This is a genomic window from Blastomonas ursincola, assembly GCF_013607875.1.
GTDB lineage: Bacteria > Pseudomonadota > Alphaproteobacteria > Sphingomonadales > Sphingomonadaceae > Blastomonas > Blastomonas ursincola.
This window is the reverse complement of sequence record NZ_VDES01000002.1, coordinates 790,096-846,247: the sequence shown is the minus strand read 5'-3', so window position 1 is coordinate 846,247 and position 56,152 is coordinate 790,096. Positions and strand designations below refer to the sequence as shown.

The following is a 56,152-nucleotide window of genomic DNA, read 5'->3' as shown; positions in this document are numbered from 1 at the left end:
CGCGCCGACCCAGCTGGCATAGGCATCGGCCTCGTACAGGCTGATATGTGTGACCGGCGCGGCGGGATCGACGCTGCGCAGGCCATCGAGCCCGAACTGCATCCAGCCGCCATCGTCATCCTGCTGCCAGTAGAGCGGCGCGCTGATGCCTTCCCCCTTGACCCAGGCCCAGCCATCGGACAGCCAGTGGCGCGGATCGCGATAGCCGCCATCGGCGATGAACGCAGCCCATTCGCCATTGGTCACCGCTCGGCTGGCGAGCGCATAGGGGGTGAGCAGCACCGCATGGCGCGGCCCTTCGCAGTCGAACGCGAAGCCCTGGCCCGCATGGCCGATCTCAACCTGCCCGGTCGGCCCCTCGATCCATTCGAGCGGCGCGGCCTCGACCGAGGCCATGGGCTGCGGCGGCCAGACCGCCGGGTGCAGCGGGTTCTGCGCGAACAGGTGCAGGATGTCGGTCAGCAGGAGCTCCTGATGCTGCTGTTCGTGGTTCAACCCCAGTTCGACCAGATCGAGCGCATCGTTACCCAATCCCGGCAGCGCCGCCTGCACCGCCGCATCGACATGCGCGCGATAGGCGCGGATCTCGTCGAGCGAGGGCCGGGTCAGCATCCCGCGCCGGGGCCGCGCATGCCGTGCGCCCTCGGCCTCGTAATAGCTGTTGAACAGGAAGGCGTAGTTCGAGTCGAAGGCTTCGTAGCCGGGCACATGATCGCGCAGCACGAAGGTCTCGAAGAACCAGCTGGTATGCGCCAGGTGCCATTTGGCGGGCGAGGCATCGTCCATCGACTGGACGGTGGCATCGGCATCCGAGAGTGGCGCGACCAGATCGAGCGTCAGGGTGCGGACCTGGGTGAAGCGGTGGGCGAGGTCGGCTTCTCGGGAAGCTGCGCGTCCGGGAGAGGACGTAGCGCTGGAGATGGTCATTCTACCCCCTTGTCCGTCATTCCCGCGAAGGCGCGAATCCCGCTATCCTGTCCGAAGCCGAAAAGCGGGGCCCCCGCCTTCGCGGGGGTGACGATATTGTAAACACCCGTTCAATGCACGGGTGTGACATCGCTTTATCGCGAAGCACCCGGCACCCAGAGCGGGTCGTTGCCATTGTTGATCCGGCGCGCGAGGACGAACAGATAATCCGACAGCCGGTTCACATAGATACGCGCCTGCGGGTTGATCGATCCCTCGTGCGCTGCGGCGACGAGCGCGCGCTCGGCGCGGCGGGCGATCGCGCGGGCGAGATGCACCGCTGCCGCTGCCGGGCTGCCGCCGGGCAGGATGAAGCTCTTGAGCGGGGGGAGCGGATCGTTGACCGCATCAATGCGGTCCTCGAGCCAGGTCACCTGGCTCGGCACGATGCGCAGCACCATTTCGGACGGGGTGAAATCTTCGCCCGGCGTCGCAATATCGGCGCCAAGGTCGAACAGGTCATTCTGCACGCGGATCAGATCGGCGGTGAACTCGCTCTCTCCCAGCGCCACGACCGCAAGGCCCAGCGCGCTGTTCAACTCGTCGACATCGCCGATCGCCGCCATGCGCGCCGAATGCTTGGGAATGCGCGAGCCATCGACCAGGCCCGACGTGCCGTCATCGCCGGTGCGCGTGTAGATCTTGTTGAGCTTGACCATAATGCGCCCCCGCCGCCCTCAGGGCTCAGCGGTTGACCAGCAGCAGCACGGCGACCGCGGCAATCGCCATCGCCTGATATTTGACGCGCGCGAACATCATCTTGTTCTGCATCTGATGGCTGCGGCCGACCCCGGGGTTTTTGAGGTCTTCCTCGGTCATCTGGATGAAGGCGACAAGGCCGCGCACGAGGCTGACCAGAACCATGATTGCCAGAGCGACAATCGCCAGGATGATGATGACATTCATGGCATGCTATATGAGGGCTCGGCCCAGGAAATGCCAGACGGAAGAAGCCCTTTCCGCAAATTTTCCAGCAGGCTGGGGCCATCCACCCCCTGAGCGCGCAATCCCGCCAGCGCGGCTGCGCCCTCGCTCTTGGCGAGCTTGCGCCCGTCTGCCCCTGCGAGCAGCCGGTGGTGGCGATAGAGCGGCACCGGGAGACCCAGCAGCGCCTGGAGCAGCCGGTGGATGTGCGTCGCGAGGAACAGGTCGCGCCCGCGCACGACATGGCTGATCTGCTGGTGCGCATCGTCCAGCGTCACCGCGAGATGATAGCTGGCGGGCGCATCCTTGCGCGCGAGCACGACATCGCCGAACAGTTCGGGCTTTGCGGCTTGCTCGCCGGCCGCCATGTCGTGCCAAACCAGCGCGCCGGTGTGCGTCTGGGCCTGTGCCACATCGAGCCGCCAGGCATGCGGTTCGTTTGCCATGCGGTCGGCGCGTTCGCCATCGGACAGCGCGCGGCAGGTGCCGGGATAGACCAGCCCCTCGGGCCCCGGCTGCGCGCCTGCCGCCGCAATCTGGCTGCGCGTGCAGAAACAGGGATAGATCAGACCCCGCGCCTTCAGCCCGGCCAGCGCCGCGTCATAGGCGGCAAGACGCGACGACTGGAACAGCACCTCCCCATCCCATTCCAGCCCCAGCCAGCGCAGATCGGCCAGGATCGCCTCGACCAGCTCGGGCCGTGAGCGCACGCCGTCGATATCCTCGATCCGCAGCAGGAACGCGCCGTCCAGCTGCCGTGCGAGGTCGTGCGCCTGCATCGCGGCATAGGCATGGCCCAGATGCAGCGCGCCATTGGGGCTGGGCGCAAAGCGGGTGCGGATCACCGCGCGCCCTTCCGTCCCTTGGGTGCAATATGCGGACTTATCACCATATATTGTGGAATCGCCCCCTTGACCTTGGCCGCACGCTCATGCTGATTAACCGTAAATCGAGCACTTTCAGGATTGTCACGGGGCTGTCACGCATCAGGGTTTATACGAAGCGCACCTTTTAGGTAACATTGCGGACGAATGGGAGAGGGTTTGAGCCGACCATGTTTCATCCCGACTTGATCGAACGGGCGGTACGCGATCCGCAGCCGGACATAACCCGGCATCCGGACAGTTGCCCCGCCCTTGTGTTGAACGCCGATTATACCCCCTTGAGCTATTACCCCTTGAGCCTCTGGCCGTGGCAGACCGCGATCAAGGCCATCTTCCTCGACCGGGTCGATGTGATCGAGACCTATGAGCGCGAGGTGCACTCCCCGACGATCCAGATGAAGATCCCGTCGGTCATCGCGCTCAAGCAATATGTGAAGCCGTCCGAATATCCCGCCTTCACCCGCTTCAACCTGTTCCTGCGCGACCGCTTCCACTGCCAATATTGCGGATCGCCGCACAACCTCACCTTCGATCACGTTGTCCCGCGCCGCCTGGGCGGCAAGACCACCTGGCAGAATGTCGCCACCGCCTGCGCTCCGTGCAACATGCGCAAGGGCGGCCGCACCCCGGCCCAGGCGAACATGCGCCTAATGGTCCAGCCGATCCGCCCGACCAGCTGGCAGCTCCAGGAACGCGGCCGCGCGTTTCCGCCGAATTACCTGCATGAGAGCTGGCACGACTGGCTGTACTGGGATGTCGAGCTGGAGGCTTGAGGGGCAGTTAAGGGAGCTGCCAACTTTTGCGTCAGGCAAAAGCGAATTGCTCAGCGGCGCGCAGCTACCAACCGCCTCCCCAATATTCCGCAATGGTACCAGCGGCAAAGCCGATGCCCACGGCCAAAATAAAGCCCGAATATCCTTTGATGGCGCGCCGCATGTAAACGTTGCGCCATTCTGTCTGACGAAAACCTGCCGCCCACATCGGAAGCCAGTATCGTGTGCCATATGCCCATGCGCCTACCGCCACAATCATTGCAGCAATGAATATGGCCAACATTGCCTGGGCGAGGACAGACATGATCACAATGGTAGTTCAATTGCACCCATCCGCAAGCGGGTGTTCTACAGAATAATTGATTTCTCGTCATAGTGGCATGACTGCACCCAAACCTCCGCTCAGCCTGAGCCTGGCGAAGGCCCCGCTATACGGCCAGCGTGGGCGCGGGTCCTTCGACGACGCGGGCTGCGCCCGCTGCTCAGGATGAGTGGGGGTGGTGATTGGGGCGTTTGCACTGAAAAGCGGTCGCGTACTGATTTAACATGGCATCAACACGCGTTCCCCTCCCTGCAAGGGAGGGGCTAGGGGTGGGTGCGCGCGTCAGCGCGCCGTGGGTGCGCGATCGCCAACGTTGCTGACCCACCCCCTGCCCCGCCCTTGCAGGGAGGGGAGTTTTAAGGAGCGAGCCTCTCGGGCGATGGAAAGCCCTCTCCCCTTTAGGGGGGCGGGTTGGGAGGGGGGGCTGCGCGAACCGTTGGCCCCTCTCAACTTCGCCTAGCCAGACAAGCTGGCAAGGCTTCGTATCTCTCCCCTCAAGGGGAGAGAGCGGACATGGATCAAGCCACCTTCACCTGCTCGGCCGCTGCGATCACCTCGAGCGGACGCACGATCAGCGTCACCCGGTCATGGCCCACCGCGACGTTCAGCACGTCGCCCGCGTGCACCGCCACCGGCTCTGGGAAATTGTGCAGTACCTGCAGCCAGCCGCCATCGGTATAGCCGTCGGGATGGTTGTCGAAGCTGATGCCATCGGCCAGGTCGACATGCATCCACTGGACGATGCCGGTGGCGATGCCGTCTTCGAGCACGTTGATCTGCAGCAGGTGCAGGTCGCTCTGATGCTGCGTCCGGGTGAGGTCGATATGCACCAGCTCGACATCGTCGGACAGGCGCTTCCAGTCGGTCATCGTGCCGTGGATCGGCAGCTTGGGCGAGGCGAGCGCGCCGAAGCGCGAGATGTCGAAGCCGGAGACCTGATCGACGAACACGTAATCGGCCAGCACCTGGCTTTCGACCAGACAGCCGATGGCCGAAGCGGCGCGCGGGATGACGATGGCATCGGGCTTGAGCAGCCGCGCATGCGCATCCTCGAACGTGTCGATGACATGCTCGGTGAGCAGGTCGGAAGAGAGGATTTCGGAGACCAGGATGTCCGCGCGCTCTTCCAGATGCTCGCCGACCCTGAGTTCGGTCGAGGGCGCGGTGTGGACGGTAATGCGATCCGCATATCCGTTATCGGCGATGATCTGCCGCGCCATGTCGGCGATGATCGGCACCATCTCGCACGCGGTGACCGATTGCGCCCCGGCGCGCGCGGCCATCATCGAGAGCAGGCCGCTGCCGGTGCCGATGTCGAGCAAGCGGGCATCGGGGCCGGTTTCGGCCAAAGCCGCAATGATCGCCGCCTCGAACGCATCGTTGCGGCGCACGTCGTTGAGCATCGGGATATGCCAGAAGGGCACCATCTCGGCGGAGAGGCGGCGGATCTGGTGTTCGATATGGATATTGCCCGGCTGCAGCGCCTGGGCGCGGCGGAACTGGTCGAGCGCCTCGATCTTGCGCCCGGCATCGGAGAGCATGACCGCGAGATTGTTGGCGGCGACCGGATTGGCCGGATCGGCAGCGCAGGCCGCCTGCATCGCGGTGATGGCGAGGTCGGGGCGTCCGGTGCGGCTGTAGATCAGCCCCTTTTCATGATGCGCGACCGCATGGTCGGGATCGATCGCGAGCAAGGTATCCCACAGCTCGAGCGCCTCTTCGTTCGCGCCGCGCAGGCCCAGGATACCGGCAAGGATCGGCAGCACCTCGGCGGTGCGGTAATCTGCATCGATGACCAGGCGATAGCGCTCTTCGGCAGCCCCCAGATTGCCCGCTGCCTGAAGTTCCATCGCTTCGTGCAGCAGCGCGCGGGCCAGGGCGATGTCGGGTGCGGTATCGGTCATGCTGTTCCCCCCAATGGGCGTTAACTCAGTTCAACAGACTATTAACGCGAAGGGTTAACAAAGCGTCACCGGTCCCGAATTGGCATCGCGGCCCGCCGCACAGGCATTTGACGTTCCGCAAAACGGAACATAATAAGAACGGATGTCCCATGTCCGCGATTCCCTCGAGTCCCTGAAAGCCCGGATTGCCGGGCTGGAACGCGCGTGTGCGGGCGAATCCGGTGGCGAACCGGCGGGACGGGCGCGCACCGGGCATGCGGGGATCGACGCGGCTTTGGGCGGCGGGCTGATGCGCGCGCGGCTGCACGAAATCTTTGCGTTCGAGGCGGACGATGCCGGGTGCGCGACCGGATTCGTCGCCGCGCTGGCGCTCAGGCTCGGTGGAACCCTGGTCTGGCTGCGCGAGGGCGAGGCGGAGAAACGCGGCGGGCAATTGCACGCGCCGGGGCTGGTCGAGATCGGGCTTTCGCCTGCGCAGGTCATCCTGGGCACGCTGCCCGATGCGCTGGCGGTGCTGCGCGCGGCGGCCGATGTCACCCGCTGCGGCGATGTCGGCGTGGCGGTGGTAGAGCTGTGGCGCGATCCCCGCGCGTTCGATCTCACCGCAAGCCGCAGGCTGGCGCTTGCTGCCGAAGCCTCGGGCGTCACCGTGATCGCGCTGCGCATCGCCGCCACCCCCGCGCCCAGCGCGGCGCAGACCCGCTGGCAGGTGGCCGCTGCGCCCTCGCTGCCGATGGAAGCCAATGCGCCCGGCTATCCTGCTTGGGCGATAGAACTGTTGCGCCAGCGCGGACGCCCAGCGGGCGGCGCGTGGCGCGTGGAGTGGAACTGTGAACAAGCCTGTCTTGCTGAGGCCCTGCTCGTCGGCGGTGCCGGAACCGGAGGCGCAGCGGCGCTATCTGGCGCTGTTCTTCCCCTTTCTGCCGGTCGACCGGCGCGCGCGGCAGCGCTCGGCTTCCGGCGCGCCGGATAGAACAGACGACGCCGCGCCCCTGGTGCTGGTCGAGAAGGTGCGCGGCGCGATGCGCATCGCCGCGACCTGTGCCGAGGCGCGCGCGCAAGGTCTGGTTCCCGGCATGATGCTGGCCGATGCGCGCGCGCAGATAGGGCATCTCGATGTGGAGCCGCACGATCCGCTCGCCGACCTGAAATGGCTCGAGCGGCTGGCCGATCATTGCGACCGTTTCACGCCTTTGGTCGCCACCGACCCGCCCGACATGCTGGTGCTCGACATTACCGGCTGCACGCATCTGTTCGGCGGCGAAGCTGCGCTGGTCGCCGCCGCCGAGGACAGCCTGGCGCGCTTTTCCGATCATGTCCGAAGCGGTTGCGGCGACACGCCCGAGGCGGCGCAGGCGCTCGCCCGGTTCGCGCCGGGGGTGACGCTCGCGCGGCCCGAGGACGGCGATGTCGTGTTGCGCCGCCTGCCGGTCGCGGCGCTGCGCATCGAGGAGGAGACCGAGACCGCGCTGATCCGTGCGGGCCTCAAGACCATCGGCGACCTCGCGATGCGGCCGAGCGCGCCGCTCGCCGCGCGCTTCGGCGAGGAGCTGGTCGAGCGGCTCGACCGGCTGCTGGGCAGCGCCGACAGCCGCATCGTCCCGCGCCGCAGCCCGCCTGCGCTGCGCTTCGAGATGCGCTTTGCCGAACCGATCGCGCGCACCGAGGCGGCGATGGCGGCGCTCGCCGAGCTGGCGGGCCAGGCCGCCGAGGCGCTCGATCAGCGCGGCATGGGCGGGCGGCATTTCGCCGCGCGCTTCTATCGCAGCGATGGCCGCACCTTCGACCTCGCAGTCGAATCGAGCCTGCCGATGCGCGATCCGGAAGGGCTGATGCGGTTGCTGCACGAGCGGCTCGATGCGCTGTCCGACCCGATCGACCCCGGCTTCGGCTTCGACATGATCCGGCTGATCGTGCCGCGCATCGAGCCGCTGACCCCGGCGCAGCTGCAGCTCGAGGGCGGCGCGGTCAGCGAGGAGGCTTTTGCCGCGCTGATCGACCGGCTGAGCAGCCGGCTGGGGCGCGGCGCGATCCGCCGGTTCCAGCCGCGCGACACCCACATTCCCGAACAGGCGGCGCTCACTCTGCCCGCGGTCGATCTGCCCGCGCCCGAACCCTGGCAAGCGCCGCAGCCGGGCGAACCGCCGACCCGGCCGATCCATCTGTTCGACCCGCCCCAGCCGATCGAGGTGATCGCCGAGGTGCCCGACGGCCCACCGCACCGCTTCCGCTGGAAGCGCCAGCAGCACCATGTCGTGCGCTTCGAGGGGCCCGAGCGGATCGCCGCGCCCTGGTGGAAGCACGCGCCGGGCAGGAGCGGCCTCACCCGCGACTATTACCGCATCGAGGACGCGCGCGGCCGCCGCTTCTGGATCTTCCGCCACGGCCTGTATGACAGCGAACGGCCCGATCCGCGCTGGTATGTGCACGGCCTTTTCGCATGACCGCCGGTTTTGCCGAACTGGTCTGCGCGACCAACTATTCGTTCCTGCGTGGGGCCTCGCACCCGGCGGACATGGTCGCGCGCGCGCTCGAACTGGGGCTGGCAGGGGTAGGCATTGCAGACCGCAACACGGTCGCGGGCGTGGTGCGCGCGCATATCGCGCTGCGCGATGCGCACAAGGCGGCGGCGGAGATCGGCGCGCCGCCCCCGGCGCTGCGGCTGCTGGTCGGCGCGCGCCTGGTGTTCGCCGATGGAACGCCCGACATCATCGCCTATCCCGCGACGCGCCACGGCTGGGGACGGCTGACGCGGCTGCTCACCACCGGCAATCTGCGCGCGGCCAAGGGCGATTGCGTGCTGCACCTGCCCGATCTGCTCGAGTTCTGCGACGACCTGCTGCTGATCGTGATAGCATCGCCCGGCGACGCGCCGCTGCTCGGCACGCTGGGCCAGGCCGCGCCGGGGCGCGTGTGGATCGGCGTCACCATGCCGCGCCGGGGTGCGGACCGCCGCCGTCTCGCCCGGCTGATGCGATTGAGCGCCGACACCGGCGTGCCGCTGCTCGCCACCAACGACGCGCTCTATGCCGAACCGGCGCAGCGCCCGCTGCACGATGTGCTGACCTGCATCCAGGCGGGCACGACGATCGCCGAGGCCGGGCGGCTGCTCGAGGCCAATGCCGAGCGGCATATCAAGCCGGCGGACGAAATGGCGCGCCTGTTCGCCGACTGCCCCGATGCCATCGCGCAAACGCTGCGCCTGATGGAACGCGTCACCTTCACGCTCGACGACCTGCGCTACCAGTACCCGCTCGAACCCGTGCCGGAGGGCTGGGAGCCGCAGGCCTGGCTCGAGCATATGGTGCTGGAAGCGGCGCGCGAGCGCTATGGCGAGGAACTGCCGAAGAAGGTCCGCGACCTGCTCGACGAGGAATTCACCCTCATCGCCAAGCAGCGCTACGCCTGCTATTTCCTCACCGTGCACGATCTGGTGCGCTTCGCCCGCAGCCGCGAGCCGCCGATATTGTGCCAGGGGCGCGGCTCGGCCGCCAACTCGATCGTCTGCTTCCTGCTCGGCGTCACCTCGGTCGATCCGGTGACGCACGACCTGCTCTTCTCGCGCTTCGTCTCCGAGGAGCGCGCCGAGCCGCCCGATATCGATGTCGATTTCGAGCACGAGCGGCGCGAGGAGGTGATGCAATATATCTACCAGCGCTATGGCCGCCACCGCGCCGGGATCGCCGCGACGGTGATCCACTATCGCCCGCGCAGCGCGGTGCGCGAGGTCGGCAAGGTGCTCGGCTTTTCCGAGGACGTCACCGCGCGGCTTTCCAGCACCATCTGGGGCAGCTTTTCCAGCTCGATGGCCGAGCAGCGCTATGCCGAGGCCGGGTTCGATATCGACAATCCGGACATCGTCCGCCTGCGCGATCTGGTCGACCAGATCCTGCACTTCCCCCGCCACCTGTCGCAGCATGTCGGCGGCTTCGTGCTGACCGAGGACCGGCTCGACGAGACCGTGCCGATCCACAATGCCGCGATGGAGGACCGCACCTTCATCGAATGGGACAAGGACGATATCGACGCGCTCGGCCTGATGAAGGTCGATGTGCTGGCGCTGGGCATGCTCACCTGCATCCGCAAGGCCTTCGCGCTGATGCGCGAGCATGGCCTGGGCGAGCATGACCTCACCGTCGATCTCGATGCCGACGATCCCCAAGTCTACGACATGCTGTGCCGGGGCGACAGCATCGGCGTGTTCCAGGTGGAAAGCCGCGCGCAGATGAACATGCTGCCGCGGCTCCGCCCGCGCTGCCTCTACGACCTGACGGTGCAGGTCGCGATCGTCCGCCCCGGCCCGATCGAGGGCGACATGGTCCACCCCTATCTGCGCCGTCGTTCGGGCATCGAGCCGGTCGAATACCCCTCGCCCGCGCCGCCGCACCCCGCCGATGAGCTGAAAAACCTGCTCGGCCAGACCTATGGCGTGCCGCTGTTCCAGGAACAGGCGATGAAGCTCGCGATCGTCGCGGCGGATTTCACGCCCTCGGAAGCCAACCAGCTGCGCCGCGCGATGGCGACCTTCCGCAATGTCGGCACGATGCACAATTTCCGCACCAAGCTGGTCGAGGGCATGACCGCGCGCGGCTATGCCGCCGAGTTTGCCGAACGCTGCTTCAAGCAGATCGAGGGTTTCGGCAGCTATGGCTTTCCGGAGAGCCACGCCCTGTCCTTCGCGCGGCTGGTCTATGTCTCGTCCTGGATCAAGTGCCACCACCCGGCGGTCTTCGCCTGCGCTTTGCTCAATTCGCAGCCCATGGGCTTCTATGCGCCCGCGCAGATCGTGCGCGACGTGCGCGAGCATCAGGTCGAGGTGCGCCCGATCGACATCAACGCCAGCCATTGGGACAATAGGCTGGAGCGCGACATAAGGGGGCGGCTGGCGCTGCGGCTGGGCTTTCGCCAGATGGACGGCTTCCGTGCAGCCTGGGCCGACGCTTTGGTGCAGGCGCGGCGCGCGGGCGGGCGGTTCGTCTCGATCGAGCGGCTGGCGCGCCGCGCCGACCTGCCCAGCGCCGCGCTGCGCCTGCTCGCCGATGCCGATGCGTTCGGATCGCTCGGCCTGTCGCGGCGCCAGGCTTTGTGGGAGGTGCGCCGCACGCCCTCGACCGAGCTGCCGCTGTTCGCTGCGGCCAAGGCGCGCGAGCTCGGCACAGAGCCCGACATGCAGCTGCCGCAGATGCCCGCAGCCGAAGAGGTCGTCACCGATTACCAGGTGCTGCGCCTGTCGCTGAAGGACCATCCGATGGCGTTCCTGCGCGCGCGGCTGCGCGAGGAAGGCGTGCTCAGCTGCGAGGACACGACCAACGCCAAGGCAGGCGCAGCGGTGCGCACCGCCGGCGTCGTCCTCGTCCGCCAGCGCCCCGGCAAGGGCAACGCGATCTTCGTCACCATCGAGGACGAGACGGGTATCACGAACGTCGTCCTCTGGGCGCGCCTGTTCGAACGCTACCGCCGCGCCGTGATGGCGAGCCGCCTGATGCAGGTCGAAGGCGTGCTCCAGCGCAGCCCCGAAGGCGTGGTCCACCTGATGGCGAACCGGGTGATCGACCGCACCGATTTGCTCGCAACGCTTACCGAGGCGCGAGGAGATGGCGCGCTGACGCCACCCCTGGCGCGCGCGGACGAGGTGGTGCGGCCTGTGCCGTCACGCCATCCGAGGGATGCGAGAGTGCTGCCTAAGTCGCGGGATTTTCATTGAGCGGGCGATACATATAATTACACGAAGTTTCAAATCATCGTAACATTAAAAACTGTTGACGCACATCAACAATAAATCTGTAATGTCGCGTGTATTCAATCTTTCTCGAGGGATGGCAATGGGCGAAGCAAAAAATAAGAGTCGGAAGAGAGATGAAATACTTAAGGGAGAAAATAGGTGCATCTACTGCGATAATTCACCTGACAGCGTTGAACATATGCCCCCACGATCAATATTTGACAATGGAGGTCGGCCAAGTGGCTTAGAATTTGCCTCTTGCTCTACTTGCAATTACTCCTCCAGAGCATCTGATGCTGCCGCATCATTTTTGGCACGAGTATCTCCAGAACACAAGGCATCGCCAGAAGTTATGAGACGAGCCTCTAAAATTCTTAGTACACTCTCATATATTGCCCCTGGTTTCATAAGAGAAATATTTGACCCTAACAAGAGCGAGGAGGTTTGGGCAAAAGGTAGATCAAACATTTACGGGAAAATGCAAAAAATCACTCTCGATGGCCCCATAACAACCTCTCTAATGCAGGCGTTTGGCGCAAAATTAGGTATGGCCCTATTTCGCGAACATACGGGCAATCCAATACCCATGGAAGCGAAGGTTTTTGCCCAACATTATTTCAACTCAGGACTATACAGAGGTGAAGTTGAAAATATTTTGTCCATTCTGCCAGCATTTGGCCAATTAACTCAAGGCAAAAAGACCTCTGGCCGCACATTCAATTATCGATACAATACTGATAAAAGGGAAATCCTTGGAGCATTTTGCGCATTTAGTGATAACTTATTTTTTAGGATATTTGCGGTTTGCAACCCAATTTATGATGATGTGCTATTTGAGAGCCATGATCATAAACCAATTCAACCTGGAACTTTACCAATATTATCGGAGTCATGGCGGCACGCATTTGAAAATAAAAATTTTTAGTAGAAATGAGAAATTATAATAGACAAATAATAACTCATCTGCTGACACTATCCTCACCAAGATCGAAACCGCTGTCCATACACACAGCAATTATTCATTCACTCCCGACTGTGCAGGACAATTATTATTACACAATCCCGAAAAGCATAACTGCTATACTAGCCAAGAAATTTGCTTAAGCCGCCAAAAATATCCGCTTCAACCTCAACCAATCAATTCCGAGATGACAGCGCGCAAGGCCTTGGCATCATCCTCCGCCAGGTTCCCAAGCTGGCGGATAATCAGATCACGCGCGAACGTCGCGACAACCGGCTTCACGGCCGAAGGCTTGAGCAGCCCCGCCGCCTGCCATTCCTTCAACCAGACCTCGCCAAAAGCGGCGGATGCGCGGAGTTGGCTGGTTATGGCCATCAGGATCACATCGGGTCGTGACGCATGATAATTTGCCGAGCTGATCACGACAGCCGGACGCCGCTTGGATGTTGCCTGATCGGTGAACGGGAATGGAACCAGAACGACAGCGCCGAAGGCAATATCCGCTGGCTCAAAGGGCATCGTAGACGTCGTCTTCAGGATTATTCCAGACGGCAGCAAAGGCAGGATCGCTCACGGCAGTGGCCATGCGGGAAAGCTCGCGCTCTGCACTGGCCGAGGCAGCGTCGCGCATTGCGATGAAATCGACGAAATCCTCGACTTCGCTCTGCCGGGCGCGCGACAGCATTCCGATCTTCTCGATCAGCGCGCGGGGCACGGGCTTCGGATCAGGAGCGGTTGCCATGCTCTCAATAATGAGGGCAGACGACTATCGCATCAACCCTTTATCGGCTCTCGACGTTCAGCCGGGCCTTGATTGGCCTGACGCCTCCACCTTCCCCATTGACCTCCCCCCATCACCCCCTACCCTCTCCCGCACCACCACAGGAGAGCCCGTCATGACCAGCGCCGCCGCCACGCCCGAACAGCTCAAGGGCGAAGACTGGGCGGGGGAGCAGGGGCGCAAGTGGCTTGCCCATATCGACCGGTTCGAGGGGATGATCGCGCCGATCGGCGAGGCGCTGCTGGCGCGCGCCGCCATTGCTCCAGGGGAGCGGGTGATCGATCTGGGGTGCGGCGGGGGATTGACCTCGCTGGCGCTGGCCGAGGCGGCGGGGCCGGACGGTGCGGTGCTGGGGCTGGATATTTCGCCCGATCTGATCGACCTCGCCCGGGCCCGTGCCCAGGGGCATGCCAATCTCCGCTTCGTCTGCGCCGATGCCGCGACCGTGACGCTCGACGATCCACCCTATGACCGGCTGGTCTCGCGCTTCGGGTCGATGTTCTTTGCCGATCCCCATGCCGCTTTCGCCAACCTGCACCGCATGCTGAAGCCCGGCGGGCGGATCGACCTGGCGATCTGGGCCGCGCCGCGCGACAATCCGTGGATGATGGAGCTGATGGGCGTCGCGCGGGCGCATGTCGATATCCCCTCGCCCGATCCGCGCACCCCCGGCCCGTTCGCCTTTGCCGATCTCGATTATGTCCGCGACATCCTGGCGCACGCCGGTTTTGCCGCGCCTGCCATCGAACCGCTGCAGGGCGAACAGGCGATCGGCGGCCCTGGTGCGCTGCCCGAAGACGCAGCGGACTTCGCGCTCGCCAGCATGGCCATCGGGCGCGCGCTGGCCGAGGCGGGTCCTGAGGTGCTGGCAAGCGCGCGCGACGATCTGCTGGCGCTGTTCACGCGCCATTATCGCGACGGCGAAGGGGTGATGATGCGCAACAAGGTATGGCTGCTCAGCGCGATGGCGTGATCGGCGCGCTCTATTCCTGCACGTTCGCCACGTTATACTTGAACACCTCGTCCTGCGTCAGGCAGCGCCGGGTCGACTGATCGCCACCGCCGCCGCTCGCCACCGCCTTCTGCTTGTACATGATGTCGGTCAGCAGCTTGCGCGAGACGCCCATGCGGATCAGGAAATCATTGTCCTCGCTGGCGAGCAGCGCGCTTTCCTGCTCGATATCGCCGATCAGCTCGACCGTGGTGTCGGTCCCCAGCGCGACCGACTGGTCGATCGCGTCGCGGTCGCCAGTCATCGTGAACATGTGCACCATGAAATTCCCGCCCGGCTCGACCACGCGCAGCTGGCCGCCCATGAACACGAAATTGCACGCGGAAAAGCAGGTCCAGCCCGCCGGAATGCGCGTCACCAGCCCCGGCGTGGAACGGATCAGGCGTCCCGCTGCATTCCCGGCCCGCGCGTTGCCGCCGGGCGAGCGCAGCCAGATCTCGCTGATATCGGGATTGTCGGTCAGCGCCTGTTTCAGCCGGTCGGGCAGCGTCTGATCGACCGGGCCTTCGGCGAGCAGCACCCTGGCATCGCCCTTCTTGACGACCTTGAGCGTCATGATCTTGTTGTTCGACCAGTCGGGCGATTGCGGGCAGGTGGGATTGGCCGGGTCCATCGGCGCGGGCGACTGGCCGCACAGCAAGGCGGTCGCGGCCAGGCCCAGCAGCCATCGATGCGGTGCGTGCATCAACTCAAGCCTGCGCGATTTCGTAGCGCGCGGCGCCCGGCTTCTTGCACATGCGCTTCGACACCGTCGTCTCCTCGCCCTCGACGATGATGACATCGTTGACGTTCATGCAGGTCGATCCATCCGCGAGCTGCGTCTTGCCGACCACGGTCGAGGTGCCCGACACGTCCTTGCGCGTCTCGCTGGTCCAGGACGAGGTGCTGCCCACCTCTTCGCCGCGTGTCGCCTCCAGCGTCGCGTCCGCCGCCTTTTTCTGCTCCTCGGGCTCGAGCTTGCAGGCGATGGCGTCGGTCAAAAGGCCGGCGACCTCGGGCACGGGCAGGAAGCTGGGAAGCCCTGCACGGCTCGCCAGACCGCCGAGCACGCCGCCAAGCACCGATCGCCCGGCGGCCTTGCCCGCGCTGTCGTCGCATCCGGTCGCGGTCTTGCCACTGCTGCTGGGACGCGAGCGCAACAGGCCGCCGAACTGGGCCTGGGCAGGGATTGGCAGCGCCATGGCCAGCACCGCCGTCAGCGCGAGCGCCTGCATGCCCGATTTCATCAACCTGTTTTCCATCGTTCAGCCTCTCCAGCCAGGAACCGCCAACGACCCTGGACCACATTATCGTAGCGGCAATATCCGGTCAAACCATGACCCGCATCACAACCCGGCCCCTGTCGCCATGATAGGCCCGGCCGAACCCTTGCGGATAGGATAATCCCGCCAGTTCGGGAGGAAAGTGCTAGGCTTTGCAGTAAATTAACCAAAATCGTCCACAAGGCGCCATGCTTGCCCGCCTCTCGCCATGGTTTCGTTCGATGTCGGTCAGCTCGCGCACGGCGCTGAGCCTCGCCATCGGATTTACCCTGATGATCGCTGCGACCGCGCTAGTCGCCTTTTCGCAGGAGCGCGCCAAGGCGATCGACGAATCGCTGGCGCGGCTCGACCAGCGCAACGCCGCAGTGGTGCACGAACTCACCGACCGGTTCGATCGCATCCAGCGGACGCAGACACGCGCGGTCGAGCTGTTCCGCGAAGAGCACACCGCGCTGACCGATGCTGAGGCGCGGCGCGCGTTCGAGGCGCTCTATCCGCTGCGCCCCGACGGCACGCGGCGCAGCATCGACAGGATGTTCACCGGCGGCCCGACCGCGATCGGGATGGTGCACGGCATGGCGGGCTTCATCCCTGCCGGGATCGACCAGGACGATGGCGCGGTGCGCGACATCGTGGCCGCGACCCTGGCCATCCGCCGCCTCAGCGAGGGCAGCCGTCACGATCTGGAAAGCCTCTATTATTTCACGCCGCGCAACGGCATCGTCATCTTCGCGCCTGACCGTCCCGACCGGCTGGAATTCTATCGCCAGACCGCGCCTGCGGACTTCGCGTTTCAGGACCGCGAGTTCGCGACCATTTCGACCATCGCCGCCAATCCTGCGCGCGCGATGCGCTGCACCGGACTGCAATCGCTGATCTCGCTGAAATATCAGGAGGTCTGGACGACGGGCTGCATGACCCCGGTCGATCGCGATGTGCGGCATATCGGCACGTTCGGCACGTCGATGCCACTCGACGAGATTGCCCCGGCAGGGCGCTTTGCCGACTCCGCAGAAGAACAGGTTATCCTGATCTCGCGCGAGGGGCGGCTGATCTATCATCCCGGCTATACGCGGCAGAACAGCCGCAAGACCGGGGAATATCTGGACATCACGAACAGCGCACGGTCCGACCTGGCTGCGATCTGGGCGCTGGTGCGTCGCCATGGCCAGAATGGCTATGTCGGCAAGGCAGAGGCTCTCGATGCCTATGTGTCGCTGCACCAGGTGCCCGGCCCGGGCTGGTATGCGCTCACCGTCAAGCCCGAGCAGCTGATCCTGGCCAGGGCGCTGCGCCCGATCCCGCGTATCGCGGCCATGGCGGTGATCGCGCTGGCCGGCTGTCTGCTGATTGTGGTGCTGGTGCTGCGCCATCTGGTCGCCAAGCCGCTGCGGCGGTTGACGCGCGAAGCGGAACGGATCACGCGCGGCCTGGCCAGCGATGCGATGCTGGAGATGCCCGCCGATGATCGCACCGGCAACGAGGTTGCCCGGCTCGTCTCGCGCTTCGAGACGCTGGCCGGTGCGATCCGCACCTCGCATGGCGAGCTGGAGCAGCGCGTCGCCGAACGCACCAGGGCGCTCAACGATGCCAATGAAAAGCTGCGCATCCTGTCGGAACTCGACCCACTGACCGGTGTTGCCAACCGGCGCAAAGTGTTGAGCGATCTCGACGCCCGGCTCGAGCGCATGGGCACCGGTGGGTCGCTCGCGGTCATCGTGCTCGATATCGACCGGTTCAAGACGATCAACGACCGCCACGGCCATGTTGCCGGCGACGATGCGCTGCGGGCGCTGGCCAGTCGGGTGCAGTCGCTGCTGCGGCCGGGCGACATGATCGGTCGGATGGGCGGCGAAGAGTTCATGGTCATCCTCGACCGCGCGCGACCAGTCATCGCCGATGCCATTGCCGAACGCATCCGCGCCGCGATCGCGCGCCAGCCGTTCCAAGTGCATGGCAATCTGACGCTGAACATCACCGCTAGCCTGGGCGTTGCATGCTGGAGCGCTGGCGACAGCGCAAAGGCACTGTATGCCCGCGCCGATGCGGCGCTCTATGAAGCCAAGGCATCGGGACGCAATTGTGCGATCAGCAGCCGCGATCCATTGCAAGGGCGCAACGCCGCCTGATCCGGCGCGGAGCGCCTGCCCTGTCGGCAGGCCTGGTGCGGGCGGGGGGACTCGAACCCCCACGGGCAAAGCCCGACGGATTTTCTTACCCGCCACGGCTTTCGCCGCCGCGCCGCCTGGGGCGCGTTCGGGGTCTGGACTATCCCTTCACCCTGCCCTGGCATTTCAGGGTTTAGGTGCTGCCCGTCTAGTCTCTACACCTTCCCGGCCGCGAGGCACGGGCTTGGCTCGGGATTGCCATTTGACAGGGTTCCCCGAATTTGAGCAGTTCTACGTCGCAGGTTTCCCCGCGCGCACTCACATGATGTTCAAGTCCGTTGCGTCTACCATTTCGCCACGCCCGCACGGCGCAGGGGTCTATAAGCCGGGATAAAGCAGCGCGGCAAGTCCGTAGCTTGCCTGCCCGCTCCGTCTGGTTGCTCAATCGGCGTTGAGCCGGGCGCGCATTTCCTTGCCGGGCTTGAAATACGGCACGCGCTTGGCGGGCACGTCGACGGCTTCGCCCGTACGCGGGTTGCGCCCCTTGCGCGGCTCGCGCGCGCGGGTGGAAAAGGCTCCGAAGCCCCGCAATTCGACCCGTCCGCCTTCAGCCAGTCGCTCGATGATGTTGTCGAAGAAGATATCGAGGATCTTTTCGATCTCGTCTGACCGGAGCCCTGGATTTTCTTCCTCCAGCAGCTGCAGCAGTTCCGATCGTATCATGGTCAATCTCCTGCAATCGATTACACGACGGGATGCCAGGCTGCGGCGTCCCTCACACCACATCCCACAATCAATTGACCAGCCCCCCGACAAGCCAATGCGTCTGACCCGTATAACGGAAACGCAGATGCAAGTGCCCAGCGCTGTTGCCAGTCGACAGGCAGTCAAATGCTGTCAGAAATCGTGATTGGTTTCAACGCTGTTCTTGGGGGCGCTGCTGCTATTCGCGCCAGATTGCACAAAAAAGGGCACCGGCCGAAAGCCGATGCCCCTTTTTGAAACGTCACCCGCACTGACGCACGGGGAAGACCCTTAGGATCAGTCTTCGCGCTGCTTGAGAGCGGCGCCGAGGATGTCGCCCAGCGACGCACCCGAATCGGACGAACCGTACTGTGCAACCGCCTGCTTTTCTTCGGCCAGCTGGTGCGCCTTGACCGAGAAGGTCGGCTTGCGCGAGCGATCGAAACCGGTGACCATCGCGTCGAGCTTCTGGCCGACCTGGAAGCGGTCGGGACGCTGTTCGTCGCGGTCGCGGCCCAGATCGTTGCGCTTGATGAAGCCGGTCGCGCCGTCTTCGCCAACCTGGACTTCCAGGCCGCCGTCGCGCACTTCGAGCACGGTGACGGTGACGACTTCGTTCTTGCGCAGGTTCGAGCTGTCGGCGCCGCCCACGGCCGGAGCACCCTTTTCGAGCTGCTTCATGCCCAGCGAGATGCGCTCCTTCTCGACATCGACGTCGAGAACGATCGCCTTCACCTGCTCGCCCTTGAGGTGCAGGTTGAGCGCGTCTTCACCCGAGATGCCCCAGGCGATATCCGACATGTGGACCATGCCGTCGACATCGCCATCCAGGCCGATGAACAGACCGAACTCGGTCGCGTTCTTGACTTCGCCCTCGACGACGCTGCCCACTGGGTGCTTTTCTGCAAAGGCGTCCCAGGGGTTCGACTGTGCCTGCTTGAGGCCCAGCGAGATGCGGCGCTTTTCGGCATCGACTTCCAGAACGATGACATCGACTTCCTGGCTGGTCGAAACGATCTTGCCGGGATGGACGTTCTTCTTGGTCCACGACATTTCCGAAACGTGCACCAGGCCTTCGATGCCCGGCTCCAGCTCGACGAACGCACCATATTCGGTGATGTTGGTGACGGCACCCGAAAGCTTCGCACCGACCGGATACTTGACGCTGGCGCCTTCCCACGGATCGCTTTCGAGCTGCTTCATGCCCAGCGAGATGCGCTGCGTATCCTGGTTGATACGGATGATCTGCACCTTGACGGTTTCGCCGATGCTGATCGCTTCGCTCGGGTGGTTGATGCGCTTGTAGCTGATGTCGGTGACGTGCAGCAGGCCGTCGATGCCGCCCAGGTCGACGAACGCACCGTAATCGGTGATGTTCTTGACCACGCCGTCGATGATCTGGCCTTCGGCCAGCGACTGGATGAGGCCGGTGCGCTGTTCGGCACGGGTTTCTTCCAGAACGGCGCGACGCGAGACGACGATATTGCCGCGACGACGGTCCATCTTGAGGATCTGGAAGGGCTGCGGGATGTCCATCAGCGGGGTGACATCGCGCACGGGGCGGATATCGACCTGGCTGCCGGGCAGGAACGCGACGGCGCCGTCGAGATCGACGGTGAAGCCGCCCTTGACGCGACCGAAGATCACGCCTTCGACGCGCTTGCCTTCGCCGAATTCATTTTCCAGCTTGTCCCATGCGGCTTCGCGGCGTGCGCGGTCGCGCGACAGCATCGCTTCGCCATCGGCATTCTCGATCCGGTCGACATAGACTTCGACTTCGTCACCGACCTTCAGGCCGTGGTCCTGACCGGGGGCGGCGAACTCGCGCAGCGCCACGCGGCCTTCCGACTTCAGACCGACGTCGATGACGGCCTTGTCGTTTTCGATTGCAGTGACCGTGCCCTTGACGACGCGGCCTTCGAATCCGCCGTCGACAGCGGCAGCGCCGCCCAGCGATTCGTCGAGAAGTGCCGCAAAATCATCGCGGCTGGGAAATGCCGTAGAGGCCATAAATCCAACGTTCCTTAACACAGTTTTGTCCGGCCAGCCGGTTGTCTCCGGCGGTCTTGGCTGAACCTGCCCCCCGGGCCGAATGCACCGGAAAGCGCCCGAAAAGCGCATGTTTGCGGGGGACAGCAGCAGATATGCAAACAGCGCGAACGCTCGCCCGGACCGCTTGCGGCGCGTGCGATGTTCACGATGATCGAAACATCTAAGGTCGGGCGGCTGGGCCGCCTTCTGTCCTGCCGTTCACCAGCTCTATGGCCCTTTGAACGGCCTGCCCTATAGTCAAATCGCTGGTATCAAGCAAGAGCGCGTCATCGGCGGGCTTGAGCGGCGCGACCGCCCTTCCGGAATCGCGCGCGTCACGTGCGGCGAGGTCTGCCGCGATCTCCTCCAGCGTCACCTGTTCGCCCCGGCTCAGCATCTCATGATAGCGCCGCGCGGCGCGTGCGGCGACGCTGGCGGTGACGAACAGCTTGGCCGCAGCATCGGGCGCGATCACCGTGCCGATATCGCGACCGTCGAGCACTGCCCCGCCCGGTTGCGATGCAAACGCCCGCTGCCGTTCGAGTAGCGCCTGGCGGACCGCAGGGTGACGCGAGGCGCGGCTGGCAAGGCCACCTGCCATCTCACTGCGCAGATGGTCGTCGTTCAGCAGCGCATCGTCGAACGCGCAACCGGCCAGCGCCTCGTCGGGATTGTCGGGATCGCCGCCCAGCCTCACCGCCATCACGCCGACGGCGCGATAGAGCAGCCCGGTGTCGAGATGCGGCAGCCCGAAATGCTTGGCCAGCGCCCTGGCGATCGTGCCCTTGCCGCTCGCCGTAGGTCCATCGACCGCGATGATCATGGCCGCTTGCCCGCGTCTGCAGCGGCCTGCTCTTTGGCCAGGGCCTTCAGGAAACCTTGCTCCATAGCGCTGTTGAACCGCTGCAACTCGCCCGGATCGACAAAGGCGTCCCTTTCTCCCGCCAGCTGCCGCGCGCGCTTTTCGTGCAGGCCGAAGAACATGTCATGGTTAGCGAGAAACACGTCTGCCTGTATCGCCCGAACCTTGGCGAAGCTGGCGCGGTAATTGTCGGCCATGCCCGGATAGGCGGGCGGCACCAGCGACTGGCCGCCCAGCGAAGCGCTGCAATGCAGGAAGACCTTGCGAGGGGTGCCGGTGGAATCCTTCGCGGTCAGGCCCCATGAGGTGCATCCCGGCGAGTGGCCCGGCGTCAGATGCGCGGTCAGCGTGGTCCCGCCCAACCTGACCGTATCGCCGTCTCCGACCGTGCGATCGACCCGCACCGGCGGAAACAGCGCGTCCTTTGTCGGGCCATGGTCGACACGCCCGGCCTCCAGATAGGGCTTGTCCGCCGCGCTGCCGATGACCTTGGCGCCGCTCGCGCGCTGCAGGCCCGCCAGCCCTGCGGCATGGTCGAAATGGCCATGCGTGTTGAGGATATACTTTACGTCCTTGGGCTCGAAGCCCAGCGTGCGGATATTGTCCAGGATCTGCGGCACCGATTGAGCGAGCGCGCCATCGATCAGCACATGCCCCTCGGGCGTGGTGACCAGGAACACGCCGATCCCGGCGGTGCCGACATAATGAACGTTATCCAGGATGGTGAAAGGGGCCATCCGATCGTTCCAGCGCATCTCGGTCGCGAACTCGCCGACGGGCTCTGCTTCGGCCGCGGCGATCTGCGCATCGCTCGCAAGGCGCGGGGTGGCCATCGGGGCAGAGGCGCAGCCCGTCAGCAGGAGGGTGAAAAGGACGGTTCGTTTCATGATGGTTTCCCCTCGCGCCGCGCACGCAGCGCGCTGATGATCCCCGATAGCGCGATCAGACCCCAGGCAGTCTCGAGAATCACGGCCGCGAGGTTGAAATGCACCGAAAGCGAGATGAGCAGCAGGATGGCACCTGCCAAGTTGATCGCGTTGAACAGCAGCTTGTCGATCTGCCGGGCCCGGTTGGCATAGATGAAGCCGCCCATGAACAGCACGCTGCCGATAATGCCGATGATATTGGCGACAAGCGGGCTCATGCCCCAGCCTGCGCGCTTTCGAGCAGCGTCAGGAAATCGGGGAAGCTGGTCGCGATGGGCCGCGTGTCGTCGACCTCGACGCCCGAATCGCTCACCAGCCCCGCCACCGCAAAGCTCATCGCGATACGGTGGTCGAGCGATGTCGTGATCGGCCCGCCGCCGGGCAGCGCGCTGCCCCCGCTGCCGGTGATGACAAGGCCGTCCTCGCGCTCTTCCACCGCCGCGCCGATCGCCTCGAGCCCACGCGCCATGGTGGCGAGCCGGTCCGATTCCTTGACGCGCAACTCGTCGAGCCCCGAGGTCACGGTCGTACCCTCGGCCATCGCGGCGGCGATGAAGAACACCGGAAACTCGTCGACCATGCTTGGCACGATCGCGGGATCGACGGTGATTCCCTTGAGCGCGCTCGCCCGCACGCGCAGGTCCGCCACCGGCTCGCCGCCGACGGTGCGTTCATTAAGCCGCTCAATCTGCCCGCCCATCGCCTCGAGCACGGTAATGATGCCGGTGCGGGTGACGTTCATGCCGACATTCTCGATGATCAGATCCGATCCCGGCACGATCAGCGCGGCGACGATGAAGAACGCGGCGGACGACGGATCGCCCGGAACGACGATATCCTGTGCCTTGAGATCGCACGGTCCGGTGACCGAGATATGCCGTACGCCTTCGGCATCGACCTCGACCGTCAGCGGTGCGCCGAATCCGGCGAGCATCTTTTCGCTATGGTCGCGCGTCGCCACCGGTTCGAGCACCGTGGTGGTACCCGGCGTGTTGAGCGCGGCGAGCAGGATCGCCGATTTGACCTGCGCGGAGGCGACGGGAAGCCGATAGGTGATCGGCACCGCCGGCTGCAGGCCGCGCACCATCAGCGGCAGCGTGCCGCCGGGGCTGGCGCCAAACTCCGCGCCCATTTCGCTGAGCGGATCGGTAACGCGCGCCATCGGGCGGCGGCTCAAGGATGCATCGCCGGTGAACATCGCGGTGATCGGGTGGCTGGCGACCAGCCCCATCAGCAGGCGGGTCGAGGTGCCGCTATTGCCCATGTCGAGCGCCTGTTGCGGCTGCATCAGCCCGCCCACACCGACGCCGTGCACCGTCCACACGCCATCGTCGCCGCGTGCGATCGTCGCGCCCATCGCCCGCATCGCGGCGGCGGTGGCAAGCACGTCTTCGCCTTCCAGTAGTCCCGAGATGCGGCTCTCGCCCACGCACAGCGCCGACAGCATCAGCGCGCGGTGCGAGATCGACTTGTCGCCGGGAACGCGGATCGCGCCGGTCAGCGCAGAGCCTGCGGAAAAGCGGCGCGGGCGCGCCGCCTCGTCAGCATGATGGGCCATGATGTTCAGTGCATTTCCGTTTGGGCATGGTCTGCCGGGGAGTAAAAGCGACGCAGCTTTTGACAGCGGCACAAAGCTATGGCAAGGCGCACGCCAATTTTCCGGCCGGTGGCGTGCGCGCCGCCTTGCGGAAGCATGCAACCTTCTCCACATCGATCCATTGATTGAGCTGAAACCGAGGCATTTTTCATGATCAAGCCTGAATGGGGCGCCAAGCACAGCTGCCCGAAATGCGGCACCCGCTTCTACGACCTTGGCAAGGACGACCCCGTATCCTGCATCAACTGCGGCAACAGCTGGACGCCCGAGCCGGTGCTGAAGTCCAAGCAGCCGCTGCCCTTCGAGGAAGAGAAGAAGAAGGTCATCGAGAAGGAAGATGTCGATCTGGCCGATGAGGATCTGGACATCGACGAAGACGGCGATTCGCCCGACAACGATGTCGACCTGGGCGGAGACGACGACCTGGGCGTCGCCGCAGCGGACGACGACGACGAGGAAGGCTGAGCCTTTCCGACCCGATTACGAAATATGAGCAAGGGGCAAAATTGCCCCTTGCCACCTTCGGATCGCTCGACTAAAGGGCGGTCCTTCCCGACGCCGGGGGGTCAAAAACCGGCGAAGATGGGGCCTTAGCTCAGCTGGGAGAGCGCTACACTGGCAGTGTAGAGGTCAGCGGTTCGATCCCGCTAGGCTCCACCATTTTTCCTCGACATCGCAGTATATCTGGCGTCAGACTTCGCGCTGACAATGCGCGTGGCATTGCACCTGCGCGGCGGTGGAGGACGATCCATGAGCAAGATTCTCATCGCAGGTGCCACCGGGCTGGTCGGGCGGATCGCCCTGGCCCGGGCGCTCGATGATCCGCGCGTGACGCAGGTCGTCGCCCTGACGCGCCGTCCCCTGCCCTCGCACCCGAAGCTGGTCAACCCGCTAATCGATTACGAATTGCTGCCGCCCGATGCCGATTGGTGGCGTTGCGATGCCGTCATCTGCGCGCTCGGCACGACACGGGCCAAGGCGGGGTCGGCAGAGGCGTTCTGCCGGGTCGATCACGATTATCCGCTGATGGTTGCGACGCACGCACGCGCGCACGGCGCGAAAGCCTTTGCGCTGGTGTCCGCGATCGGCGCGGATGCGGGCTCGCGACTGCTCTACAACCGCACCAAGGGCGAGGTCGAGGCGAGCATCGGCGCGCTTGACTATCCCAGCTACACGATCGTCCGCCCCGGGCTGATCGGCGGTCAGCGCGACGAGTTCCGGCCGATGGAGCGCGTGTCCGATGCAATCCTCACTGTGCTAGGGCCGGTGCTGCCGCGCCAGTGGCGCATCAGCCCCGCGGAGAACATCGCCGCCGCGCTGATCGAGGCGGCGCTGGCCGCAAGGCCGGGACGGCACGTCGTGAGTGCCGCCCAGCTAGCCTGACCTATTCTTTCGGTGCACCGGACTTTTCGCGGATCGCCTTGAACTCGGAGCCAGGCTTCCATTGCGGCCAGCGGGTCGAATTGGCCAGTTCCGCGCCGATGATCCCGGTCAGCGCGATGTCCTGCACCGCACCGTCGAGATTCCAGTCCGGCCCCCAGGCGTCGCACGCCTGGTGATAGCATTGGCCGGTATAGGCATCGATCCAGGCCTGGCCCGCCGCGACGCCGCCCTGCTTGAGGTTCGACGCCCCCGCAATGCCCATCAGCAGCATCACCGGCACGCCGCGCTTGGCGAAGGAGAAATGGTCGGCGCGGTAGAACAGCCCGCGTTCGGGCAGGCTTTCGGGCGTCACCGTGCGCCCCTGGGTCGCGGCGACGCGCGCCATGTCGTCCTCGAGCGTGTTCTGCCCCTTGCCGACCAGCACCACATCCTTCGCCGCGCCTGCGGTCTGCAGGATGTCGAGCGCCAGATTGGCGACGGTCCTTTCCATCGGATAGACCGGATTGGCGGCATAATATTCCGAACCGAGCAGGCCGCGCTCTTCTGCCGTCCACAGACCGAACACCACCGAGCGCTCGGGCGCTGGCCCTGCCTTGATTGATCGGGCGATCTCGAACAATCCGGCAATACCCAGCGCATCGTCATTGGCCCCGGCGCGGTAGATGCGGCCCTGAACGTCGGGCTTGCCCTGGCCATAGGCATCCCAGTGCGCGCCGAACATCACGACCTCGTCGGGACGCTTGCTGCCGGTGATCCTGCCCAGCACATTGTGGCTGGTCACCACCTCGGGCTGCACCGGAATATCGGCATGGAGCGTCACGCCCTTCAACTCCACCGGGCGGAACTTGGGCGAGCGCGCCTCGACCTCGAGCTTGGCAAGGTCCAGCCCCGCCGCCGCGAACAGCCGCGTCGACATGTCGGCCGACAGCCAGCCCTGCAGCCGCACGCTGGTGAGCGCATCGGGCGCGCGGACGATGTCGTAATTCTCGCCGCCGGGGCTGATGACGACGTTCCAGCCATAGCCGACGCCCGCCGCATTGTGGACGATCAGCGCGGCGACCGCGCCCTGGCGTGCGGCTTCCTCGAACTTGTAGGTCCAGCGGCCATAATAGGTCATCGTCCGGTCGCCGAACTTGCCCGCCGCCGGCTCGCCCGGCTTGGCGACGAAATCGGGATCGTTGATCAGGAACACCGCGACCTTGCCCTTGAGGTCCGCGCCCTTGAAATCGTCCCAGCCGCGCTCGGGCGCATTCACGCCATAGCCGACGAACACCAGCGGCGCGTTGGCGACGCGCGCGGCGTCTTCGGGGCGGATGGTCGAGAGGTAGATATCCTCGGCCAGCCTGGGCGCGACCTTCCCCTTGGGCGTCGCGAAATCGAGCGTCCGCGGTGCCTGCAGCCTCGTGTGGAGGAGCGGCACCTTCTGCAGCCACTGGCCATCAGGCCCGGCCGGTTCCAGCCCCAGAGCCTCGAGACGCGCAATCAGATAGCCGAGCGTCCGCTCCTCGCCGCGCGTACCGGGCGCACGCCCCTCGAACGTGTCCGATGCGAGCGTGCGGACCGTTTCGACCAGCCGATCGGCATCGACGGCCATCTCGGTCTGGGCATGGACGGGAGCGGCGAGCGCGCCGATGGCGGCGGCGGCGAACAGGATATGTTTCAGCATGGACCCGTCTTAACGCCGCACCTTCTTAGCGCAAGCGATCAGGTTCAGGCCGCCTTTGCCGTGTCCACCGGTTCGAGCGAATCTTCTTCCCACAGCTGCTTGGCGCGCTGCACGTCGCTCTCGCTTACCTTGCCGATGCGGTGCGCGATGAAGTCGATTCCGTCGATCAGCCACAAGGCAAGCTGTGGCTGGGTCAGGCGATAGACCCGGCTCTGCGCGAAGCTCTCGATCTCTACCAGCCCCAGCGCGCGCAGCACGGCGAGATGCTGCGACAGCCGCGTCGGGGTAATGTCGAGCGCGGCGGCCATCTCGTTCACCGTCTGGTCGCCGATCCGCAGCTTCTGGATCAGGCGGATGCGGTCCGGGTGAGAAATCTGGCGCAGCACGGTGGCGAGTTCATGGGCAACGATCTTGCGGCTGGGCATCTTATTGGTCTCCATTGGCGGCAACGAGCCGAAGGGAAGGACGCGGCTGGCGCGGCGACGGGGCCAGTGCTGCCGCAGGAATGGCGCGCCACGACGAGCGGGCGCGCGAACGCTGCTCGCCGCCGCGACAGAGCTGGTGAATGAATTCGCCGTCGGTCACCTCGGTGACATACGGCGCGACGGAACCCCGGCCGGGGGTGATGATGCCGCAATCCCACAGCCGCACGGCGCCCTGCATCAGCCGCTGAGCGGCATGGCCAAGGCCAGCATGGTGCGCAGCCAGCGCGAGTGCCTGCACCAGCAAGGGCGCGTTGAGCGGCAGCGTGCCATCCGCCTCGTCGAGCACCTCGCCGGTGATCATGCTGACCCCGCGCCGATGCCACAGCATCGGCCAGGGGGTCCAGATGCCGCTGAGTTCGGCGAGCATCGCAAACACCAGGCTGCGCAGTTCGGGCAGCACGATGATCGCATCCCAGCGCCCGGCATGGCGGACAAGATGGCACAGCGCATCCTCGATCGGCAGAATCTCGATTTCCTGCTGGTCGCGCGTCGCGACGCGCCCCGAGACCAGCAGCTGGCGCACCAGTGCGTTGCGGCGTTGGGCATCGACGACGATGCCGATCCGCTGGCGCCCCTCGGCAAGCGCAGCCTGGAGCATCGCCTGCAGGGTTTCCGCGCGCGGCATGGGAGCATCGCAATCGGCATCGACAGCACAGGCGGCCGGGTGGGGCGACATCAGCATCACATCGAGCGTGCTCGCCTTGAGCGGCTTGCCGGTGCCCTGATCCTGCAGATAGCTTGCAACCCAATCGACCCGCGGCAGCATGGCATGGCCCCCGGCCTGAAAGGCGACAGGCGACACGTTCTGCCAGGGGTGAAACTGGAGCGCGGCCTTTGCGGCCCGGTGCGGCGCGGCCCATGCGGCAACCTGGCGAAGCGCACCTACCGGCCGCGCCGAGACATGCTGCACATCGAGTTCGAGCCATGCAGCGAGCCGCGCCAGCGCATCGCGCCAGTCCTGCGGCACCGGCTCGGCCTGCTCCGCCAGCAGCAGTTGCGATCCGTCGACCAGGCTGAGCGCAGGACGCGGGTCGGTGGAAAGCCCCTGACCGGATTGAACTGCGGGGATCCGGTCAGGGGCAACGCCCGCTTGTGCGACCGCAAGCGAGCGAAAGGGAAGGTCAGGCTGTTCGGGCAATGTTTCCATCGAAAGGACCTTTGCGAGCGTCTGGGCTTGGACTGCTGACTAAACGCATTGCGCACATCGCGGAAATTCAATAAAAACGTCCAATCGTTCGATTAATGCGAACTGCCTGGCGGAGTGGACTGCGATGCACCTCAATTTCAAGCATCTGCGCTATTTCCATGCGGTGGCGCATGACGGCAATCTCACCAACGCCGCGCGGCGGCTCAACGTCTCGCAATCCGCGCTGTCGACCCAGATCAAGCTGCTGGAAGAAAACATTGGCCATCAACTGTTTGAGCGTCGCGGACGGCGGCTCGAACTGACCGAAGCGGGGCGCGTCGCGCTGAACTATGCCGACAGCATGTTCGAGACCGCGAACGAGATGATGGCGACCTTTGCCGGCGGCAGCGGCAGCAGCCGACGGCATCTGCGTGTCGGGGCGCTCTCGACCCTGTCGCGCAATTTCCAGATGCGCTTCCTTGCGCCCATGGTCGGCCGCGACGACGTGCACATGGTGATCCGTTCGGGCTCGCTGCGCGACCTGGTCAAGGCGCTCGAGGCGCACGAGCTCGACGTGCTGCTGACCAACCGCCTGCCCTTTCGCGACAGTGGCACAAACTGGGTCGCGCACCTGGTCGACCAGATTCCGGTGAGCCTGATCGGCCCGCAAAAGGTCGATGTCTCCCGCACCCCGCTGCGCGAGTTGCTGATGACCATGCGACTGGTGGTTCCCGCTACGGATTCCGGGGTTCGCGCCGATTTCGACCTGCTGGTCGACCGCCTCGGCATCCTGCCCAATATCATCGCCGAGGCCGATGACATGGCGATGCTGCGCCTGTTGCTGCGCGCCGGAACCGGGGTGGGCGTGGTGCCGCCGATCGTGGTGCGCGACGAGCTCAATATCGGCAGCCTGCACGACATCATGTCGATCCCCGGCCTGACCGAATCCTTTTACGCGATGACCCAGTCACGGCGCTTTCCGCACCCCCTGGTCGATCAGCTGCTCGAGATCGCCAAAATCGCCTAGTTCGGAATTTCAGAACCAAATCTTTATTTCATTGAATTTTCCGTATCGATCGTTCGTCCGTATCCGTTTGCGACACGCGTGCCCTTGCCGGGGCCATACGGAGACGGAAAGACGATGGATATCGCCCTTGCCCTGACAATCGGGATCGCCGCATTCACCGGATTGGGTGGTATCGCCCTGCTCGCAGGCGACCGCCATGCCCGCCTGACCGGACGGGCGCTGGAAGCCGCCCTGCTCGCCTGTCTTGGCCTCGCCATCGCGGCGCTGGTGCAGCTGATCACCGCAGGACCGGTCACCTCCGAACTGCTGGTCTGGCAGCATCTGGGGCTTTCCGTCCGGCTCGACGCCGTCAGCCTGCCGGTGACGATCCTGGTCAGTTTTGTCGGCTGGGTCGTGCTGCGCTATTCGCGCACCTATCTGGGCGACGAACCGCGCCGCGCGCATTTCAAGGCCTGGCTGAGCTTCACACTGGCCAGCGTGCTGCTGTTCGCGCTGTCGGGCAATCTCTTGCAACTGGTGCTGTTCTGGATCGCCACCAGCCTGTGCCTGCACAAGCTGCTGCTCTTCTATCCCGATCGCGCTGCTGCACGCCGCGCCGCGCGCAAGAAATATATCACGGCACGCATCGCCGATGTCGCGCTGCTCGGATCGGCGGCGCTGCTGTTCTGGGTCTATGGTACTGGCGATATCGCCGCCATCCTCGATAGCGCACGCGGCGGTGAAAGCGGCACCGCGATCCGCTTTGCGGTGTTCGGCTTGGCGCTCGCCGCCGTCATCAAGTCGGCGCAATTCCCGCTGCACGGCTGGTTGACCGAGGTGATGGAGGCACCGACCCCGGTCTCGGCGCTGCTGCATGCAGGCGTCATCAATGCGGGCGGCTTCCTGCTCATCCGCTTTGCCGATGTCCTGCTGCTGTCGCCCGCGATCATGGCGGGATTGGTGATGATCGGCGGCTTCACCGCGGTGTTCGGCGGGCTGGTGATGCTCACCCAGCCTGCGGTCAAGACCTCGCTCGCCTGGTCCACCGTCGCGCAGATGGGCTTCATGATCATGCAGTGCGGCCTGGCGCTGTTCCCGCTGGCCATGCTGCACATCATCGCGCACTCGCTCTACAAGGCGCACAGCTTCCTTGCCTCGGGTGGCGCGGTCGAGCGGATCGCGGCGCTGCGGCGGCCGGGTCCGGTTGCCATTCCGGGTGCCAAGGCGGTGACCGGCGCGTTCCTCGCCGCGCTCGCCATCTATGTCGCCATCGGCTTTGCCTTCCGCTTTCAGGATACTTCGCCGCAGTCGATCGCGCTGGGTGCCATCCTGATCTTCGGCATCGCCTATCTGCTGGCCCAGGGTCTCGCTGGCGCCGCTCCCGTCCCTCTGATGCGCCGGATGGTCGTCTATTCGCTCGCAGCCTCGCTCGGCTATTTCGCGCTGCACCACGTTGCCGATGCGCTGCTGCTCGGCCCCCTGCCCGCAACGCCCGCGCCCGGACCGCTCGAATGGGTGCTGATGATCCTGGCGGTGGTCAGCTTCGGGCTGGTTGCCATCGCCCAGTCGATGTTCCCGCTCTGGGCCTATCACCCCGCGGCGGCGGGCCTCAGGGTCCACCTTTCCAACGGCCTTTACGCCAACGCGCTGTTCGACCGCATGCTCGGCGGCTGGACCCTGAAGCGGTCGCGTTGACCACAAGATACGATTTTCCAAGGAGTTTGCCATGACGCAGGACAGCCTGACCAAGCCCAAACCGACCGCCGCAGACATCGCGCCGATCGCCGACGCTGCCGCGCGCGCCATTCCGCCGGTCTGGCCGCTCGCCTCCAGCGTGGCCGTGAACCCCTATCTCGGCCAGGCCGGGCTCGACCTCGCTACCACCGCCGCGCTGCTCGCACGGGTGAGCGATGCGCCGGCCACGATGGCGCGCAGCTGGTATCGCGAGCGGATCGGCAATGGATCGATCACCGATGGCGATCTGGCCGCCGCGCTCGCCGCCTGCACCGTATCGCCCTGCCCCGCGAGCGTCGCCGAGCTCAAGCTCGCAGCGCAGCGCCCGCATGTCCGCAAGGACCCGCTGCCCACGATCGCCGATCTCGCCGCACGCGTCTCGGGCATCGACTGGCCTGCGATCATCGCCGAGCGCTTGGGCCACTGGATCGCCGGATGGAGCGATGAGGGCCAGGCCTTGTGGGCCGCACCGCAGGGCAAATCCGCCTTTCGCGCCTGGCAGGATGTCGCCACCCACGATCTGACCCCCGAGATCGCCGGCCTCAAGGGCTTTGCCCGGTTCGTCGCCGATGCGCCCGACAGCGCAGCCGATGCGCTCGCCGCCAGCACCGCCCGGCTGGGTCTGCCTGACGCGGCGATGCCCACCTATTTTCACGCGCTGCTGATGACACTGGGCGGCTGGGCGCAGGTCGGCCGCTACCGGCTGTGGCAGGCCGAGCTGGCCGGTCAGCAGGACAGCACGCTCACCGATCTGCTGTGCATCCGCCTGATGTGGGAAGATGCGCTGCTGGCGCAGTATCGCAGCCCGATCCACGAAGCCTGGCAGGATGTGGTGGCCGCGCATTCCGCTCCGGTTGCGCCCGATGCCGATCAGATCATCGACGCCATCCTGCAGGAAGCCGCCGAACGGGCAGGCCAGCGGGCGATCGGCGAGACGCTCGCCGCTGCTCCGGCAAGCAGCGCCGCAGTGCCGCCCGCATTGCAGGCGGCCTTCTGCATCGACGTGCGCTCCGAGGTCTTTCGCCGCGCGCTTGAAGCGCTCGACCCGTCGATCCAGACGCTCGGCTTTGCCGGCTTTTTCGGGCTCGGCGCGTCGCATCGTCGCTTTGCCTCGGACGTCCATGAGCACCGGCTGCCGGTGCTGCTCAACCCGAAGCTGACCACCAGCTCGGGCGGGGCCGAACTGGAGGACGTCGACCGCGCAGCCCGCTACCGGTCGCGTGCCAAGCGCGCCTGGGGCCGATTCAAGCTGGCTGCCGTATCGAGCTTCGCCTTTGTCGAGGCGGCGGGCCCGGTCTATCTGGGCAAGCTGATGCGCGACAGTTTCGCCCTGAAAAAGACAAGTCTGCCCAACGATCCGATGCCGCGCCCCGACCCGGCGCTGAGCCTGGCCGACAAGATCGACGCGGCCACTGCGGTGCTGCGCGCAATGTCCCTGACACAGGATTTCGCACCGCTGGTGCTGCTCGTCGGTCATGGCGCGAACGTGGTCAACAATCCCCACGCCAGCGGGCTGCATTGCGGTGCGTGCGGCGGCTATTCGGGCGAGGTCAATGCGAGGCTGCTGGCCAGCCTACTCAATGAACCGGCGGTACGTGGCGGCCTGGCGAGCAATGGCATCATCGTTCCGTCGACCACATTGTTCCTTGCAGGCTTGCACGACACCACCACCGACAATGTGCTGATCTATGACGGCGATCACCCCTCGCCTGCCCATGCGAACGCGATAGACCAGGCCAGGGGTTGGCTGGCAAGCGCTGGCCTTGTCGCACGCGGCGAACGGGCGCTGCGCCTGCCCCGCGCCGATGGAGCGGCCGACGTCGCCAAGCGCAGCCGCGACTGGGCCGAGATCCGCCCCGAATGGGCGCTCGCCGGGTGCAAGGCCTTTATCGCGGCACCGCGCAGCCGTACCAGCGGCAAGTGCCTGGAAGGTCGCGCCTTCCTGCATGACTATCAGTGGCAGCAGGACGAAGGCTTTGGCGTGCTCGAACTGATCATGACCGCGCCGGTCGTGGTCGCCAGCTGGATCAGCCTGCAATATTATGGATCATCGGTCGCGCCGCACGTCTTTGGCGGCGGCAACAAGCTGATCCACAATGTCACCGGCGGCATCGGCGTGGTCGAGGGCAATGGCGGCACGCTGCGTGCAGGCCTGCCCTGGCAGTCGGTGCACGACGGCAGCGATCTGGTGCACGAACCGCTGCGGCTTTCGGTGTGCATCGAGGCACCGGTCGAGGCGATGACCGCGATCCTCGAACGGCATGAAGGCGTACGCGCGCTGTTCGACAATCGCTGGCTGCATCTGTTCGCGCTCAACGCCGCTGGCGAGCTGGCCTGGCGCTATACCGGCAACCTGCAATGGGAGCGGGTGGACGGACAGGGCCAGACCATGATGGAGCGTGATCTGGCTGCCTGATCGAGCGCCGGCCCTGTCACTCCGCGAGCAGCGATGCGGCGGCGGACAGGGCCAGGCCCGACATCAGCAACCGCCGCAGGGTGAGGCTCGTGGGTATGGCAGAAACCCGCACCGCATCGGCCAGTCCGGCCGCGAGCGCCAGGGTTCCCGAGCCGACCGATTCTTCCCAGCGCGGGCGCAGTACGGCAGCGATCGATGCGCTGCGGACCACCAGAATGTCCTGGATGCGCGATCCCGGCCTTGCGCCGATTTCCTGCTTGTAACCGCTGTCGCCCGCACCCCAGTCCACCTGGCGAACGCCGCGCGCGAGCATGGCGTCGACCGCATGCAGTGTGACGATCTGGCCGGGAGAAGCATCGGCAAAGGCCGCGTCATAGCTGCTCGCGATGCCATAGGCGATCGCCCCGCAGACCAGGTCGAGCGAAAAGGCGATCGGGCGATCGGCGACATAAAGCAGGCTGGCGGTCAGCATCTCGGCGAGATCGGGATCGACCACCGCGCGCTGCCAGTGCGCCATCATGTGCGGATTCAGGAACTTGGCGCCGCTGCGGTCGGTGCGCGTGCCCACCCAGCTGTTTTCCTCGATCCGCGCCAGATCCTGGAACACCTGGCGCGACCATTCGGTCCCGCGAACGATCCGCACGGTTACCGGGCCCTGCTCCTCGAGCCGCGCGGTCAATCGCCGCACCTTCTTGCGCCGCGACTTGCTGGGCCAGGCATCGGGCGATCCCGGCTCGGCAAAATCCTGGACGAAGCTCTGCCCCATGTCGCGGATCAGCACGTGCCACCCGATCGCATCGGCCGCCGCGATCATCAGCTGGGCGAGCCGGTCGTCGTGGTAGATGGGCCCGACGCGCAGCAGCGGCCCGATGATCTCCTGCGCGGCGGGATGTTCGAGCACGGCGCGCATGTCGCCCACGCCGGTGCTCGGATCGATGGCGGCGCTGCGAAATGGCCAATAGCTTCCCGCGAGCGAGCGTGCGCGCAGGCCCGGCGGCCCCAGCTGGCGCATCGGCAGTGCGAGGATCGGGCTGCCATCGCCGCGGCGTGCGACCAGGGTCGAAATCGCCTCGGGCTCGCCCCGGCAGAACCAGCCTTCGCGCAGGAAACCATGGCTGGAAGGGCCAATGGCGGCCAGCATGTCGACGACGGGCGAGACGCCGGGAACCACTGCACATTCGATCGCTCCCAGCGCGACTGCCCCGGCGCGCAGGTTGCGATGATCGACATGCAGCATATTTCACTCTCCCGGAGGCCTGGCCCCTGATATGGCAGCGAGAGGATAAGCGACGGTTAACCCGTCGGGCAATGATATAGTGTCACCGCCGGCGCCATCGACCCCGGCGGTGCATTGCAGGATCAGAATTCCGACCAGTCTTCCTCATCGGCCTTCAGCGCCAGATTGCCGCTGACCATCGGCACGCGTGCCGGCCGTTTGGGTGCCGGACGAAAGGCAGACCGCGCCACCGGCATGGCGTTCTGCTGACCGAGCTGGAACCGGCCTACCTTCTCGGCCAGATCCTGCGCCTCGCTGGCAAGACTGCGCGCCGAAGCAGCGGTTTCCTCGACCATTGCAGCGTTCTGCTGGGTCATCTTGTCCATGTCGCCCACGGCGGAGTTGACCTGGATCATGCTGGCCGACTGGCTTTCCGCCGATGCAGCGATGCGGGTGATCACCTGGCTGACCTCGCCGACCCGCTCGACGATGCGGGTCAGCATCGTGCCGGTCTCACCGACCAGCTTCACGCCATTGTCGACATGCTCGGTGCTGTTGCTGATCAGCGTCTTGATTTCCTGTGCGGCGTCGGCGCAGCGCTGCGCCAGCGCCCGCACCTCGTGCGCAACGACGGCAAAGCCCTTGCCGGCATCGCCCGCGCGCGCCGCCTCGACCCCGGCGTTCAGGGCCAGCAGGTTGGTCTGGAAGGCGATGCCATCGATCACGGTGATGATCTTGCCGATCTCGCTCGAGGATTTCTCGATCGAATCCATCGCACCGACCGCCTTGCCGACGATGACGCCGCCTTCGGTGGCTTCGGCCTGCATCTTGGCCATCTCGGCATTGACCGCGACCGCGCTGCGCGTCGTTTCCTGCACCATTTCAGTGGCGGCGCGCATGGCGGCGGCGGTTTCCTCAAGCGACGCGGCCTGTTCTTCGGTCCGCGAGGCGAGGTCATCGGCACCCGTGCGGATTTCGCCGCTGCCCGAAGAGATGACGCTGACGCTCGAGCTCACCGCGAGCAGCGTCTCGCGCAGAGCCGCAGTGGCGGCGTTGAAGTCCTGCTCGACCTGCGCATATTCGGCAGGCAGCCCCGACATCTGCGTGGTCAGATCGCCTTCGGCCATACGCTTCAATGCGCTGCCCATCTGGCCAAGCACCACCCCGCGCACCTTTTCCTCGGCATCGACGAAATAGGTCGACAGCGCAACATCGATATCGAGCAACGATACCTTGACCAGCGCCGCGACATCCTTGGCAAGCTTGCGGCGGCCCGGCACGAAGCGCAGCAGCCCCGGCGAGATCATGCCGTGGATCATCTCTTCCAGGATCAGCGCATAGCCACCAACATACCATTTCGGCTCCAGCCCGATGCGTGCGTGCACCTGGCCCACGCCAACGGCGCGCTTCATGTAATCGTCGGTCAAGCCATCGCCGAAGATCTTCATCCAATGGCTGTGCTGTGCATTCTTGGCATATTGCAGCCGCGAACTGTCGCTGAAAAAGCCCTTGAGTTCGGGAATGCCCCCGACCTTCCGGTAGAATTTCTCGAGGGCGCGATTGACATGTCGACCGAGCGACTTCTTCACCCTGCGGAAGGTGGAATTGTCTGCGCGGTCCAGTTCGTAAAACGCAAGCCTCTCCTGCAAGCCCGACTGCATTTCCTTTTCTCCCAAAAAAGGTAAACAACGCTGAGGCTGGCATTTAGAACGTCGAAGTTAATTAGGTGTTGAAGCCCAAGAAAAAAGCTCAAGAATGGTGGTAAGCAGGCTTTAACGATCCATATGTCAATCGAGATTGACACTTCCGCTCGGCCGTTGCTGTTTACATGGCCGCCAGCAACTGCGGATTACCTGCAAAACATTGCAGACAAGAAGAAAGGCCGGGAGATCACTCTCCCGGCCTTCCTCTGCGACCCTTTAGGGCTATAGTTATTCTGTATTATTCGGCGGCTTCCATCGGATCGGCCTTGTCGGGCTTGCCGTCGCCATCCGTATCCCAGGCATCGGCCTTGCCGTCATTGTTGCGGTCCCAGGCGTCCATGGTGCCGTCGCCGTTCGAGTCCAGCGTGGCAGGCGGTGCCTGATCGGCGGTTGCCGGGGCGTCAGCGCCGGGTGCCGGGGTTTCCGAAGCAGGCGCTTCGGTGGTCGGGCTGGCGGGAGTTTCCTGCATGGCGTCCTGCGCCAGAGCGGGGGTTGCTGCCAGCGCACCGGCAGCGATCAGGGTTCCGATAATCGAGTTCTTCATGGCTTTTACTCCTCGTTGCGTAATGCTCTCGGCGGGCATTCAGGTGGAGAGGTCTTGCTTGCTCCGACCCATCAACGAGGGGAAAGCAGTGCTGTTCCGGCCGGGATGGCGCCGATTCCACGACTTCGGGCAGGTTCCGGCAAGTTGCCGCACAGGTTCTTCGCACTACCGCACGATCAGTACTTGAGGCGCGCCAAGTCGCTCGGATTCAGCGATGAAAATCGACTTCGACTCGTCGCAATTCGACATGAAAAGGGGGCGCCACCCGCAAGGAGTGGCGCCCCCAATAGTGTCACATCGAATGGCGATAGCGATCAGGCTGCAGCAAACAGCTCCGGCTCCAGCGCCATGATGGCATCCGATCCGGCCTCGATCTTGCGGCGCAGGGCCCCTGCATCGGGCATGATCCGCTCGGCGAAATAGCGCGCGGTCTTGAGCTTGGTTTCGTAGAACACGGCGTTGCCACTGCCGGCTTCCAGCGCCGCGATCGACGCGCGCATCATGCGCAGCCACATCAGGCCCAGCGCGACAATGCCCATGATGTGCATGTAGCTGTGCGCGCCCGCACCGACATGGTTGGGGTTCATCATGCCGTTCTGCATGAACCACATCGTGGCCGCCTTGAGCTCGCCCGCTGCCTTTTCCAGACGCGTGGCGAAATCCGTGAGGCGCTCGTCCGCCTTGGCATCGGCGCATTCGCTGTCGATGATACCGAAGAAGGTCTGCACCGCGCGGCCGCCATTCTGCGCCAGCTTGCGGCCGACCAGGTCCATCGCCTGCACGCCGTTGGTGCCTTCGTAGATCATGGCGATGCGCGCATCGCGCACATATTGTTCCATGCCCCATTCGGCGATATAGCCATGGCCGCCATAGATCTGCTGCATGTTGGTGGCGATCTCATAGCCCTTGTCGGTGCCATAGCCCTTGATCACCGGGGTCAGCAGGCTGATCAGGTCGTCGGCGGCAACGCGCTCTTCCTCGGTCTGTGCCTTGTGCGTCAGGTCGACCTGCAGGCCGCCCCACAGGATCAGCGCGCGCAGGCCCTCATTGATCGCCTTGGCTTCCATCAACATGCGGCGGACATCGGGATGGACGAACAGCGTGTCGGCCTTTTCGTTCGCGTCCTGCGCACCGGTCAGCGCGCGGCCCTGGCGACGGTCGCCAGCGTACTGCACCGCGTTCTGGTACGACACTTCGCCCATCGACAAGCCCTGACCACCCACTCCAAGGCGCGCGGCGTTCATCATGATGAACATCGCGGCGAGACCCTTGTTCTCCTCGCCAACCAGATAGCCGGTGGCGCCGTCATAGTTCATCACGCAGGTCGAATTGCCGTGAATGCCCATCTTGTGCTCGATCGAACCGCACGACACCGCATTGCGCTCACCCAGCGAGCCATCGTCATTGACGAGGAACTTCGGCACGATGAACAGCGAGATGCCCTTGACGCTGTCGGGGGCGTCGGGGGTCTTGGCCAGCACCAGATGGATGATGTTCTCGGTCAGGTCATGCTCGCCCGACGAGATGAAGATCTTGGTGCCGGTGATCGCATAGGTGCCGCCGGGCTGCGGAACCGCCTTGGTGCGGATGAGACCCAGGTCCGTGCCGCAATGCGGTTCGGTCAGGTTCATCGTGCCGCCCCACTTGCCGCTGATCATGTTGGGGCAGTATTTTTCCTTCTGCTCCTGGCTGCCCTTGGCGAGGATCGCGGAGACCGCACCATGGGTCAGGCCGGGGTACATGGCAAAGGCCATGTTGCTCGACGACATGAATTCCTCGAACGCGATGCCGACGACATGCGGCATGCCCTGCCCGCCGAACTCTTCCGGCGCGGACAATGTGCCCCAGCCCGCCTCGCAATATTGCTGATAGGCTTCCTTGAAACCGTCGGGCGTGGTCACGGTGCCATCGGGATGGCGGGTGCAGCCCTGCTGGTCGCCCACCTGGTTCAGCGGGAACAGCACCTCCTCGACGAACTTGCCGGCTTCCTCGAGCACGGCGGACAGTACGTCGGGCGCGGCATTGTCGAAGCCGGGCAGGTTGGAATATTTCTCGATTCCCAGCACCTCGTTCAGGATGAACTGGGTATCGCGCACCGGTGCGGTATATTTGGGCATCTTGCGGGTCCTCTCAAAACATATGGGTCAGATGTCAGGCCGGGGAGAGCCTGAGAAAGGGGCGTGGTCCGTGACCGGCAACCGCCCGGATCGAAACGCGGGCCTCAGCCCTGGTCGGCACGATCCACTTGCTCGACCATCTTCACGAACTGCGAAAGCTCCTGGATCGCGCTTTCGAGGTCCTTCTTCTGCTTGCGCATCAAGGCTATGCGTTCCTTGCAGCGCTGGAGCGTCACGCGGCGCTGTTCGCGCCGTCCGTCGCCGATATCGTACAGATCGATCATCTCGCGGATTTCGCCCAGGCTGAAACCCACGTTCTTGGCGCGCATGATCCAGGCGAGCCGCGCGCGGTCGCGCTTCGAATAGACGCGGGTCAGGCCACGCCGCTCGGGCGCGATCAGGCCTTCGTCCTCATAGAAGCGCAGCGCGCGTGCAGTAACGCCGAATTCGTCCGACAGATCGGAGATGGTATAGCTGTCCCGGTTCTGCAGATCGGGAGTGTCGATGCGGCCAAGGGTCGAACGGTCGTGCATGGAAGCGGCGCTACATTACCTTGACGTAAACGTCAAGTAAATTTCAGCCGGCGCAGAGCCTCTTCACCGATCGCCCGGCCGCGCCGCCTGCCGCCGCATTGCCCGGCTCGACCAGCGCGAAAGATGCTCCGGCCAGACTCGCCCGGTCGCTGCACAGAGCCGCGCAGGCGGCCGGCACGCTGCCGGGCACCACCAGGGCATTGCCGTCGAACTGTGCCGAAAAGCGGCAACCCGCGATGGCATCGCCCCTGCCGTTTCGCGACAGGCTGAGTTCGGCCGCCTCTCCTGCCAGCTGCGCACTACCTGTGCCCTCGCACTGGCTCGACGCGCCGAACGTGACCAGCACCCCGACCTTGTAGCCCCTGGTCCGATCGCCGCGCGCACAGAAGCTGTCCGCACCGGTCGCGCCGGGATCTGCGAAAGCACCGGCCAGATCGATCGCCTGGGGATCGGCAATCACGCCCGCATCGATTGCGGCGGCGTCCAGCGGGGTCAGCGCATCATCATCGCCCCCTGCCTGCGAAACGCTGCACCCGGCCAGCAGCAGGCAGGCGAGCAGCGCGCTGCGCATCAGGCGATCCGCTCCAGCGAACCGTCCGCCGCGACCCGGCGATAGAAGCACGACGGCGCGCCGGTATGGCAGGTGGGTCCCGCAGGCGAGGCGATCACCCAGACCGCGTCCTGATCGCAGTCGATGCGCAGCTCGACGAGCTTGAGTACATTGCCCGAACTTTCGCCCTTCTTCCAAAGGCTCGCGCGCGAGCGCGACCAGAAATGGACCTCGCCGGTCTGCGTCGTCAGCCGCAGCGCCTCTTCGTTCATATGCGCGACCATCAGCAGCGCTCCGCTCGCCGCGTCAGTGACGCACGCGGTGATCAGCCCTGCGGCATCGAATTTAGGGTCCAGGTCCAGCCCGGTTTCGCGGATATCGGCCATATCGCCCGGTTAATCGCAGCCAGCGCGGGGTGCAACACGGTTAACGAAAAATGACCTGCGAATTCTCCTGTGACAAATGCAAGACAAACCCCATATGCGCGCCTATAGGGGTGCCGAACCACCCGGCTGCAACCGAATCGGGCGCGCAACATGATCACCACACATCCTTTTGACGACGACAAGCTGCGCGAAGAGTGCGGCGTTTTTGGCGTAGCCGGCGCGGTCGATGCCGCGGCGATGGTCGCTTTGGGGCTGCACGCGCTGCAGCACCGCGGCCAGGAAGCCGCGGGCATCAGCAGCTTCGACGGACGCCATTTCCACAACCACAAGGCGCTGGGCCATGTGGCGGGCAATTTCGACAGCGAAGAGACGATGCGCGCGCTGAAAGGCGACTGGGCGATCGGCCATGTCCGCTATGCCACCACCGGCGAGACCGCGCTGCGCAACGTGCAGCCGCTTTATGCCGAGCTCTCCTCGGGCGGCTTTGCCATCGCGCACAATGGCAATATCTCCAACGCGATGAAGCTGCGCCACGATCTGGTGCGCACCGGATCGATCTTCCAGTCGACCTCGGACACCGAGACGATCATCCATCTCGTCGCGACCTCGCGCTACCGGACACTGCTCGATAAGTTCATCGATGCGCTGAAACAGGTCGAAGGCGCCTACTCCCTGATCTGCCTGACCGACAGCGGCATGATCGCGTGCCGCGATCCGCTCGGCATCCGCCCGCTGGTCATGGGCCGCATCGGCGATACCGTGATCTTCGCGTCGGAAACCGTCGCGCTCGACATCGTCGGCGCCGAATTCGTCCGCTCGGTCGATCCGGGCGAGCTGATCGTGGTCAGCGGCGGCGAGATCCGCTCGCACCGCCCCTTTGCCGACAAGGCGCAGCGCCCCTGCATCTTCGAGCATGTCTATTTCTCGCGCCCCGATTCGATCGTCGATGGATCGTCGGTCTATTCGGTGCGCAAGGCAATCGGCGCGCAGCTGGCGATGGAAAACCCGGTCGAGGCAGACCTGGTCGTCCCCGTGCCCGACAGCGGCACGCCTGCGGCGATCGGTTATGCACAGCAATCGGGCCTGCCTTTCGAACTGGGCATCATCCGCTCGCATTATGTCGGCCGCACCTTCATCCAGCCGGGCGACGGCGTCCGCCATCTCGGCGTGAAGCTCAAGCACAATGCCAACAAGCCGCTGATCGCGGGCAAGCGGCTTGTGCTGATCGACGATTCGATCGTGCGCGGTACCACCTCGCTCAAGATCGTGCAGATGATGCGCGACGCCGGCGCGGCCGAGGTGCACATGCGCATCGCCAGCCCGCCGACGATGCACAGCTGCTATTATGGCGTCGATACGCCCGAGCGCTCGAAGCTGCTCGCCGCGCAGAAATCGATCGAGGAGATGCGCCAGTTCATCCAGGCGGATTCGCTGTCCTTCCTCTCGATCGACGGCCTGTACCGCGCGCTCGGCGAAGCCAGCCGCAACGATGATCGCCCGCGCTATTGCGATGCGTGCTTCACCGGCGACTATCCCACCACGCTCACCGATCTGGCCGAGCGCGACCAGCCCAACCAGCTGACCCTGCTGGCCGAACGGGTCGCCGGCTGAGGGATTTCACGACCATGACCGAGAAGAACCTGCAGGGGCAGCTTGCCCTGGTCACCGGCGCGAGCCGCGGCATCGGTGCTGCGACCGCAAAGGCGCTCGCTGCCCGCGGTGCGCATGTCATCCTCACCGCGCGCACAGCCAAGGACCTGGAAAGCGTCGAGGATGCGATCTTCGAGGCCGGCGGCAGCGCGACGATCGCCCCGCTCGACCTGACCGATGGCGACAGCATCGCCCGGCTCGCCGCCGCGATCGGCGGACGTTGGGACGCACTCGACATCCTGGTCCTGAACGCCGCGATGCTGGGGAGCCTGGGGCCGGTGCCGACTATCGACGGCGGCGAACTCAACCGCGTGATGACGCTCAACGTGCTGAGCACCCAGGCCATGATCGCCTATTTCGATCCGATGCTGCGCAAGAGCGCGCATGCCCGCGTGATCGGCCTCACCAGCTCGGTCGCCGCCACCCCCCGCGCCTTCTGGGGCGCCTATGGCGCATCCAAGGCCGCGCTCGAGGTGCTGGTCCGCAGCTATGGCGAGGAGATGCGCAACATCGGCAAGGTCCGCACCGCGATCGTCGACCCCGCGCGCACCCGCACCGCGATGCGCGCCAAGGCCTATCCAGGCGAAGACCCCGCGACCGTGAAACTGCCCGAGGTGGTGGGCGAAGCGATTGCCGAGCTGGTGTCGGGCGAGTTCGAGACGGGCATGAGGGTCGTGCTGGAGGGGTGAGGTTAGACCTTGATCGGCCGGATTGCTCTCCATTCAGATCATTCTGTGGCAAGCGGCCAAACGCGATAGGATCCATTCATTATTGACTTGTTGGAGAATGTTGCTGATATGTTCTTGCCGTTTTTCCCTATGGGAGCGGCAAGATGCAACATTTGGCAGTCGGCAAGCGGAGCAGCTTTGAATTGTGGCTGAGGACAGGGCATCGTTCATGCCCTGACATAGCCAAAACCCTCGAATGCAAGTTCAACCCTTGGCACGACCCGGATGACGGGCGCTTCACATTTGCCGGATCTGGGCGGCATTACGGGGCAAGCTCCAGCAGAAATTCTCAACAGGCAGCAAATTCGGCACGACGCAAGGCTGGACCGCTACGCGTCGATGTGCCGGGACTGCTGCCGGATCAAACGGCGCGGGGCTTTGGCGGCGGTGGTTCGACATGGTCTTGGTTTCCGCCTGCTCAAACGACTCAGCGTCAGCCCGAACGTCGGGCTCCTTCTCCCTCATGACCTGCAACGGCTAGTCAAGACGGTGTCCAGCACGATTCTTCGGGCCTAGACGGTCAGGCGCGCGCGACATTGCCCTTCAAGCGAGTGGCAAAAACACTCATAAGGCATGGCTACCGATTTGACATTGACCATTTGGGACGAACTTGGAAAGTCGAGGGCACGATTACCGAAGATCCACTCCAGCGTCGGTCGAAGCAATCGCAGTTGCAAGCGGGCGGAAAATATCGGCTGAGAACCGATGATGGAGGACACTTTATCGCCCGGAGATTCAAGGGGCCGATGGAAGCCTTTAACCACTTTGCACAAGATGCCGAATTCAACCGCAAAACCTATGCGAGAATGGAAAATGAATGGGCAAGCGCGCGCCGAAAGGGGGTGAAGGTCACCGTAAAGATCGTGCCTGTCTACAAAGGTCAATCGTGTCGACCGGCAAGTCTGAACATCTGGTACACGATCGGGAATAAACAGCACGGTTTGAATTTGCCGAACCAGCGAGGCGCCGAATGATGCTCAATCTTGCTCGAAAATCAGCGCTTCTGAACGAGATCGCCGAGACGCTGGCGGCCGAGACTCAGTTCAGTTCGAACGGCCTTCTCCTGGTCGCTGCTGTGGACAGAGGCTATTTGAGTCTTTCGCTTTTTTCGGATCGCGGGCGGCATGTTGAATATCGGAACATCGAATACCGCCGGTACGACAAGCAGCTGAACGAATTATGGGCGATGGAGCCGCTGAGCAAGAGATGGGAAGAGGTGGAAATCTTCCTCAAGGCAGGTCAGTTCAAGGTCAAGTTCGTCTTCCCCGAGGATTTCGACCCGGAAGAGCTCGACACCGACCGGCGGCATTCGACGGCGACAGAGTATTTCGGTGGCAAGCCCATTCGATACCCCGGCCTGGATTCAAGGGATAGCTGGACAATGTAACGCTTGCTGCTCCTATTGCACCACCCTGCTCTCATAGACCGGCCTTCCCCCCGGTAGCAGGTGCGCGGCCATGAAGTCGGCCGTGCGTTTCGCGAGCGACTGGCCGTCGACGGTGCGGACGAAAAAGCCACTGCCGTTGAAATCATGCCCTGCGCCTGCCAGCGTGTAGAATGTGAAGGGCACGCCGACCTGGCGCGCGCGATCGGTGAGTTCGGTGGCTTCGGTGAAGGAAACGGTGGTGTCCGCGGTGCCGTGCATCACGAACAGCGGGGCCTCTCCCGCCTGAAGGTCGGTGTCGCGGAAAAGGCCGCCCCAGTAGTCGACCACCACGCGCGGTTCGGGCCGGGCGATGCCATAGGGATTCAGGGAATAGGCGGTGTGCAACATGGTATAGGCCCCTGCTGACGATCCCCAATAGGCGATGCGGGTGGGATCGATGCAGTAGGCAGCGGCGTTGGCCTGCATCCAGCGCAGCGCGCGGACTGAATCCTCCACCGCCGCGACAAAGGCGGTCACCCGGGGCGATTGCTGGGTCGGATCTAGCGCGCGATAATCCCGTTCGAACGCGGCGAATTCGCTTGAGATGACCGGGTTGTCGCCCTGCAGGCGGTACTGGATCGAGATGAGATTAATGCCGAGCGGGGCAAGCTCGTCGGCCATCGCCACCACCTGCTGCCCCTTGCGGCTGCCGCCAACAAAGCCGCCGCCATGGACATAGAGCACCGTCGGGCGCGGACTGGTGCAGCTTTGGTTGGGCCGATAGCTGTCGAGAAACAGCGGGATCGAGCCGCTGCTGGTCGGCCCATCGCCATAGCGGATGTCGGCGCTGAGCACCGCACCCGCCGGCGGCGGTGTCGGCGTCGGGCTGGGCGTTGGCGTAGGTGCGGGGGCTGGTGCGGGGGCCGGAGCGCCGGTCGAGGGTGGCAATTGCACCGGCGTGGTCGAGGAAGATCCGCCACCTCCGCAAGCCGTCAGCCCGCCGAGCAGGGCAAGGCCGAGCGTCAGCCCCTGCCCGTGCAACCTGCGCCTGAGACCCGCCTTCATGCCGCGCCCTCCATTGGAGAGCGAGCATAAGGGAGTGCCCGCACCGCTGTCCAGCCCGGCTCCGCCGCGCGACGACCGCGCGGCCTATTCGAGCGCGGTGATGATCGCGCTGAAATCCAGCCCCTGTGCGTCCGCCTCGACGAATGCCGCGTAGATCGCTTCCGCCCGCTCACCCATCGGCACGCGCGCGCCGCTCGCCTTTGCAGCTTCGAGCGCCAGCCGCATGTCCTTGAGCATCAGTGCGGCGGCGAAGCCTCCGGCATAGCCGTTGTCCGCCGGGCTCGCCGGGCCGACGCCGGGGACGGGGCAATAGCTCGTCATCGACCAGCTCTGACCCGAGGCCTTGGACGAGATATCGTAGAAGGTCTGCAGGTCGAGTCCCAGCTTCTTCGCCAGCATGAACGTCTCGCAGGTCGCGGCCATGGTCGCGCCCAGGAGCATGTTGTTGCAGATCTTCGCCGCCTGGCCTGCGCCATTGTCGCCGGCATGGATCACCGCCTTGCCCATATCGGCGAGGATCGGCTCGGCGCGCGCGAACGCATCGGCGCTGCCGCCGACCATGAAGGTGAGCGTGCCGCCATTAGCCGCCGCAATCCCGCCCGAGACCGGGGCGTCGACCGCCTCGAGCCCGCGCGCCTTCGCCGCGCTCGCGACCTCGCGTGCGGTATCGACATCGATGGTCGAACAGTCGATCAGCAGCGCGCCGGGCCTGGCGGCACCGAACACGGTCTCGTTATAAACCGAGGCGACATGCTTGCCCGCAGGCAGCATGGTGACGACGACATCCGCCTCGCGCCCCGCCTGCGCGGCATCGGAGACCGGATGGCAGCCCGCCGCCCCGGCGCGCGCCAGCGCCTCGCCCGACAGGTCGAACGCGATCACCTTGTGCCCGGCTTTCGCCAGGTTCGCCGCCATGCCGCCGCCCATATTGCCCAGGCCGATAAATCCGATTGTGCTCATGCTGCTGCTCCGCTCTCCGTCGGCACCTCTGCGGGTGCCTCGATCAAATCCCACCGGTTGCCGTACAGGTCGGCGAACACCGCGACCTTGCCATAGGCTTCCTGGCGCGGCGCTTCGGCAAAGGCGACGCCGGCTGCGACCATGCGCGCATGGTCGGCGTCGAAAGCGCCTGTATGGACGAAATAGGCCACGCGTCCGCCCGCCGCCTTGCCGACCGCCGCCAGTTGCGCGTCGGAGGTCGCGCGGGCGAGCAGCAACTGCCCGCCCTCTTCGCCGCCGACACGCACCCAGCGCTTGCCGCCGCCCAGATCGCTGTCCTCGATCACCCGCCAGCCCAGCGCCTTGCCGAACCAGGCAATGGCCTCGTCATACTCGCGGACGAGATAGGCACTGTACGCAAGGCGCACCGCCTCAACCCATCGTCGGGATGACAAAGGCGTTGCCGCCATCCACTGCGCCATCGGGCCAGCGCGCGGTCACCGTCTTGATCTTGGTCCAGAACTTCACGCCTTCCATGCCGTGCTGGTTGGTGTCACCGAACGCGCTGCGCTTCCAGCCGCCAAAGGTGTGGTACGCCACCGGCACCGGGATCGGCACGTTGATGCCGACCATGCCGACATTGACGCGCGCGGCAAATTCGCGCGCGGCATGGCCGTTGCGGGTGAAGATGGCGACGCCATTGCCGTACTGATGCTTGCTGGGCAGCGAGACGGCTTCCTCGAAATCCTTCGCGCGGACGATCTGCAGCACGGGGCCGAAAATCTCTTCCTTGTAGCTTTGCATGTCGGTGGTGACATGGTCGAACAGCGTCGGGCCGACGAAAAAGCCGTTCTCGTGCCCCTGCAGCGTGAAGCCACGGCCATCGACGACCAGCTCGCCGCCCTCGTCGATACAGGTCTGGATCCAGCCTTCCACCTTCGCCTTGTGCGCGGCGGTGACGACGGGTCCGTAATCGGCATCGGGATCGGACGAGACGCCGAGGCGCAGCTGCTCGATCGCGGGGATCAGCTTGGCGCGCAGACGATCCGCGGTCTCGTCCCCCACGGGGACGACCACGGGCAGCGCCATGCAGCGTTCGCCCGCCGAACCGAAGGCCGCACCGGCGAGATCCTTGACCACCTGGTCGAGGTCCGCATCGGGCATGACGATGCCATGGTTCTTCGCGCCGCCCATCGCTTGCACCCGCTTTCCGGCGGCGACGCCGCGCTGGTAGAGATAATGCGCGACATCGGACGAACCGACGAACGACACGCCCGCAATCGCCGGATGATCGAGGATCGCGTCGACCATTTCCTTGTCGCCATGCACCACCTGCAGGATGCCGTCGGGCAGGCCCGCCTCGCTCATCAGCTCAGCGAGGCGCACCGGCACCGAGGGATCGCGCTCGCTGGGCTTGAGGATGAAGGCATTGCCGGTCGCGATCGCGGGGCCGAACATCCACATCGGGATCATCGCGGGGAAGTTGAACGGGGTGATGCCTGCACCGATGCCGATCGGCAGGCGCATCGAATAGACGTCGATGCCCGGGCCCGCACCGTGGGTATATTCGCCCTTCACCGCATGCGGGATGCCGCAGCAGAACTCGATGACTTCAAGGCCACGCTGGACATCGCCCTTGGCATCGGCGTGCACCTTGCCATGCTCGCTGGAAAGCAGCGCGGCGAGCTCGTCGATATTCGCCTCGACCAGCTCCTTGAACTTGAACATCACGCGCGCGCGGCGCTGCGGGTTGGTCGCGGCCCAGGCGGGCTGCGCGGCGAGCGCGGCATCGACGGCGGCATCGAGCACCGCGGCGCTGCCCAGATCGACCTTGGCCTGCACCGTCCCGCTATTGGGATCGAAAATATCGGACTGGCGGGTGCTGGCGGGGGCGGTAACGCCGGGGGCCAGACGGTGGGTGACGGTGCGCATCGATGCTCTCCTGTGGGTGCTTGTCGCTTGGAGGCGGCAATAGCCTCTGGCATTCCTGCAAGCAATTGCGTAAAAACATCACATCAGGCTGCATAAATGCCGCAGAATAGCAGCACGAGCCGGGAGCAGGATGGATGAACTGGGACGATCTGCGCATCTTCCTGATGCTGGCGCGCGCGGGCTCGGTCGCGGAGGCCGCGCGGCGGCTGGAGATCGACCCGACCACGGTCGCGCGCCGGCTGCAACGGCTCTCGGGCGACCTGCAATCCACATTGTTCGAGGCGAGCGGCAAGGGCATCGCGCTCACCGAACATGGGGCTAAGCTGCTGCATTATGCCGAAGGGGCGGAACAGGCGCTGATCGATGCGCGCACCGAGCTGACCGGCGAGCAGACGGTGTTTGCGGGCACGATCAGGGTCAGCGTCGCCGAAGGCTTCGCCGCGTGGATCATTGCCCACAATCTCGCGAGCTTCCACCGCCAGCACCCCGCGATCCGCATCGAGCTCGTCGCGACCAACGGCTTTCTCAACCCCAGCAAGCGCGAGGCGGACCTGGCGATCATGCTCTCGCGCCCGACCGCGGGGCCATTGAAGGTGCGCAAGCTGGTCGACTATCAGCTCGGCGTCTATGCCGACCGCGACTATCTCGCCAGCGCCGGCCCGATCCGGAGCGTCGAAGACCTGCGCCGCCACCCGCTGATCGGCTATATCCCCGATTTCATCTATGCCGACGAGCTGCGCTATCTCGACGAGATCGGCCCCGGGCTCGAACCGGTGCTGACCAGCTCGAGCATCAACGTGCAGCACAGCCTGATCGCCTCCGGCGCGGGGGTGGGCATTCTCCCGTGCTTTATCGGCGAACAGAATGCGCGGCTGGAGCGGGTGCTGGCAGACAGCGTGGCGATCCACCGCAGCTTCTGGTTGGTGGTCCACCGCGACATGCGCAAGCTCGCACGGGTGGATGCGTTCATCCGGTGGCTCGACGCGCTGGCGGAGCGGATTGCACCGGTGATGGGGGAGGATGGGTAAGGTCGCTACAAACAGGCAATCAAGATTACACTCTCTACCTCCTTTTTCCAAATATTTGACCAAAAACTGGCATTTGAAATGAGCGTATATTCTGCATTGAATTCGCATAAGGCTCATGCTCGCCTCTGACCGCAGTCATGGTCCGCCAATATTCTTGAAACAATTGTGCGCATGTCGCATTTGTTAAAGTTATCCTTTTATCATCTAGGCTAAATTCATGCTGAAAGGCTTTTTCGAGTTCCTCTTCTATTACAGATTTGTCACTTTCAGATATTCTGAAACAAGTTGCCAAAATTTCAGCGTGATCCTGCATTTTAGTCGCTAACAGCTCAACATTCTGCCTATGGAATGCAAATCCTAGAAAAATAACTCGGTCAGCATTTGCGATAGATGCCTTCATGGCAGCAAGTTGCTCACCCTCTTCGACACGCTCCGTAAATGTTCGGACTTGCTGAGCAACATCGGATAGGCACTGGGCAGAGCCACCACCGAAATCCGCGCTCGGACCAACTCCAACCTGCCACGGCAGCTTTCCAGCGACGCCATATGGCCGATGAACTACCAGCCTTTGCATCAGTTCGCGAATCCAGGCCAACTCCACACCGTAGTATCCAGCAAGCGAAAACGGCAAGTAATGCTCGAGACAACGATCATAGTTGAAATTAATTATCTGAAAATTATCAAAAATTCCCTCGATTTCACTCAGCTTCACATTTTCGGTTAGAAGCTTTGTTAAACTTCCGTACCAATTATCATTAAACTTTGATAAATTCAGCCCTTCATTGACGCCCTCGGGAACCCGAAAAAATAGACTCGCCGCTTCTGCGCGCCAAATTGCGCGGACGATGCCTAATTTTCCTATCAACTCAACTTCAGAATTCTCTAAGGCATCGATTACATTGTCAATAGACATTGCCTGTGTCGCCGATTTAGCAAGTCTCCAACCAGCTTTAATATGCGCATTCAATTTAACGACAGATGCACCTTCATTTAAATGTATTCTTAGGGCCTCTATAATCAAATGATCCCCGAACGACTGTCGATTAAAATTAAATTTAATATCCGTGAGCTGGACGATGCTTCTTAACAATTCAGGACCCATCGGAAGGCCAACCTCTACACTGGCGCCGGCCCCAATAACCATAACAGTTTTAGCCCTAAACATGCCGCACAACTCCCGAGCCAATGCCTCCTTTTAACTATCAATTTTGAATTTCTGGTCAACTGGGAGAGATCATTGACCTTTACCGGAAAACGGCGTGTCAGGTTGTTTTTCATACGGCACCACCACCTGCCGGATCGCCGTCCCGCTCGCCAGTTCATCGAACAGCGCGTTGATCTCGGACAGCGGGCTGACCGAGGTCAGCAGCTTTTCCACCGGCATCCGTCCGGCGCGCCAGAGGGCGATGTAGCGGGGGATGTCGCGCGAGGGGATCGCGTTGCCCATATAGCTGCCCATCAGCGTCTTGCCGTCGCCGACCAGCGATACGGCGGGGATCGAGAGCATGTCCGCCGGGTTGGGCAGGCCCACGGTAACGATCCGCCCGCCGCGCCGCGCCAGCCCATAGGCTTTGGCGAGCACCGGGGCCTTGCCGACGGTCTCGATCACCAGATCGGGCTTGCGGCCCAATGCTGCGACCACCGCCTCCTCGGCATCCTGCGGATCGATGGCGGCCACCGCGCCCAGTTCCAGCGCCAGCGCGCGCTTGGCTGGCACCGGATCGATCGCGATCACCGGATGCGCGCCGCCTGCGATCGCCGCCATCAGCGCGGCGAGACCGACGCCGCCCAGGCCATAGACGACGACGCTCTCGCCCGCGCGCAACCCGCCGCCGTTGAGCACTGCGCCCGCGCCGGTCAGCACCGCGCAGCCGAACAAGGCGGCGATCTCGACCGGAATGTCGCTGTCGATCTTCACCGCCGAACGCCGGTCGACCACGGCATGCGTCGCAAAGGCCGAGGAGCCGAGATGATGCTGCACCGGCGTGCCATTCTCCGACAATCTCCGCTCGCCGCCGAGCAAAGTCCCCGCGCCATTCGCCGCCGCACCGTTGCCGCACAGGTATCCCTCGCCCGAATGGCAGCTGGGGCAATGGCCGCATAGCGGCAGGAAGCTCAGCACCACGCGGTCGCCGGGGACGAAATGCTGCGCAGCGATTGCGCCCGGCTCGAGCACCGTCGCCACCGCCTCATGCCCCAAAGCCATCGGCATCGGGCGCGGGCGGTCGCCGTTGATGACCGAAAGGTCGCTATGGCAGAGCCCCGCCGCCTCGATCTTCACCAGCATCTCGTCCGCCCCCGGCGGCGCGAGATCGACCTCGGCGAGGCGCAGCGGACGGGTGGTGGCATAGGGGCCCTTGTGGCCGATGCGGTCGAGAATGGTCGCGGTGATCTTCATGTATCCGTCATGCCGCCTCGCCCGCTTGCCCGCAAGCGCCGCGCCGCCCCCTCGCCCGACTAGCGGACAGAAGCGAGCTGGTACATGATCTCGGCATAGCCCAGGGTCGCCTCGGTGATCCCGGCGACCTTGGGGTTGGTCGACTCCACCACATAATATTCGTCCGGGGCGTGCGCGCCGCTGCCATGGCCGATGCCGAAATGCCCGGCGGGGATGCTGACCGGCGGCGCAGTGAACACCGCGCCCGGCCAGGAACCTGCGAGCCGCGGGTTCAGGTTCGCCTTGACGCCAAGCTTCGCATAGGCCGCCAACTCCGCCTTGATCAGCCGGCTGTCCTCCGCCACCTCGGTCGGGTCATAGCCGCCCGAGACATTGGCCTCGATGTCCGTGAAACCATGCTTGTCGAGATGCGCGCGCAGCTTCTGCTCGGCCTCGGCGCGGGTCTGGTTGGGGACGAGGCGGAAGTCCATCTTGGCGACCGCGCGGCCGGGCAGCACGGTCTTGCCGCCGGGGCCGGTATAGCCCGCGACCAGCCCCTCGATATTCGCGGTCGGCTCCTGCGCGAGGCGGATCAGCGCCTGCTCGAACGGCAGGTCGTCGATCCAGTGGGTCAGCCCGAAGGACTGCTTCATCTGCGCCTCGTTCATGCCCTTCGCGGCTTCTGCGATCAGCGCCTTCTCGCGGTCGGTGAGCGGGCGGACATTGTCGCTCCACCCGCCGATCGCGACATTGTTGCCGTCGGGCGTGACCAGCGTCTGCAGCGCCTGGACCAGCCGCCAGGCTGGCGAATCGACCATCGCCTTGTAGCTCGAATGGATGTCGCCCTTGGGCCCCCTGCCCCATTTCTCGCCGCTGGCGACCAGTTCGAGCTCGATCACGCCCTTGGAGCCCAAGTTGACCTGAACCTCGCCATTCGCGCCCTGCCAACTCGCCGGGATGAAGATGCCCTCGCATTTCTTGAGTGCCGCCAGCACATCGGGCCGCGTCGCGATCTGCTTGAAATGGGGCGATCCGATCTCCTCCTCGCCCTCGCACAGCAGCACCAGGTTGACCGGCGGTTTCACCCCCGCCTTTTTCATCGCGTGCAGCGTGGCGAGCAGCGTCGCTTCCGGCCCCTTCTGGTTCACCGCACCGCGCCCCATGATCGCCTTGCCCCAGCCGGGCTTGTCGACGATCCGCGCCTCGAGCGGCGGCGAAGACCATTCCGCCGGATCGAACTGCTTGACGTCGTACATGAAATAGATGCCGAGCGTGCGCTTCGCCCCATTGTCCATCACCCCGAACACGCCGGGATAGCCGTCGGAGGGCACGGTGGTGACCCCGGTAAAGCCCGCGGATTTGGCGAGGTCCGCCATATAGGCCGCACCCTCGGCCATGTTCAAATTCTCCGCCGCGATCGAGGGCAGCCGAATCCAGTCCTGGATGCGTTTGATGTCGGCGTCGCGGTTGCTTTCCGCCGCCTTGCGGATGCGCGCCATCTCGCTTTCTGCCGCCGCGAGCGCCGCGCCGCCCCCGGCGGTGAGCGCCATTCCGGAGCCAACCAGGGCGGCGGAACGCAGCATCGCACGGCGATTGGGGGAAGCGGATATGGTATCGGACATGGGTTTGCGCCTCATTGCAACGTGGCTGAGACAAACAGGTTGGACCGGTCCAGGCGTTCTTGCAATGGGTAACACCCTGTAAACCGAATCACCCTAAACCCTTGAATACACATGACCTTGATCTGAGGTCAGATAACCGGGCCGACGCCTTCATGAGCATGCAGAATTTTGCCCATCAGCATGGCGAGTTGCTGGCCCAGGCCGATGCCATCGTGAGAGCCGTCAAGGCCGGGACGGACACGGCCCTGCGCGATCTGCCCGCGCTTCGCCTCGGATTTTCACGCCTGGTTAACAGCCATTGCAGCGTCGAAATTCGGCTGGTGAACGCCCGTGCGGCAGAAATGGAAAAGGACGCGGACAAGACCAAGCTGCTCCGCCGCTTTCATGACGAGCTGCTGATGTGGCGGGGCGACCTGATGGATTGCAACGCCAGCTGGCCGCAGCGCCGGGTGGCGGACGATCGTGCCGGATTTCTCGCGGCGTTTCGGGGCCTCAATGACCGGCTGAAGGCGCGCGTACGCTGGGAGGAGCAGGTCTTCTATCCGGCGATCTTCGCCACGCCCGGCAAGCGCTGATCACTCCACCCAGGCGGTGCGGCTGCGGGTGACGTGAAACAGCGGCTGCATCGGCTGCGCGGCGACATCGGCAAGCGGGATCGCCGTCGCACAGGTCGCACATTCCGCGCTCATCCGTCCGACATGCCAGTGCTTGCCACCGCAACCCGGGCAATGGTTGACATCGCCCGCGTGATAGAGCGGCATGAAGCCGCGTCGGGCAATGCGGCGCGCAAAGCTGTGTCCCGCTGCCAGCATATGGGCGGGGTCGAAAGCGGGGCGGGCATGGTGCATCGTCATGGCTTTGATCCTTTATCGGTCCCATGCCTTACGCATGGACGGCAGAACGGTTTCCTGTTGCGGCGGACCGTTCGTCGCTTTGATACCCCTCCCCCTCGCTGCACGCTGTGACGGACGGCATGATCCAGCTGACGGTGCACAACGAATCCGGCTTGCGCCCATCAACATTTGATATAATTATGATATCATGATTATCGAATCGGAGGGCGTTTCAGATGCAGCAGAATTCTTCTTTTGACGGCTCGTCGGGCGGCGGTGCCATGGTCGCCAGCACCGAAAGCGCGGCCAGCACGTTCAACGGCTATGTGTTCCTTCTGCTCATGCTGGTTTCCATGCTGCTACCGGTACTGGGCGTCGGAATGGCAAAGAGTGGCAACATGCTGGGACTGGTGCTGGCCGGGCTGAGCGCGCTTGCCTTTCTGTTCATCATCTCGGGCTTCTACATGCTCAACCCCAACGAGGCGGCGGCGATCCAGCTGTTCGGCAGCTACAAGGGCACCGATCGCAACACCGGGCTGCGCTGGCGCTGGCCGTGGCTCAGCCGCAAGAAGATCTCGGTGCGCGTGCACAACGTCACCTCGGAAAAGGTCAAGGTGAACGACCTGCGCGGCAACCCGGTCGAGATCGCGACCAACGTGGTATGGCGCGTGTCGGACACCGCGAAGGCCCTGTTCGATGTCGAGAACTATCAGGAATTCGTCGACATCCAGATCGAGAGCGCGGTCCGCGTCATCGGTGCGCGCTATCCCTATGACGATTTCAATGCCGATGAGGTGACGCTGCGCGGCGATGCCGAGGAGGTCAGCCACGAACTGGAAAAGCAGCTGCAGGAGCGTGTCGGCACGGCGGGCGTGCAGATCGATGAATGCCGCCTGACGCACCTCGCCTATGCGCCCGAGATCGCCCAGTCGATGCTGCGGCGCCAGCAGGCCGAGGCGGTGATCGCGGCACGATCGCGGCTGGTCGAGGGCGCGGTGACGATGGTCGAACATGCGCTGGCGATGCTCAGCGAGAAGAATGTCGTTCACCTCGACGACGAGCGCAAGGCGGCGATGGTCTCCAACCTGATGGTGGTGCTATGCGGCGAGCGCGACACCCAGCCGGTGGTCAATGCCGGGTCGCTCTATTGACCTGAACAATGCCCAATCCGCCGCCCAAGAAATCCTTCGCGCTGCGCCTCGATCCGTCGCTCCACGCGGCGATCGAGCGCGCCGCCGCGCAGGAATTGCGCAGCGTGAATGCCGAGATCGAGATCCTGTTGCGTGAGGCGCTGGCGCGGCGCGGCATCAAGCTCGCCCCGCCCGAACAGCGCCCCAGGGGGCGGCCACCGAAGGAATGAGGCAAATTTGGGCCGATGACGGCCTGCAGGAACCATCGTTCGCTATTGCCGCCCGGCCGTGCTAGGGAGGCGGCATCCGATAACCTGGATCGCCGATAACGCGCGCAATCGCGCGCCTTGCTGCCTGATCGTCTGGAAGTCCGACGAGGAGAGCATCGATGCGCTTTACCGAAAAATTCTGCCGCGAGCAGGAAAGCCTGCAGATCGCCAAGGCCGAAAGCGAACCGCTCAAGAACCGCCAGGGCATCGCGCTCGATGCGGCCAAGGCCTGGAATGCAGCGGCCAAGATCGCGCAGAAGCACGAAGCCGGGCAGCAGCCGCTCGACAAGCTCGATGCTGCGATCGTTCGCGAATTTGCCGAGGAAGACGCAGCCGGTTTGGTGGACGACGTTTCTGCGCCTGACGAGCGCACCGCCGCCGCGCTGCACTGACGGCAAGACGGGTCAGTCCCCGGCAGCAGACCAGCCGCTCAGCACTGCGTCAACCGCAGGCCGGGGCCGCTCTTCCAGCGGCTGGCCTGGCGTACCGATGAACACGAAGCCCGCGATCTGCTCGGGCGCTGACCCGAACATGTCGCGCACGGCATCGCTATAGCTCGGCCAGCCGGT

The 56,152-nt window shown here is 64.6% G+C and carries 56 protein-coding genes and 1 tRNA gene (2 of these 57 running past the window's edge); 22 read left to right on the top strand and 35 right to left on the bottom strand.

What is annotated here, in order from left to right; translation table 11 throughout:
• The 4 genes from egtB to gluQRS all read right to left on the bottom strand — a co-directional run.
• Positions 1–927 carry the 5' portion of an ergothioneine biosynthesis protein EgtB gene (egtB, locus tag FG486_RS10105; RefSeq protein ID WP_181267412.1) on the bottom strand. The gene continues 351 nt to the left of window position 1, outside the view, so only the first 927 of its 1,278 coding nucleotides appear in the window; it begins with the start codon at positions 925–927; its stop codon lies off the left edge, out of view.
• A gap of 134 nt (positions 928–1,061) precedes the next feature.
• Positions 1,062–1,625 (bottom strand): cob(I)yrinic acid a,c-diamide adenosyltransferase, encoded by a 564-nt coding sequence (locus FG486_RS10100; protein WP_181267411.1) that lies wholly within the window; start codon positions 1,623–1,625, stop codon positions 1,062–1,064.
• 25 nt (positions 1,626–1,650) lie between these two features.
• The gene (locus FG486_RS10095) at positions 1,651–1,872 is read right to left on the bottom strand and encodes a hypothetical protein (protein ID WP_060977271.1); all 222 of its coding nucleotides are present in this window, start codon (positions 1,870–1,872) and stop codon (positions 1,651–1,653) included.
• The gene (gene gluQRS, locus FG486_RS10090; protein WP_181267962.1) at positions 1,869–2,732 is read right to left on the bottom strand and encodes a tRNA glutamyl-Q(34) synthetase GluQRS; all 864 of its coding nucleotides are present in this window, start codon (positions 2,730–2,732) and stop codon (positions 1,869–1,871) included. Before gluQRS ends, FG486_RS10095 begins: the two co-directional genes overlap by 4 nt.
• A gap of 212 nt (positions 2,733–2,944) precedes the next feature.
• On the opposite strand from gluQRS, the gene FG486_RS10085 reads away from it, so the two are divergent.
• On the top strand, positions 2,945–3,547 hold the full coding sequence (locus tag FG486_RS10085; RefSeq protein WP_181267410.1) for an HNH endonuclease: 603 nt from the start codon (positions 2,945–2,947) through the stop codon (positions 3,545–3,547).
• A 64-nt stretch (positions 3,548–3,611) separates the two neighbouring features.
• On the opposite strand, the gene FG486_RS10080 is transcribed toward FG486_RS10085, so the two are convergent.
• On the bottom strand, positions 3,612–3,857 hold the full coding sequence (locus FG486_RS10080; protein WP_181267409.1) for a hypothetical protein: 246 nt from the start codon (positions 3,855–3,857) through the stop codon (positions 3,612–3,614).
• 530 nt (positions 3,858–4,387) lie between these two features.
• Positions 4,388–5,773, bottom strand: coding sequence for a protein arginine N-methyltransferase (locus FG486_RS10075; protein WP_181267408.1), 1,386 nt, complete (start codon positions 5,771–5,773; stop codon positions 4,388–4,390).
• Between the two features lie 142 nt (positions 5,774–5,915).
• Between FG486_RS10075 and FG486_RS18175 the strand changes: the two genes are divergently transcribed.
• From FG486_RS18175 to FG486_RS10055, 4 genes are read left to right on the top strand one after another with little or no spacing between them, the layout of a single operon-like run.
• Positions 5,916–6,746, top strand: coding sequence for an ImuA family protein (locus FG486_RS18175; protein WP_181267407.1), 831 nt, complete (start codon positions 5,916–5,918; stop codon positions 6,744–6,746).
• Positions 6,643–8,217 (top strand): DNA polymerase Y family protein, encoded by a 1,575-nt coding sequence (locus FG486_RS10065; protein WP_181267961.1) that lies wholly within the window; start codon positions 6,643–6,645, stop codon positions 8,215–8,217. Before FG486_RS18175 ends, FG486_RS10065 begins: the two co-directional genes overlap by 104 nt.
• Positions 8,214–11,477, top strand: a complete 3,264-nt coding sequence (locus FG486_RS10060) for an error-prone DNA polymerase (protein ID WP_181267406.1) — start codon at positions 8,214–8,216, stop codon at positions 11,475–11,477. Before FG486_RS10065 ends, FG486_RS10060 begins: the two co-directional genes overlap by 4 nt.
• Before the next feature lie 55 nt (positions 11,478–11,532).
• On the top strand, positions 11,533–12,420 hold the full coding sequence (locus FG486_RS10055; protein WP_181267405.1) for a hypothetical protein: 888 nt from the start codon (positions 11,533–11,535) through the stop codon (positions 12,418–12,420).
• Between the two features lie 204 nt (positions 12,421–12,624).
• Here FG486_RS10055 and FG486_RS10050 read toward each other — a convergent pair whose 3' ends face one another.
• Together FG486_RS10050 and FG486_RS10045 are read right to left on the bottom strand one after the other, a co-directional pair.
• A complete protein-coding gene (locus FG486_RS10050) occupies positions 12,625–12,975 on the bottom strand; it encodes a type II toxin-antitoxin system PemK/MazF family toxin (RefSeq protein WP_181267404.1) in 351 nt (116 codons plus the stop codon).
• A complete protein-coding gene (locus tag FG486_RS10045; protein ID WP_181267403.1) occupies positions 12,965–13,198 on the bottom strand; it encodes a toxin-antitoxin system, antitoxin component, Xre family protein in 234 nt (77 codons plus the stop codon). Before FG486_RS10045 ends, FG486_RS10050 begins: the two co-directional genes overlap by 11 nt.
• A gap of 154 nt (positions 13,199–13,352) precedes the next feature.
• Here FG486_RS10045 and FG486_RS10040 point away from each other — a divergent pair, with 154 nt between their 5' ends.
• A complete protein-coding gene (locus tag FG486_RS10040; protein ID WP_181267402.1) occupies positions 13,353–14,210 on the top strand; it encodes a class I SAM-dependent methyltransferase in 858 nt (285 codons plus the stop codon).
• A 10-nt stretch (positions 14,211–14,220) separates the two neighbouring features.
• On the opposite strand, the gene FG486_RS10035 is transcribed toward FG486_RS10040, so the two are convergent.
• Both FG486_RS10035 and FG486_RS10030 read right to left on the bottom strand, forming a co-directional pair.
• Positions 14,221–14,934 (bottom strand): COG3904 family protein, encoded by a 714-nt coding sequence (locus FG486_RS10035; protein ID WP_241695687.1) that lies wholly within the window; start codon positions 14,932–14,934, stop codon positions 14,221–14,223.
• A gap of 4 nt (positions 14,935–14,938) precedes the next feature.
• Positions 14,939–15,475 carry a hypothetical protein gene (locus FG486_RS10030; RefSeq protein ID WP_137776197.1) on the bottom strand — a complete coding sequence of 179 codons (537 nt, stop codon included), beginning with the start codon at positions 15,473–15,475 and terminating at the stop codon, positions 14,939–14,941.
• Between the two features lie 257 nt (positions 15,476–15,732).
• Here FG486_RS10030 and FG486_RS10025 point away from each other — a divergent pair, with 257 nt between their 5' ends.
• Positions 15,733–17,640 (top strand): sensor domain-containing diguanylate cyclase, encoded by a 1,908-nt coding sequence (locus tag FG486_RS10025; RefSeq protein WP_181267401.1) that lies wholly within the window; start codon positions 15,733–15,735, stop codon positions 17,638–17,640.
• A 420-nt stretch (positions 17,641–18,060) separates the two neighbouring features.
• Here the strand turns inward: FG486_RS10025 and FG486_RS10020 are convergent, their stop codons facing one another.
• The 6 genes from FG486_RS10020 to aroA form a co-directional block, all read right to left on the bottom strand.
• Positions 18,061–18,342: an integration host factor subunit beta gene (locus FG486_RS10020; protein ID WP_060979331.1), complete on the bottom strand. Its 282-nt coding sequence runs from the start codon at positions 18,340–18,342 to the stop codon at positions 18,061–18,063.
• A 318-nt stretch (positions 18,343–18,660) separates the two neighbouring features.
• Positions 18,661–20,373: a 30S ribosomal protein S1 gene (rpsA, locus tag FG486_RS10015; RefSeq protein ID WP_066284932.1), complete on the bottom strand. Its 1,713-nt coding sequence runs from the start codon at positions 20,371–20,373 to the stop codon at positions 18,661–18,663.
• A 202-nt stretch (positions 20,374–20,575) separates the two neighbouring features.
• Positions 20,576–21,217 (bottom strand): (d)CMP kinase, encoded by a 642-nt coding sequence (locus tag FG486_RS10010; RefSeq protein ID WP_066284930.1) that lies wholly within the window; start codon positions 21,215–21,217, stop codon positions 20,576–20,578.
• Positions 21,214–22,143, bottom strand: coding sequence for a subclass B3 metallo-beta-lactamase (bla, locus tag FG486_RS10005; RefSeq protein WP_181267400.1), 930 nt, complete (start codon positions 22,141–22,143; stop codon positions 21,214–21,216). The genes FG486_RS10010 and bla overlap by 4 nt, the downstream gene beginning before the upstream one ends.
• On the bottom strand, positions 22,140–22,400 hold the full coding sequence (locus FG486_RS10000; protein WP_060979323.1) for a CBU_0592 family membrane protein: 261 nt from the start codon (positions 22,398–22,400) through the stop codon (positions 22,140–22,142). The genes bla and FG486_RS10000 overlap by 4 nt, the downstream gene beginning before the upstream one ends.
• Entirely contained in the window at positions 22,397–23,740 is a 1,344-nt protein-coding gene (gene aroA / locus FG486_RS09995; RefSeq protein ID WP_181267399.1) for a 3-phosphoshikimate 1-carboxyvinyltransferase, read from the bottom strand. Before aroA ends, FG486_RS10000 begins: the two co-directional genes overlap by 4 nt.
• Before the next feature lie 189 nt (positions 23,741–23,929).
• On the opposite strand from aroA, the gene FG486_RS09990 reads away from it, so the two are divergent.
• From FG486_RS09990 to FG486_RS09980, 3 genes are all read left to right on the top strand, one after another.
• On the top strand, positions 23,930–24,244 hold the full coding sequence (locus FG486_RS09990; RefSeq protein WP_023839428.1) for a TIGR02300 family protein: 315 nt from the start codon (positions 23,930–23,932) through the stop codon (positions 24,242–24,244).
• Between the two features lie 119 nt (positions 24,245–24,363).
• A tRNA-Ala gene (locus FG486_RS09985) sits at positions 24,364–24,439 on the top strand.
• A 90-nt stretch (positions 24,440–24,529) separates the two neighbouring features.
• The gene (locus tag FG486_RS09980) at positions 24,530–25,162 is read left to right on the top strand and encodes an NAD(P)H-binding protein (RefSeq protein WP_181267398.1); all 633 of its coding nucleotides are present in this window, start codon (positions 24,530–24,532) and stop codon (positions 25,160–25,162) included.
• Position 25,163: 1 nt separating this feature from the next.
• Here FG486_RS09980 and FG486_RS09975 read toward each other — a convergent pair whose 3' ends face one another.
• The 3 genes from FG486_RS09975 to FG486_RS09965 are packed head-to-tail and all read right to left on the bottom strand — an operon-like array spanning position 25,164 to position 28,460.
• Positions 25,164–26,828, bottom strand: a complete 1,665-nt coding sequence (locus tag FG486_RS09975; protein WP_181267397.1) for a M20/M25/M40 family metallo-hydrolase — start codon at positions 26,826–26,828, stop codon at positions 25,164–25,166.
• Between the two features lie 44 nt (positions 26,829–26,872).
• Positions 26,873–27,253, bottom strand: coding sequence for an ArsR/SmtB family transcription factor (locus tag FG486_RS09970; protein WP_060979319.1), 381 nt, complete (start codon positions 27,251–27,253; stop codon positions 26,873–26,875).
• Between the two features lies 1 nt (position 27,254).
• Positions 27,255–28,460 (bottom strand): hypothetical protein, encoded by a 1,206-nt coding sequence (locus FG486_RS09965; protein WP_181267396.1) that lies wholly within the window; start codon positions 28,458–28,460, stop codon positions 27,255–27,257.
• Between the two features lie 124 nt (positions 28,461–28,584).
• On the opposite strand from FG486_RS09965, the gene FG486_RS09960 reads away from it, so the two are divergent.
• The 3 genes from FG486_RS09960 (at position 28,585) to FG486_RS09950 (ending at position 33,595) form a co-directional block, all read left to right on the top strand.
• A complete protein-coding gene (locus FG486_RS09960; RefSeq protein ID WP_181267395.1) occupies positions 28,585–29,466 on the top strand; it encodes a LysR family transcriptional regulator in 882 nt (293 codons plus the stop codon).
• Between the two features lie 114 nt (positions 29,467–29,580).
• Positions 29,581–31,140, top strand: a complete 1,560-nt coding sequence (locus tag FG486_RS09955) for a proton-conducting transporter transmembrane domain-containing protein (protein WP_181267394.1) — start codon at positions 29,581–29,583, stop codon at positions 31,138–31,140.
• A 31-nt stretch (positions 31,141–31,171) separates the two neighbouring features.
• Entirely contained in the window at positions 31,172–33,595 is a 2,424-nt protein-coding gene (locus FG486_RS09950; RefSeq protein WP_181267393.1) for a YbcC family protein, read from the top strand.
• 16 nt (positions 33,596–33,611) lie between these two features.
• On the opposite strand, the gene FG486_RS09945 is transcribed toward FG486_RS09950, so the two are convergent.
• The 7 genes from FG486_RS09945 to hisI all read right to left on the bottom strand — a co-directional run bounded on the left by FG486_RS09945 (position 33,612) and on the right by hisI (position 40,644).
• Positions 33,612–34,832, bottom strand: a complete 1,221-nt coding sequence (locus FG486_RS09945) for a GNAT family N-acetyltransferase (RefSeq protein ID WP_181267392.1) — start codon at positions 34,830–34,832, stop codon at positions 33,612–33,614.
• A 122-nt stretch (positions 34,833–34,954) separates the two neighbouring features.
• Positions 34,955–36,472: a methyl-accepting chemotaxis protein gene (locus FG486_RS09940; RefSeq protein ID WP_082751057.1), complete on the bottom strand. Its 1,518-nt coding sequence runs from the start codon at positions 36,470–36,472 to the stop codon at positions 34,955–34,957.
• A 280-nt stretch (positions 36,473–36,752) separates the two neighbouring features.
• Positions 36,753–37,058, bottom strand: a complete 306-nt coding sequence (locus FG486_RS09935) for a hypothetical protein (RefSeq protein WP_066280132.1) — start codon at positions 37,056–37,058, stop codon at positions 36,753–36,755.
• A gap of 314 nt (positions 37,059–37,372) precedes the next feature.
• Positions 37,373–39,175, bottom strand: coding sequence for an acyl-CoA dehydrogenase C-terminal domain-containing protein (locus FG486_RS09930; RefSeq protein ID WP_181267391.1), 1,803 nt, complete (start codon positions 39,173–39,175; stop codon positions 37,373–37,375).
• Between the two features lie 104 nt (positions 39,176–39,279).
• A complete protein-coding gene (locus tag FG486_RS09925) occupies positions 39,280–39,708 on the bottom strand; it encodes a MerR family transcriptional regulator (RefSeq protein WP_023838307.1) in 429 nt (142 codons plus the stop codon).
• Between the two features lie 43 nt (positions 39,709–39,751).
• Entirely contained in the window at positions 39,752–40,279 is a 528-nt protein-coding gene (locus FG486_RS09920; RefSeq protein WP_066280125.1) for a hypothetical protein, read from the bottom strand.
• Positions 40,279–40,644: a phosphoribosyl-AMP cyclohydrolase gene (gene hisI / locus FG486_RS09915; protein ID WP_066280123.1), complete on the bottom strand. Its 366-nt coding sequence runs from the start codon at positions 40,642–40,644 to the stop codon at positions 40,279–40,281. Before hisI ends, FG486_RS09920 begins: the two co-directional genes overlap by 1 nt.
• 150 nt (positions 40,645–40,794) lie before the next feature.
• Here hisI and purF point away from each other — a divergent pair, with 150 nt between their 5' ends.
• The 4 genes from purF to FG486_RS09895 all read left to right on the top strand — a co-directional run bounded on the left by purF (position 40,795) and on the right by FG486_RS09895 (position 44,409).
• Positions 40,795–42,255 (top strand): amidophosphoribosyltransferase, encoded by a 1,461-nt coding sequence (gene purF / locus FG486_RS09910; RefSeq protein ID WP_137776200.1) that lies wholly within the window; start codon positions 40,795–40,797, stop codon positions 42,253–42,255.
• Positions 42,256–42,269: 14 nt separating this feature from the next.
• Positions 42,270–42,983, top strand: coding sequence for an SDR family NAD(P)-dependent oxidoreductase (locus FG486_RS09905; RefSeq protein ID WP_181267390.1), 714 nt, complete (start codon positions 42,270–42,272; stop codon positions 42,981–42,983).
• Between the two features lie 575 nt (positions 42,984–43,558).
• A complete protein-coding gene (locus FG486_RS09900) occupies positions 43,559–43,996 on the top strand; it encodes a DNA/RNA non-specific endonuclease (RefSeq protein WP_194249875.1) in 438 nt (145 codons plus the stop codon).
• Positions 43,993–44,409 (top strand): hypothetical protein, encoded by a 417-nt coding sequence (locus FG486_RS09895; protein WP_181267389.1) that lies wholly within the window; start codon positions 43,993–43,995, stop codon positions 44,407–44,409. The genes FG486_RS09900 and FG486_RS09895 overlap by 4 nt, the downstream gene beginning before the upstream one ends.
• A gap of 12 nt (positions 44,410–44,421) precedes the next feature.
• Here the strand turns inward: FG486_RS09895 and FG486_RS09890 are convergent, their stop codons facing one another.
• From FG486_RS09890 to FG486_RS09875, 4 genes are all read right to left on the bottom strand, one after another.
• A complete protein-coding gene (locus tag FG486_RS09890) occupies positions 44,422–45,453 on the bottom strand; it encodes an alpha/beta hydrolase (RefSeq protein ID WP_181267388.1) in 1,032 nt (343 codons plus the stop codon).
• Between the two features lie 84 nt (positions 45,454–45,537).
• Entirely contained in the window at positions 45,538–46,413 is an 876-nt protein-coding gene (mmsB, locus tag FG486_RS09885; RefSeq protein WP_066280103.1) for a 3-hydroxyisobutyrate dehydrogenase, read from the bottom strand.
• The gene (locus FG486_RS09880) at positions 46,410–46,820 is read right to left on the bottom strand and encodes a VOC family protein (RefSeq protein ID WP_066280099.1); all 411 of its coding nucleotides are present in this window, start codon (positions 46,818–46,820) and stop codon (positions 46,410–46,412) included. Before FG486_RS09880 ends, mmsB begins: the two co-directional genes overlap by 4 nt.
• A gap of 4 nt (positions 46,821–46,824) precedes the next feature.
• Positions 46,825–48,324, bottom strand: coding sequence for a CoA-acylating methylmalonate-semialdehyde dehydrogenase (locus FG486_RS09875; protein ID WP_181267387.1), 1,500 nt, complete (start codon positions 48,322–48,324; stop codon positions 46,825–46,827).
• Between the two features lie 134 nt (positions 48,325–48,458).
• On the opposite strand from FG486_RS09875, the gene FG486_RS09870 reads away from it, so the two are divergent.
• Positions 48,459–49,352 carry a LysR family transcriptional regulator gene (locus tag FG486_RS09870; RefSeq protein ID WP_181267386.1) on the top strand — a complete coding sequence of 298 codons (894 nt, stop codon included), beginning with the start codon at positions 48,459–48,461 and terminating at the stop codon, positions 49,350–49,352.
• A gap of 34 nt (positions 49,353–49,386) precedes the next feature.
• Here the strand turns inward: FG486_RS09870 and FG486_RS09865 are convergent, their stop codons facing one another.
• From FG486_RS09865 to FG486_RS09855, 3 genes are all read right to left on the bottom strand, one after another.
• Complete coding sequence (locus FG486_RS09865; RefSeq protein ID WP_181267385.1) at positions 49,387–50,517, bottom strand: hypothetical protein; 1,131 nt, start codon at positions 50,515–50,517, stop codon at positions 49,387–49,389.
• A gap of 69 nt (positions 50,518–50,586) precedes the next feature.
• A complete protein-coding gene (locus tag FG486_RS09860; RefSeq protein ID WP_181267384.1) occupies positions 50,587–51,750 on the bottom strand; it encodes a zinc-binding dehydrogenase in 1,164 nt (387 codons plus the stop codon).
• 59 nt (positions 51,751–51,809) lie between these two features.
• A complete protein-coding gene (locus tag FG486_RS09855) occupies positions 51,810–53,351 on the bottom strand; it encodes a M20/M25/M40 family metallo-hydrolase (RefSeq protein WP_241695686.1) in 1,542 nt (513 codons plus the stop codon).
• Between the two features lie 188 nt (positions 53,352–53,539).
• Between FG486_RS09855 and FG486_RS09850 the strand changes: the two genes are divergently transcribed.
• Positions 53,540–53,926, top strand: a complete 387-nt coding sequence (locus tag FG486_RS09850) for a hypothetical protein (protein WP_181267383.1) — start codon at positions 53,540–53,542, stop codon at positions 53,924–53,926.
• Here FG486_RS09850 and FG486_RS09845 read toward each other — a convergent pair whose 3' ends face one another.
• Positions 53,927–54,205, bottom strand: coding sequence for a hypothetical protein (locus FG486_RS09845; protein WP_137775927.1), 279 nt, complete (start codon positions 54,203–54,205; stop codon positions 53,927–53,929).
• Positions 54,206–54,420: 215 nt separating this feature from the next.
• On the opposite strand from FG486_RS09845, the gene FG486_RS09840 reads away from it, so the two are divergent.
• The 3 genes from FG486_RS09840 (at position 54,421) to FG486_RS09830 (ending at position 55,975) form a co-directional block, all read left to right on the top strand.
• Positions 54,421–55,335, top strand: a complete 915-nt coding sequence (locus tag FG486_RS09840; protein ID WP_181267382.1) for an SPFH domain-containing protein — start codon at positions 54,421–54,423, stop codon at positions 55,333–55,335.
• Positions 55,336–55,343: 8 nt separating this feature from the next.
• Positions 55,344–55,544 carry a type II toxin-antitoxin system antitoxin gene (locus FG486_RS09835; protein ID WP_060977552.1) on the top strand — a complete coding sequence of 67 codons (201 nt, stop codon included), beginning with the start codon at positions 55,344–55,346 and terminating at the stop codon, positions 55,542–55,544.
• 158 nt (positions 55,545–55,702) lie between these two features.
• Complete coding sequence (locus FG486_RS09830; RefSeq protein ID WP_181267381.1) at positions 55,703–55,975, top strand: hypothetical protein; 273 nt, start codon at positions 55,703–55,705, stop codon at positions 55,973–55,975.
• A gap of 12 nt (positions 55,976–55,987) precedes the next feature.
• On the opposite strand, the gene FG486_RS09825 is transcribed toward FG486_RS09830, so the two are convergent.
• Positions 55,988–56,152: the 3' end of a nitroreductase family protein gene (locus FG486_RS09825; RefSeq protein ID WP_181267380.1), read on the bottom strand. The gene runs 429 nt beyond the window's last position; 165 of the gene's 594 nt are visible here — the last part of the coding sequence; its start codon lies off the right edge, out of view; it ends in the stop codon at positions 55,988–55,990.

Coding starts and splice junctions, on each gene's coding strand:
- FG486_RS18175 (WP_181267407.1), top strand. CDS start 5,916: ATGTCCCATGTCCGCGATTCCCTCGAGTCCCTGAAAGCCCGGATTGCC.
- mmsB (WP_066280103.1), bottom strand. CDS start 46,413: ATGAGCACAATCGGATTTATCGGCCTGGGCAATATGGGCGGCGGCATG.
- FG486_RS09930 (WP_181267391.1), bottom strand. CDS start 39,175: ATGCCCAAATATACCGCACCGGTGCGCGATACCCAGTTCATCCTGAAC.
- hisI (WP_066280123.1), bottom strand. CDS start 40,644: ATGGCCGATATCCGCGAAACCGGGCTGGACCTGGACCCTAAATTCGAT.
- FG486_RS09870 (WP_181267386.1), top strand. CDS start 48,459: ATGAACTGGGACGATCTGCGCATCTTCCTGATGCTGGCGCGCGCGGGC.
- purF (WP_137776200.1), top strand. CDS start 40,795: ATGATCACCACACATCCTTTTGACGACGACAAGCTGCGCGAAGAGTGC.
- FG486_RS09905 (WP_181267390.1), top strand. CDS start 42,270: ATGACCGAGAAGAACCTGCAGGGGCAGCTTGCCCTGGTCACCGGCGCG.
- FG486_RS09890 (WP_181267388.1), bottom strand. CDS start 45,453: ATGAAGGCGGGTCTCAGGCGCAGGTTGCACGGGCAGGGGCTGACGCTC.
- FG486_RS09860 (WP_181267384.1), bottom strand. CDS start 51,750: ATGAAGATCACCGCGACCATTCTCGACCGCATCGGCCACAAGGGCCCC.
- FG486_RS10035 (WP_241695687.1), bottom strand. CDS start 14,934: ATGCACGCACCGCATCGATGGCTGCTGGGCCTGGCCGCGACCGCCTTG.
- FG486_RS09925 (WP_023838307.1), bottom strand. CDS start 39,708: ATGCACGACCGTTCGACCCTTGGCCGCATCGACACTCCCGATCTGCAG.
- FG486_RS10095 (WP_060977271.1), bottom strand. CDS start 1,872: ATGAATGTCATCATCATCCTGGCGATTGTCGCTCTGGCAATCATGGTT.
- FG486_RS09975 (WP_181267397.1), bottom strand. CDS start 26,828: ATGCTGAAACATATCCTGTTCGCCGCCGCCGCCATCGGCGCGCTCGCC.
- FG486_RS10050 (WP_181267404.1), bottom strand. CDS start 12,975: ATGCCCTTTGAGCCAGCGGATATTGCCTTCGGCGCTGTCGTTCTGGTT.
- FG486_RS09940 (WP_082751057.1), bottom strand. CDS start 36,472: ATGCAGTCGGGCTTGCAGGAGAGGCTTGCGTTTTACGAACTGGACCGC.
- FG486_RS10060 (WP_181267406.1), top strand. CDS start 8,214: ATGACCGCCGGTTTTGCCGAACTGGTCTGCGCGACCAACTATTCGTTC.
- FG486_RS09950 (WP_181267393.1), top strand. CDS start 31,172: ATGACGCAGGACAGCCTGACCAAGCCCAAACCGACCGCCGCAGACATC.
- FG486_RS09970 (WP_060979319.1), bottom strand. CDS start 27,253: ATGCCCAGCCGCAAGATCGTTGCCCATGAACTCGCCACCGTGCTGCGC.
- FG486_RS10025 (WP_181267401.1), top strand. CDS start 15,733: ATGTCGGTCAGCTCGCGCACGGCGCTGAGCCTCGCCATCGGATTTACC.
- aroA (WP_181267399.1), bottom strand. CDS start 23,740: ATGGCCCATCATGCTGACGAGGCGGCGCGCCCGCGCCGCTTTTCCGCA.
- FG486_RS09865 (WP_181267385.1), bottom strand. CDS start 50,517: ATGTTTAGGGCTAAAACTGTTATGGTTATTGGGGCCGGCGCCAGTGTA.
- FG486_RS09980 (WP_181267398.1), top strand. CDS start 24,530: ATGAGCAAGATTCTCATCGCAGGTGCCACCGGGCTGGTCGGGCGGATC.
- bla (WP_181267400.1), bottom strand. CDS start 22,143: ATGAAACGAACCGTCCTTTTCACCCTCCTGCTGACGGGCTGCGCCTCT.
- FG486_RS10100 (WP_181267411.1), bottom strand. CDS start 1,625: ATGGTCAAGCTCAACAAGATCTACACGCGCACCGGCGATGACGGCACG.
- FG486_RS10000 (WP_060979323.1), bottom strand. CDS start 22,400: ATGAGCCCGCTTGTCGCCAATATCATCGGCATTATCGGCAGCGTGCTG.
- FG486_RS10020 (WP_060979331.1), bottom strand. CDS start 18,342: ATGATACGATCGGAACTGCTGCAGCTGCTGGAGGAAGAAAATCCAGGG.
- FG486_RS09840 (WP_181267382.1), top strand. CDS start 54,421: ATGCAGCAGAATTCTTCTTTTGACGGCTCGTCGGGCGGCGGTGCCATG.
- FG486_RS09960 (WP_181267395.1), top strand. CDS start 28,585: ATGCACCTCAATTTCAAGCATCTGCGCTATTTCCATGCGGTGGCGCAT.
- FG486_RS09855 (WP_241695686.1), bottom strand. CDS start 53,351: ATGTCCGATACCATATCCGCTTCCCCCAATCGCCGTGCGATGCTGCGT.
- FG486_RS10010 (WP_066284930.1), bottom strand. CDS start 21,217: ATGATCATCGCGGTCGATGGACCTACGGCGAGCGGCAAGGGCACGATC.
- rpsA (WP_066284932.1), bottom strand. CDS start 20,373: ATGGCCTCTACGGCATTTCCCAGCCGCGATGATTTTGCGGCACTTCTC.
- FG486_RS10045 (WP_181267403.1), bottom strand. CDS start 13,198: ATGGCAACCGCTCCTGATCCGAAGCCCGTGCCCCGCGCGCTGATCGAG.
- FG486_RS10030 (WP_137776197.1), bottom strand. CDS start 15,475: ATGAAATCGGGCATGCAGGCGCTCGCGCTGACGGCGGTGCTGGCCATG.
- FG486_RS09955 (WP_181267394.1), top strand. CDS start 29,581: ATGGATATCGCCCTTGCCCTGACAATCGGGATCGCCGCATTCACCGGA.
- FG486_RS09875 (WP_181267387.1), bottom strand. CDS start 48,324: ATGCGCACCGTCACCCACCGTCTGGCCCCCGGCGTTACCGCCCCCGCC.
- FG486_RS09935 (WP_066280132.1), bottom strand. CDS start 37,058: ATGAAGAACTCGATTATCGGAACCCTGATCGCTGCCGGTGCGCTGGCA.
- FG486_RS10075 (WP_181267408.1), bottom strand. CDS start 5,773: ATGACCGATACCGCACCCGACATCGCCCTGGCCCGCGCGCTGCTGCAC.
- FG486_RS09945 (WP_181267392.1), bottom strand. CDS start 34,832: ATGCTGCATGTCGATCATCGCAACCTGCGCGCCGGGGCAGTCGCGCTG.
- FG486_RS09990 (WP_023839428.1), top strand. CDS start 23,930: ATGATCAAGCCTGAATGGGGCGCCAAGCACAGCTGCCCGAAATGCGGC.
- FG486_RS09835 (WP_060977552.1), top strand. CDS start 55,344: ATGCCCAATCCGCCGCCCAAGAAATCCTTCGCGCTGCGCCTCGATCCG.
- FG486_RS09845 (WP_137775927.1), bottom strand. CDS start 54,205: ATGACGATGCACCATGCCCGCCCCGCTTTCGACCCCGCCCATATGCTG.
- FG486_RS10085 (WP_181267410.1), top strand. CDS start 2,945: ATGTTTCATCCCGACTTGATCGAACGGGCGGTACGCGATCCGCAGCCG.
- FG486_RS09895 (WP_181267389.1), top strand. CDS start 43,993: ATGATGCTCAATCTTGCTCGAAAATCAGCGCTTCTGAACGAGATCGCC.
- FG486_RS09830 (WP_181267381.1), top strand. CDS start 55,703: ATGCGCTTTACCGAAAAATTCTGCCGCGAGCAGGAAAGCCTGCAGATC.
- FG486_RS09965 (WP_181267396.1), bottom strand. CDS start 28,460: ATGGAAACATTGCCCGAACAGCCTGACCTTCCCTTTCGCTCGCTTGCG.
- FG486_RS09920 (WP_066280125.1), bottom strand. CDS start 40,279: ATGCGCAGCGCGCTGCTCGCCTGCCTGCTGCTGGCCGGGTGCAGCGTT.
- FG486_RS10040 (WP_181267402.1), top strand. CDS start 13,353: ATGACCAGCGCCGCCGCCACGCCCGAACAGCTCAAGGGCGAAGACTGG.